At 63.4% G+C, this 57671-nt stretch carries 51 protein-coding genes and 4 pseudogenes (2 of these 55 running past the window's edge); 28 read left to right on the top strand and 27 right to left on the bottom strand.

The genetic code is table 11. The features are described from left to right. From nrdF to ABH915_RS14030, 8 genes are all read left to right on the top strand, one after another. A protein-coding gene (gene nrdF, locus ABH915_RS14065; protein WP_018773326.1) for a class 1b ribonucleoside-diphosphate reductase subunit beta crosses the window boundary here: on the top strand, positions 1-402 show its end. It extends 573 nt beyond the left edge of the window; only the last 402 of its 975 coding nucleotides appear in the window; the start codon falls outside the window, past its left edge; its stop codon occupies positions 400-402. A gap of 663 nt (positions 403-1065) precedes the next feature. After that, positions 1066-1953 (top strand): TIR domain-containing protein, encoded by an 888-nt coding sequence (locus tag ABH915_RS14060; protein WP_370122358.1) that lies wholly within the window; start codon positions 1066-1068, stop codon positions 1951-1953. 230 nt (positions 1954-2183) lie between these two features. Then, positions 2184-2417: a hypothetical protein gene (locus ABH915_RS14055; RefSeq protein ID WP_370122355.1), complete on the top strand. Its 234-nt coding sequence runs from the start codon at positions 2184-2186 to the stop codon at positions 2415-2417. Positions 2418-2547: 130 nt separating this feature from the next. Next, positions 2548-4044 (top strand): N-6 DNA methylase, encoded by a 1497-nt coding sequence (locus tag ABH915_RS14050; protein ID WP_370122352.1) that lies wholly within the window; start codon positions 2548-2550, stop codon positions 4042-4044. Beyond that, positions 4041-5237, top strand: a complete 1197-nt coding sequence (locus ABH915_RS14045) for a restriction endonuclease subunit S (protein ID WP_370122350.1) — start codon at positions 4041-4043, stop codon at positions 5235-5237. Before ABH915_RS14050 ends, ABH915_RS14045 begins: the two co-directional genes overlap by 4 nt. Positions 5238-5259: 22 nt before the next feature. Further along, the gene (locus ABH915_RS14040; protein WP_370122347.1) at positions 5260-7044 is read left to right on the top strand and encodes a DUF262 domain-containing protein; all 1785 of its coding nucleotides are present in this window, start codon (positions 5260-5262) and stop codon (positions 7042-7044) included. Between the two features lie 188 nt (positions 7045-7232). Further along, positions 7233-10658 carry a DEAD/DEAH box helicase family protein gene (locus ABH915_RS14035; protein WP_370122345.1) on the top strand — a complete coding sequence of 1142 codons (3426 nt, stop codon included), beginning with the start codon at positions 7233-7235 and terminating at the stop codon, positions 10656-10658. Positions 10659-10709: 51 nt separating this feature from the next. Beyond that, complete coding sequence (locus ABH915_RS14030) at positions 10710-11459, top strand: hypothetical protein (RefSeq protein ID WP_370122342.1); 750 nt, start codon at positions 10710-10712, stop codon at positions 11457-11459. A gap of 77 nt (positions 11460-11536) precedes the next feature. On the opposite strand, the gene ABH915_RS14025 is transcribed toward ABH915_RS14030, so the two are convergent. Continuing rightward, entirely contained in the window at positions 11537-12097 is a 561-nt protein-coding gene (locus ABH915_RS14025; RefSeq protein ID WP_370122340.1) for a hypothetical protein, read from the bottom strand. Positions 12098-12185: 88 nt separating this feature from the next. Then, positions 12186-13019, bottom strand: a complete 834-nt coding sequence (locus ABH915_RS14020; RefSeq protein WP_370122337.1) for a metallophosphoesterase — start codon at positions 13017-13019, stop codon at positions 12186-12188. A 628-nt stretch (positions 13020-13647) separates the two neighbouring features. On the opposite strand from ABH915_RS14020, the gene ABH915_RS14015 reads away from it, so the two are divergent. Further along, the gene (locus ABH915_RS14015; RefSeq protein WP_370122334.1) at positions 13648-13992 is read left to right on the top strand and encodes a helix-turn-helix domain-containing protein; all 345 of its coding nucleotides are present in this window, start codon (positions 13648-13650) and stop codon (positions 13990-13992) included. Between the two features lie 172 nt (positions 13993-14164). Here the strand turns inward: ABH915_RS14015 and ABH915_RS14010 are convergent, their stop codons facing one another. After that, on the bottom strand, positions 14165-14509 hold the full coding sequence (locus ABH915_RS14010) for a hypothetical protein (RefSeq protein ID WP_370122331.1): 345 nt from the start codon (positions 14507-14509) through the stop codon (positions 14165-14167). 392 nt (positions 14510-14901) lie between these two features. Here ABH915_RS14010 and ABH915_RS14005 point away from each other — a divergent pair, with 392 nt between their 5' ends. From ABH915_RS14005 to ABH915_RS13975, 7 genes are all read left to right on the top strand, one after another. Beyond that, entirely contained in the window at positions 14902-15672 is a 771-nt protein-coding gene (locus ABH915_RS14005; protein WP_370122329.1) for a TnsA-like heteromeric transposase endonuclease subunit, read from the top strand. Further along, entirely contained in the window at positions 15665-17707 is a 2043-nt protein-coding gene (locus ABH915_RS14000; protein WP_370122326.1) for a Mu transposase C-terminal domain-containing protein, read from the top strand. Before ABH915_RS14005 ends, ABH915_RS14000 begins: the two co-directional genes overlap by 8 nt. Further along, entirely contained in the window at positions 17704-18759 is a 1056-nt protein-coding gene (locus tag ABH915_RS13995; protein ID WP_370122323.1) for a TniB family NTP-binding protein, read from the top strand. Before ABH915_RS14000 ends, ABH915_RS13995 begins: the two co-directional genes overlap by 4 nt. A gap of 3 nt (positions 18760-18762) precedes the next feature. Further along, positions 18763-20469 carry a zinc-ribbon domain-containing protein gene (locus ABH915_RS13990; protein ID WP_370122321.1) on the top strand — a complete coding sequence of 569 codons (1707 nt, stop codon included), beginning with the start codon at positions 18763-18765 and terminating at the stop codon, positions 20467-20469. A gap of 548 nt (positions 20470-21017) precedes the next feature. Continuing rightward, the gene (locus ABH915_RS13985) at positions 21018-22853 is read left to right on the top strand and encodes an ATP-dependent endonuclease (RefSeq protein ID WP_370122318.1); all 1836 of its coding nucleotides are present in this window, start codon (positions 21018-21020) and stop codon (positions 22851-22853) included. Continuing rightward, the gene (locus tag ABH915_RS13980) at positions 22846-24294 is read left to right on the top strand and encodes an AAA family ATPase (protein ID WP_370122315.1); all 1449 of its coding nucleotides are present in this window, start codon (positions 22846-22848) and stop codon (positions 24292-24294) included. The genes ABH915_RS13985 and ABH915_RS13980 overlap by 8 nt, the downstream gene beginning before the upstream one ends. Positions 24295-24408: 114 nt before the next feature. Further along, the gene (locus ABH915_RS13975; protein WP_370122313.1) at positions 24409-25368 is read left to right on the top strand and encodes an SMEK domain-containing protein; all 960 of its coding nucleotides are present in this window, start codon (positions 24409-24411) and stop codon (positions 25366-25368) included. A 227-nt stretch (positions 25369-25595) separates the two neighbouring features. Here ABH915_RS13975 and ABH915_RS13970 read toward each other — a convergent pair whose 3' ends face one another. The 7 genes and pseudogenes from ABH915_RS13970 to ABH915_RS13940 form a co-directional block, all read right to left on the bottom strand. Next, positions 25596-25976: a DUF4230 domain-containing protein gene (locus tag ABH915_RS13970; RefSeq protein WP_370122310.1), complete on the bottom strand. Its 381-nt coding sequence runs from the start codon at positions 25974-25976 to the stop codon at positions 25596-25598. A gap of 100 nt (positions 25977-26076) precedes the next feature. Then, a complete protein-coding gene (locus ABH915_RS13965; RefSeq protein ID WP_370122308.1) occupies positions 26077-26589 on the bottom strand; it encodes a hypothetical protein in 513 nt (170 codons plus the stop codon). Between the two features lie 329 nt (positions 26590-26918). Then, positions 26919-27245: an alpha/beta fold hydrolase gene (locus ABH915_RS13960; protein WP_370122305.1), complete on the bottom strand. Its 327-nt coding sequence runs from the start codon at positions 27243-27245 to the stop codon at positions 26919-26921. Beyond that, positions 27139-27633 (bottom strand): annotated as a pseudogene (locus ABH915_RS13955) (alpha/beta fold hydrolase); the annotation flags it as partial. The gene ABH915_RS13960 and the pseudogene ABH915_RS13955, both read right to left, overlap by 107 nt. A gap of 15 nt (positions 27634-27648) precedes the next feature. After that, positions 27649-28155, bottom strand: coding sequence for an SDR family oxidoreductase (locus ABH915_RS13950; protein ID WP_370122302.1), 507 nt, complete (start codon positions 28153-28155; stop codon positions 27649-27651). Positions 28156-28222: 67 nt separating this feature from the next. Next, a pseudogene (locus tag ABH915_RS13945) lies at positions 28223-28423 on the bottom strand (SDR family NAD(P)-dependent oxidoreductase); the annotation flags it as partial. A gap of 214 nt (positions 28424-28637) precedes the next feature. Beyond that, positions 28638-30251, bottom strand: coding sequence for a phospholipase D family protein (locus ABH915_RS13940; protein WP_370122299.1), 1614 nt, complete (start codon positions 30249-30251; stop codon positions 28638-28640). A 168-nt stretch (positions 30252-30419) separates the two neighbouring features. Between ABH915_RS13940 and ABH915_RS13935 the strand changes: the two genes are divergently transcribed. Beyond that, positions 30420-30725, top strand: coding sequence for a hypothetical protein (locus ABH915_RS13935; RefSeq protein ID WP_026537151.1), 306 nt, complete (start codon positions 30420-30422; stop codon positions 30723-30725). 52 nt (positions 30726-30777) lie between these two features. Here ABH915_RS13935 and ABH915_RS13930 read toward each other — a convergent pair whose 3' ends face one another. After that, positions 30778-30906, bottom strand: coding sequence for a hypothetical protein (locus ABH915_RS13930; protein ID WP_370122296.1), 129 nt, complete (start codon positions 30904-30906; stop codon positions 30778-30780). A 231-nt stretch (positions 30907-31137) separates the two neighbouring features. On the opposite strand from ABH915_RS13930, the gene ABH915_RS13925 reads away from it, so the two are divergent. Continuing rightward, complete coding sequence (locus ABH915_RS13925; protein ID WP_370122294.1) at positions 31138-32238, top strand: phosphotransferase; 1101 nt, start codon at positions 31138-31140, stop codon at positions 32236-32238. A 94-nt stretch (positions 32239-32332) separates the two neighbouring features. Here the strand turns inward: ABH915_RS13925 and ABH915_RS13920 are convergent, their stop codons facing one another. Both ABH915_RS13920 and ABH915_RS13915 read right to left on the bottom strand, forming a co-directional pair. After that, on the bottom strand, positions 32333-32878 hold the full coding sequence (locus ABH915_RS13920) for a DUF2087 domain-containing protein (protein WP_370122292.1): 546 nt from the start codon (positions 32876-32878) through the stop codon (positions 32333-32335). Between the two features lie 121 nt (positions 32879-32999). Next, positions 33000-34730, bottom strand: coding sequence for a DUF222 domain-containing protein (locus ABH915_RS13915; RefSeq protein ID WP_370122290.1), 1731 nt, complete (start codon positions 34728-34730; stop codon positions 33000-33002). Between the two features lie 334 nt (positions 34731-35064). Here ABH915_RS13915 and ggt point away from each other — a divergent pair, with 334 nt between their 5' ends. Beyond that, positions 35065-36891 (top strand): gamma-glutamyltransferase, encoded by a 1827-nt coding sequence (gene ggt, locus ABH915_RS13910; RefSeq protein ID WP_370122287.1) that lies wholly within the window; start codon positions 35065-35067, stop codon positions 36889-36891. Between the two features lie 45 nt (positions 36892-36936). On the opposite strand, the gene ABH915_RS13905 is transcribed toward ggt, so the two are convergent. After that, a complete protein-coding gene (locus tag ABH915_RS13905; RefSeq protein ID WP_370122284.1) occupies positions 36937-37836 on the bottom strand; it encodes a hypothetical protein in 900 nt (299 codons plus the stop codon). A gap of 9 nt (positions 37837-37845) precedes the next feature. Then, the gene (locus ABH915_RS13900; protein ID WP_370122282.1) at positions 37846-38907 is read right to left on the bottom strand and encodes an SPFH domain-containing protein; all 1062 of its coding nucleotides are present in this window, start codon (positions 38905-38907) and stop codon (positions 37846-37848) included. Positions 38908-39014: 107 nt separating this feature from the next. On the opposite strand from ABH915_RS13900, the gene ABH915_RS13895 reads away from it, so the two are divergent. Continuing rightward, positions 39015-39749, top strand: a complete 735-nt coding sequence (locus ABH915_RS13895) for an NUDIX domain-containing protein (RefSeq protein ID WP_370122279.1) — start codon at positions 39015-39017, stop codon at positions 39747-39749. A 63-nt stretch (positions 39750-39812) separates the two neighbouring features. Here the strand turns inward: ABH915_RS13895 and ABH915_RS13890 are convergent. Beyond that, positions 39813-40400: pseudogene (locus ABH915_RS13890) on the bottom strand (M1 family aminopeptidase); the annotation flags it as partial. Between the two features lie 405 nt (positions 40401-40805). Beyond that, a complete protein-coding gene (locus ABH915_RS13885; RefSeq protein WP_018773286.1) occupies positions 40806-41108 on the bottom strand; it encodes a DUF4193 domain-containing protein in 303 nt (100 codons plus the stop codon). A gap of 161 nt (positions 41109-41269) precedes the next feature. On the opposite strand from ABH915_RS13885, the gene ABH915_RS13880 reads away from it, so the two are divergent. Next, entirely contained in the window at positions 41270-41650 is a 381-nt protein-coding gene (locus ABH915_RS13880; RefSeq protein WP_370122277.1) for an STAS/SEC14 domain-containing protein, read from the top strand. A gap of 174 nt (positions 41651-41824) precedes the next feature. Beyond that, complete coding sequence (locus ABH915_RS13875) at positions 41825-42289, top strand: hypothetical protein (protein ID WP_370122275.1); 465 nt, start codon at positions 41825-41827, stop codon at positions 42287-42289. Between the two features lie 23 nt (positions 42290-42312). On the opposite strand, the gene ABH915_RS13870 is transcribed toward ABH915_RS13875, so the two are convergent. Further along, positions 42313-43023, bottom strand: a complete 711-nt coding sequence (locus ABH915_RS13870) for a hypothetical protein (protein ID WP_370122272.1) — start codon at positions 43021-43023, stop codon at positions 42313-42315. An 81-nt stretch (positions 43024-43104) separates the two neighbouring features. Between ABH915_RS13870 and ABH915_RS13865 the strand changes: the two genes are divergently transcribed. Both ABH915_RS13865 and ABH915_RS13860 read left to right on the top strand, forming a co-directional pair. Then, entirely contained in the window at positions 43105-43575 is a 471-nt protein-coding gene (locus ABH915_RS13865) for a MarR family winged helix-turn-helix transcriptional regulator (protein ID WP_370122270.1), read from the top strand. 75 nt (positions 43576-43650) lie between these two features. Continuing rightward, on the top strand, positions 43651-43839 hold the full coding sequence (locus tag ABH915_RS13860; RefSeq protein ID WP_143264841.1) for a hypothetical protein: 189 nt from the start codon (positions 43651-43653) through the stop codon (positions 43837-43839). A 65-nt stretch (positions 43840-43904) separates the two neighbouring features. Here the strand turns inward: ABH915_RS13860 and ABH915_RS13855 are convergent, their stop codons facing one another. From ABH915_RS13855 to ABH915_RS13820, 8 genes are all read right to left on the bottom strand, one after another. Further along, on the bottom strand, positions 43905-45257 hold the full coding sequence (locus tag ABH915_RS13855; RefSeq protein ID WP_370122266.1) for an MFS transporter: 1353 nt from the start codon (positions 45255-45257) through the stop codon (positions 43905-43907). 174 nt (positions 45258-45431) lie between these two features. Beyond that, positions 45432-46136, bottom strand: a complete 705-nt coding sequence (locus tag ABH915_RS13850; RefSeq protein ID WP_370122264.1) for a FadR/GntR family transcriptional regulator — start codon at positions 46134-46136, stop codon at positions 45432-45434. Positions 46137-46146: 10 nt separating this feature from the next. Then, positions 46147-47274: a mandelate racemase/muconate lactonizing enzyme family protein gene (locus ABH915_RS13845; RefSeq protein ID WP_370122261.1), complete on the bottom strand. Its 1128-nt coding sequence runs from the start codon at positions 47272-47274 to the stop codon at positions 46147-46149. Positions 47275-47374: 100 nt separating this feature from the next. Continuing rightward, positions 47375-48295 (bottom strand): AEC family transporter, encoded by a 921-nt coding sequence (locus tag ABH915_RS13840; RefSeq protein ID WP_370122258.1) that lies wholly within the window; start codon positions 48293-48295, stop codon positions 47375-47377. Positions 48296-48410: 115 nt separating this feature from the next. Beyond that, positions 48411-49739, bottom strand: coding sequence for an enolase C-terminal domain-like protein (locus tag ABH915_RS13835; RefSeq protein WP_370122256.1), 1329 nt, complete (start codon positions 49737-49739; stop codon positions 48411-48413). Further along, the gene (locus ABH915_RS13830; protein WP_370122253.1) at positions 49736-51367 is read right to left on the bottom strand and encodes an aldehyde dehydrogenase (NADP(+)); all 1632 of its coding nucleotides are present in this window, start codon (positions 51365-51367) and stop codon (positions 49736-49738) included. The genes ABH915_RS13835 and ABH915_RS13830 overlap by 4 nt, the downstream gene beginning before the upstream one ends. Positions 51368-51378: 11 nt before the next feature. Further along, on the bottom strand, positions 51379-52293 hold the full coding sequence (gene kdgD, locus ABH915_RS13825) for a 5-dehydro-4-deoxyglucarate dehydratase (RefSeq protein WP_370122250.1): 915 nt from the start codon (positions 52291-52293) through the stop codon (positions 51379-51381). Between the two features lie 129 nt (positions 52294-52422). After that, complete coding sequence (locus ABH915_RS13820) at positions 52423-53307, bottom strand: LysR family transcriptional regulator (RefSeq protein WP_018773273.1); 885 nt, start codon at positions 53305-53307, stop codon at positions 52423-52425. A 142-nt stretch (positions 53308-53449) separates the two neighbouring features. Here ABH915_RS13820 and ABH915_RS13815 point away from each other — a divergent pair, with 142 nt between their 5' ends. From ABH915_RS13815 to ABH915_RS13800, 4 genes and pseudogenes are all read left to right on the top strand, one after another. Then, complete coding sequence (locus ABH915_RS13815; RefSeq protein ID WP_370122246.1) at positions 53450-54451, top strand: Bug family tripartite tricarboxylate transporter substrate binding protein; 1002 nt, start codon at positions 53450-53452, stop codon at positions 54449-54451. 5 nt (positions 54452-54456) lie between these two features. Next, positions 54457-55044 (top strand): tripartite tricarboxylate transporter TctB family protein, encoded by a 588-nt coding sequence (locus tag ABH915_RS13810; protein WP_370122243.1) that lies wholly within the window; start codon positions 54457-54459, stop codon positions 55042-55044. A 9-nt stretch (positions 55045-55053) separates the two neighbouring features. Continuing rightward, positions 55054-56586: a tripartite tricarboxylate transporter permease gene (locus ABH915_RS13805; RefSeq protein ID WP_370122240.1), complete on the top strand. Its 1533-nt coding sequence runs from the start codon at positions 55054-55056 to the stop codon at positions 56584-56586. Then, a pseudogene (locus ABH915_RS13800) lies at positions 56583-56988 on the top strand (universal stress protein). The gene ABH915_RS13805 and the pseudogene ABH915_RS13800 overlap by 4 nt, the downstream one beginning before the upstream one ends. Before the next feature lie 87 nt (positions 56989-57075). On the opposite strand, the gene ABH915_RS13795 reads toward ABH915_RS13800, so the two are convergent. After that, positions 57076-57671, bottom strand: the 3' portion of a protein-coding gene (locus tag ABH915_RS13795; protein ID WP_370122237.1) for a helix-turn-helix transcriptional regulator. The gene runs 319 nt beyond the window's last position; only the last 596 of its 915 coding nucleotides appear in the window; its start codon lies off the right edge, out of view; the stop codon is at positions 57076-57078.

Raw genomic sequence — 57671 nt, 5'->3', positions numbered from 1 at the left:
CTGATCATCCGCGACGAGGCCGTGCACGGCTACTACATCGGCTACAAGTTCCAGAAGGGCCTGGAGGGCCTGTCCGAGGAGCGCAAGCAGGAGATCAAGGACTACACGTTCGAGCTGCTCTTCGAGCTGTACGAGAACGAGGTCCAATACACCCACGACCTCTACGACTCCGTCGGCCTGGCCGAGGACGTCAAGAAGTTCCTGCACTACAACGCCAACAAGGCGCTGATGAACCTGGGCTACGAGGCCATGTTCCCGGCCTCCGTCACCGACGTGAACCCGGCGATCCTCTCGGCCCTGTCGCCGAACGCTGACGAGAACCACGACTTCTTCTCGGGTTCGGGTTCTTCTTACGTGATTGGCAAGGCAGTCAATACTGAGGATGACGACTGGGACTTCTAGTCTTTTGTGAGGTCGGCGAGTCGATCGATCCGGAACGGCCCCGCACTGTGAGTTGCCAAGATACTTGGCACAAGTGACAAGTTAGTTGGCAAGTGACAAACAGCATGGCTTCTCTGGCAAGTTAGTTGGCAACTGTGATGAGATGTCGACCTAGTTGGAAGAAACGACGGGGGCTTGGGAGTCTTCCAGCTAGGTCTCATTTGCAATGAGAATGTGAGATTCCGCAGTACATGGGAAATCTCTAACCCTCGGTGGCCACATTCACGGCGGTTGGCCAAGGGCAGCGGGGCAAGCGGAACCGGCGGCAAAGGAACGGGCTCAAAGATCGTCGGCTTTACCAATGAGGACGAATAAACCTCGTCGGTGAGTTCTCTTGTGTTGGATAAGTGATCATCGAGGTGGGACACTTTGCCTCCAGGCGGCTCCGCCGCTGCGGATCGGACCCCTTCTCTAAGCGCTGAAATTAGCGGCTGGGTGATATGGTTCCGTGCCCCAGCGTGAACTCCTCGCCCCGGCAACGTCATACCTGCATCTGCGCGCACAGCAAGACTTGCCCACGCTGCGCGGAGCTGACTTCAGCCATGCGGGCGAATCTAAAGTGTCCGCAACTTCTCGCAACTGATCGATAGCCTTGTTCAAGTTCTTAAAGAGGAAGCAGCAGCAATGACCACTGATGCGCGCACGGTTTTTGTTATACACGGACGCAACGAAGCGGCCAGGAAGGCGCTGTTCGAATTTCTGAGGTCTATTGGTCTCAATCCATTGGAGTGGTCGCGGGCCATTGCGATGACCGGTCAGGGGTCGCCCTATATTGGAGACGTTCTGAACGCCGCCTTTGGTGCGGCGAGTGCCGTGGTCGTCCTTCAGACCCCCGATGACATCGCACATCTTCACGAGTCTTTGACGTATCCGGGTGATCCTGAATGCTCACCTCAGATGCAACCGCGCCCAAATGTTCTATTCGAAGCCGGGATGGCTATGGGGCGAAACCCAGACCGGACTGTAATCGTGGAACTGGGCCAGATTAGGAGTTTCAGCGACATACATGGCCGACATGTCGTTCGTTTGGACAATTCCTCCCAGAAGCGACAGGAACTTGCGACTCGGCTCCGAACTGCCGGTTGCTCGGTGAACACCGATGGTACTGACTGGCACACCGCCGGTGATCTAACGCCGCCCTCAGCCCCTGGTGAGGGCCTGCCCTTGGGGCGCAGGCTACCATCATCTGAGGCTTCAGGACGCCCCCGCCTCTCAGCTCGGCTCAACGAACATGGGGGCAACAAGATGAGTGACGTGATCGTCACAAACAACGGGCCAGGTGATGTTTTTGACCTGGATGTACAGCCAGCATCCGGAGAGGAAAGGAATCTCCATAGGGAGAGTGCTTCCCTCCCCGTGCCAAACCTTCCTCACGGGAAGTCCATTGTGGCGCTGCGGCGGATGCCTCTCAGCATGGGCGATTCCGCCAAACCTTACTTCAACATCGTCATCACCGGCAGAACGGCTGACGGCGTAGCCATAGAACAAACCGAGTTCGTGAGTGGTGCCTGATGGAAATTTCCATTTCCCTGCCCCTAGACAACGACGGCTTCCTCCGCCGAGAATGCCCTGACTGCATGCAAGAGTTCAAATGGCATCACGGCCCCGCCAACGAGGAAGCGGAACAGATTAGTGACTCGGGGATTTACCACTGTCCCTTATGCGGCCAGTCCGCGGGTCCTGGCTCGTGGTGGACTCAAGAACAGCTCGACTACGCCCAAAAGGCTGCGATGCCCGCGGCATTGCAATCTCTCGAGGACCAGCTGGACGGAATCTTCCAGGGTGCGTCCAACAAGCACTTCTCCGTGAAGCGGACGGGCCATCTCGACCTCCCGGAGGAGGCCATGCCCCTCGTGGACAAGGATGACATGTCGATCGTCGCGTCGCCCTGCCATGCCTACGAACCGGTCAAAGTCCCAGAGACAGCTGCTGGCCCGTTCTACTGTCTAGTCTGTGGATCTCCATTTGCCGTCTAACGCCCCGCTGGTAACGGCCGTTTTGGCCTGTTCCTAGGACTATCGTCGGGCCGAAATTTGAGCAGAGTCGGTCTGATGCATGGCCCGCGAGGCTGCCGGCCGATCATCGAACACCCACTAAACTCAAACGGTGATAACAGGCGAAATCAAATCTCAGGTAGACAAGGTCTGGAACGCATTCTGGACTGGCGGCATCTCCAACCCTTTGGAAGTGATCGAACAGATAACGTATCTGCTCTTCCTTAAGCGCCTGGATGAGAACCAGACCCGAGCCGAGAACAAGGCCAACCGCACCGGCAAGCCTGTCGAAAACCCGGTCTTCCCCAGCGGTCTGGACGAAAAGGGCCGCTCGTATCAGGACTTCCGCTGGAGCAAGTTCAAGAACTTCTCCCGCGACGAGATGTACACAGTCTTCGCCGAGCACATCTTCCCGTTCCTGCGCACCGGCCTGGCCCAGCTAGCCAACGGCGAGGAATCCTCGTACGCCCAGCATATGAGAGACGCCCGTTTCACCATCCCCAATGCCGGGCTGCTGGAAAAAGTCGTCGACATCATCGATGAAATCCCCATGGACGAGCGCGACACCAAGGGCGACCTCTATGAATACATGCTGGGCAAGATCGCCTCCGCCGGCACCAACGGCCAGTTCCGAACGCCACGCCACATTATCGACCTGATGGTGAAGATGACGGCGCCGCGGCCGATGGAGGCGATCTGTGACCCGGCCGCGGGTACCGCGGGGTTCCTCGTCCAGGCCGGTGAGTACTTACGGCAGCACAACCCGAACCTGCTCACCAACGCCGAGCAGAGCAGGTTCTTCCACCACAGCCAGTTCCACGGCTACGACTTCGACAGCACCATGCTCCGCATTGGGTCTATGAACATGCTCCTGCACGGGGTGGAAAACCCGGACATCACCTACCGGGACTCCCTGGCCGACCTACACGGAACCGAGGAGGAAAAGTACGACGTCATTCTCGCCAACCCGCCCTTCGCCGGCAGCCTGGACTACGAGAACGTCGCCAAAGACCTGCTCTCCCTGGTCAAGACCAAGAAGACGGAGCTGCTCTTCCTGGCCCTTTTCCTCCGGTTGCTCAAGCCTGGCGGACGGGCCGCGGTGATTGTGCCCGATGGCGTGATGTTCGGCTCGTCCACGGCGCACAAGGCACTGCGGAAAATCCTCGTCGAGGACCACAAACTCGAAGGCGTGGTCAAACTCCCTTCGGGGGTCTTCAGACCCTACGCTGGGGTTTCAACCGCGATATTGTTCTTCACCAAAACCAATTCCGGCGGCACCGACAACGTCTGGTTCTACGAGGTGACCGCGGACGGGTTCAGCCTGGACGACAAGCGCACCCCGCTGGCGACATCCGATCTCGACGACGTTCTGGGCCGCTGGCAGCACCGGACGACGACGGAGGCCGACCGGGCGCGCACCCACCGGTCCTTCGTCGTCCCTAAGGCTGAAATCGCCAAGAACGGCTACGACCTCTCGCTCAAGAGGTACAAAGAAGTTCAGCACGAGGAGATCGATCACCAAGAGCCAGCCGAAATAATCGCTGACCTGGAGCGCCTTGAACGGGAAATCACACTGGGAATGTCTGATTTGAAGGAACTGCTCAAATGAGCACCCCGACCGTTCTCGCCGACACAGAAATCGTTCGTGTAGGGGACGTTGCCGAGCAGATACGCGGAGTTTCATATTCTAAGGCGGATGTTAGAACAGCCCCTCAGACTGGCTACATTCCGTTGCTGCGCGGCGGGAACGTTCACGAACATGGTCTGGCTTTCGATGATCTTCAGTTCGTTCCGGATGAAAGTGTCTCCCAGAAACAAGTACTGCAGGCGGGCGACATCGTAGTCGTCGCATCTAGCGGGAGTCTCAGCGGTGTCGGCAAGGCCGCCTGCGTTCCGGCGGGGTTCCACGGAACATTCGGCGCATTCTGCAAGGTCGTTCGGCCAACGGACAAGATCGATGCAAGCTACCTCGGCCACTACTTCCGAACCGCGGACTATCGCTCGAAGGTATCGAGTATGGCTGCCGGCGCAAATATCAACAATCTGCGGAACGAGCATCTCGACGGGTTGAAGATCCGGCTCCCTGCTTTAGGCGAGCAGCGGCGGATTGCGGCCATCCTGGACAAGACAGACGAACTCCATGCCAAACGACGTCAGGCTCTTGCCCATCTCGACGCTCTCACCCGGTCCATCTTCCACGCTATGTTCGGCGACCCAATTCTCAACCCGATGGGTTGGCCGTTAGTAGCCCTGTCTCAACTCGGGACTCTTGAAAGAGGACAGTCCAAACATCGTCCCCGAAATGACCCCAAGCTGCTCGGTGGATCTCACCCGCTGATTCAGACGGGAGATGTGGCCAACGCCTCGGGCTACGTTAGGAAATTCTCAGCCACCTATTCGGAATTCGGCTTGAAGCAGAGTAAGAAGTGGCCTGCAGGAACATTATGTATCACGATCGCTGCCAATATCGCCAAGACCGCAATTCTCAAGCTCGATGCATGCTTCCCCGACAGTGTTGTGGGCTTTGAGTCAGACGCGGCGACCATCGAGTATGTCAGAACCTGGTTCTCATTTCTCCAGAAAACGCTGGAGGCTAGGGCTCCCGAATCAGCCCAAAAGAATATCAACTTGGCGATCCTTAGGGGCGTGGAAGTACCAGCTCCTCCGCTTGACATGCGGAGACGGTTCGCAGAGCGGGTGGCGGCAATTGAACAACTCAAGAGCCAGCACGAGATCCACCTGTACGAACTCGAAGACCTATCCGCGTCTCTACAGCACCGCGCCTTCAGCGGTCAGCTTTAGTCGCTAGCCGAAGGAATCACCAATGATCGATTCAGTCAAAGACTGTGCTGTATCAAGTCTTCTCGGCGTAGACCACAAGATCGTCTATGTCATTCCCCCCTACCAGCGCGAATACACATGGTCCAAGACGCATTGGGAGGACTTGATTGACGATGTGCTGGGGGCCCCGGAGGGATATTTCCTCGGGTCGATCATCTGTATCAACCAGCAGAAGGACGCCACCGACATCGCCCAGCTTGAACTTGTCGACGGTCAACAGCGAATGACAACACTGTCCATCCTGCTCGCTGCCCTTTACTCCTGCTTGGCTGCACGCAAAGAGGACCTTGATGAAGACGAGAACGCCTCGCTAATCAATCTCCGGCGGAAGCTGGTCCTCAAAGACCCCGCCGACCACCCGAGGCTCACCCCGCAACGTCAGAACAACAACGCCGGGGACTATGTCGCTGTCCTCAGCGAAGCCGGTGTCGTCAAGCAGCTGAAGAGTAGACCCGGCAATCTGGGTAACCGGCGGATCATGAAGTGCTTCCGCTACTTCGTGGACCAGATTGAAGCCAGGCTTACCACCTCTGAGCCGTCGCACACCCAACTCCTGAGAATGGTCGAGCAGGTCTCCGCTGCTGTGCTGGTCAAGATCGAAGTCAAGAATCACTCGGACGCCTACGTCCTCTTCGAGTCGCTCAACAACCGCGGTGCACAGTTAACGCCCATTGACTTGATCAAGAACAAGCTGCTGGCCTCCACCCACGGGAAAGATGCCCTGGCTGTGGAAGCGGTCTTTGAAGAGTGGATGGGCATCATTGATCTGCTGGGGGACGACTACTCCTTGCAAGAACGCTTCTTCCGTCAGTACTACAACGCCTTCAAGGAAGTGCTGAATGACGTAGTCAACGAGCCGGTGGCTACACGGTCCAACCTCATCCGCATCTACGAAAAGCTGATCGAGCATGGACATGAGGAATTTGTCAGCCGAATAAGCGGAGCAGCAGCGGTTTACAGCCAAATTGCCGGCGGATCACGCAGCTCTGAGAACCCTGCGCTGAACGCCGCATTGATTCGGCTCCGCAGGGCGCAAGGGGCACCGTCACACTTGCTTCTCATGTACTTGATGACAAATCAGGGGCGCCTGAAGCTCAACGATGGCGATTTAGTCGCGATTTGCGACTTGCTGGTTGCCTTCTTCGTACGCCGAAATGTCACGGGACTGCCAGCCACCTATGAACTCCAACGTCTCTTCATGGCCATCACGTCCCAACTGCACCACGGTGTCGGCGATCCCATTTTCGAATTGCTGCGTGAACGGCTCGTCGGCATTTCGTCGTCGGACGAGTTGTTCCGCGAAAAGCTCGCTGGCAACGCTTACGAAGACTCCTACGACATGACCCGCTTCATATTGTGCTCGCTTGCGGAAGCAAGCATGACGGACGAGACACGCGTGGATCTTTGGGCAATGGAGGGAAAGAGACATGCCTGGTCCGTTGAGCACATCTTCCCCCAGGGTGCCAATATCCCTCCATCCTGGATTGACATGATGGGCGGATCCCCAGAGGTGGCGAAAGCCGTTCAGGCGGAACACGTTCACACTCTAGGGAATCTCAGCGTCACGCGTTTTAATGCAACGCTGAGCAATAAATCATTCCTCGACAAACTTAATGCCAGAGACGGCAACGGTAACTCTGTGGGGCTAAAGAATATGCTTCGAATCAATGATGACGTGATCAGCGAATCGACTTGGACGAAGCAGCACATAATCCACCGGAGCCAACGGTTAGTTGACGCGGCTTTCAACTACTTCCGGCTTAAGTAGTTGGGACTTTCCTAGCCTCCACTGGCGGAGGCTAGAGAGTCGCGGCGTACAGGTTCCGGCAAGTTTTCTTGCCGGACCTGCCATTCGTTACGCGTAATGGCCGAAATAGCGCTGGAACGGATGTTGCGCCGCGAAGCGGCATGCTGCATCGGCTAGGCTCCGAACAGAACACCGACAGAGGAGTGGCATTGGGGGATGTAAACAGCAACTTCGCTGTACTGCAGGCGGAGTGGCCGGGCATCGCGAAGGAAGCGCGGCTGGCCGAGCATTACGCGCGGAAGGACCCCCGGTCTTCTCTGCTTTACGCGCGGCGGTCCGTCGAAGCGATGCTGGCCTGGCTGTACGAAGCTGACAACGCGCTTGCGTTGCCTTACAAGGGCGATCTCAACGCCCTGATGTCGGAACCGTCGTTCAAGCGCCTCGCGGGCGAGACGATCGTGAGTAAGTTCCACCTCATCCGCAAGGTCGCGAACAGCGCCATCCACACCAACGCCGCCATCACCGTCCAGCACTCCGAGCAGACCATTCGGGAACTCTTCCACGTCTGCATCTGGCTGGCGCTCCGCTACACCCGGGATCCAGCCCACCGCCCGGCCTCAACTGTTGCATTCAACGGACAGTTCCTCAGCCCGACGCCGAAGCCGGGCGTTAGGATGCCCGCCGAGAAGCCCCGCTCTGCGGACCAGACGGCCAAACTCGCCGAAGAACTGGCGGCCAAGGACGCGGCGCTGGCCGCGCAGAAGCAGGACAACGAGCAACTTCAGGCCCAGCTTTTGGCCCTGCGCGCACAGATCGCCCGGGCGAAGGAAGAAAACAAGAAGCTCCCGGACAGCCACGACTACTCAGAAGCCGAAACCAGGGTCTACATCGACCTCTATTTGGGCGAAGCAGGATGGGCACTGGACAAGGCCGAAGACCGCGAATTCGAAGTCAACCACATGCCCACCCACGCCGGCCCCACTACCGGAACCGGGTTCGTGGACTACGTCCTGTGGGGATCCGACGGCAAGCCACTCGCCGTCGTCGAAGCCAAACGGTCATCCAAGTCACCGTACGAGGGCCAGCAGCAGGCCAAGCTCTACGCCGACGCACTGGAGACGGAGAAAGGCCAGCGTCCGGTCATTTACTACAGCAACGGCTACGAGCACTGGATCTGGGACGACGCCTCCGGCTACCCGCCCCGCCCGGTCCAGGGATTCCACACCCGGGACCAGCTCCAGCTCATGGTGGACCGCCGCGCCACCCGCAAACGCCTGGCCACGGCGGCCATCAACACCGAGATTGCGGGCCGCAGCTATCAACAGGCGGCCATCAGGGCGGTCACCGACGCCCTGGAAACGGACAAGGAACGCAAGGCGCTGCTGGTGATGGCGACCGGCTCCGGCAAGACGCGCACCGTCGTCGCGCTCTCCAGCCTGCTGATGCAGGCGAACTGGGCCAAACGCGTACTCTTCCTGGCCGACAGGGTCGCCCTGGTGGATCAGGCCGCCCGGGCCTTCAAGAGCAATCTCCCAGGATCATCACCCGTAATTCTGGGGCGGGACGTGGAGGCTGACAGCCGCATCCATATCGCCACCTATCCCACGATGATGAACCTGATCAACGAACGGACCGACGACGGCACGGTCCTGAAGCAACGGTTCGGGATCGGCCACTACGACCTGATCATCATCGATGAGGCCCACCGCTCCGTCTACCAGAAGTACCGGGCCATCTTCGATTACTTTGATGCGTATCTGGTGGGCCTGACGGCCACCCCGCAGTCCGAGGTGGACCGCAACACCTACTCCCTGTTCGACATCGAGGACCACGTCCCCACGTTCGCTTACGAGCTGACGCAGGCCATCTCCGACGGCTACCTCGTACCGCCCCGGACCGTGTCCATTGCGCTGAAGTTCCCGGTCGAAGGGATCCGCTACGAGGAACTCTCGGAGGAGGAAAAGGAGGACTGGGACTCTGCCGAATGGGATGAGGATGGGGAGATCCCGGACGCCGTGGATCCGGCCATCCTGAACACTTGGCTGTTCAACGCCGACACCGTGGATAAGGCACTCGAGGTGCTGATGACCCGCGGGCACAAGGTCGCCGGGGGAGACCGGCTTGGGAAGACGATCGTTTTCGCCAAGAACCAGAAGCACGCGGAATTCATCGCCGAGCGGTTCAACATCAACTACCCGCAGTACGGGGGCACTTTCGCGAAGATCATCACGCACAGCGTCAACTACGTCTCTACCCTGATCGACGCCTTCGCCCGCGCGGAGGACAGTCCGCACATTGCCGTGTCCGTGGACATGCTGGACACCGGGATCGACGTGCCCGAAGTGGTCAACCTGCTCTTCTTCAAGGTGGTGCGATCCAAGACAAAGTTCTGGCAGATGGTGGGCCGCGGCACCCGGCTCAGGCCGGAGCTGTACGGCCCGGGTGAGGACAAGAAGGACTTCTTCATCTTCGACGTCTGCCAGAACGTTGAGTACTTCAACGCCGAGCTGCCTGGTTCCGAAGGCTCTTTGGGACAGTCCCTGGCGCAGCGCAGCTTCGCCGTCCGGGCACAGCTGCTGGCGGAAGCCCGCGCTGTCGGGCTCGACGGCGACTTCGTGCCGACGCTCCAGTCCGGCCTTGTGGGGCAGGTAGCGGGGCTGCCCCGGGAGAACTTCCTGGTCCGCCCGCAGTTGGAGTGGGTGGAGAAGTTCTCAAAGCCCGCTTCGTGGGGCACCCTTGGCACGCAGGATCTGACGGACCTGCAGACCAAGCTGGCCCCCTTGGCGACGCTGGCATCCGCCGCCGATACAGAGGAAGCCAAACGCTTCGACCTGCTGATGTACCAGGCTCAGCTGGCTTCACTGACCTCAGCGGCAGCCGTGGAGCCGTACCGCAAGAAGATTGTTGAGATTGCGTCCGCCCTGCAGGACCAGCCGAACATCCCCGCCATCGCCGCCCAGATGCTCCTGATCCAGTCGATTCTGGAGGGAGGGGAGTGGGGCCAGGTCTCGCCGCAGTGGCTGGAACTGATCCGGGTCCGGCTCCGGGGGCTGGTCCACTTGATCGAGAAGAAGCGCCGCAAGGTGGTCTACACGAACTTCGAAGACACCCTCGGCGAGATCGTGGAAAGTGAGCTGAAGGGGACCGTGACCGGATCGGTAGATCTGTCCCGGTACCGCGAGAAGGCCCGGATGTACCTCCAGGGATTCCTCGACCACATGGCCATCCACCGCTTACGTCGAGGCTATCCCCTGACCGAGACGGATCTTGCTGAGCTTCAGCGGATGCTGATTGAGAGCGGCGCGGGTTCACCCGAGGAACTTGAAGCCGCCACCGCACAGGCTGAGGGGCTAGGTCTGTTTGTCCGTTCCCTGGTGGGTATGGACCGTCAGGCCGCCTTGGATTCCTTGTCCGAGTTCGTCGGGGACAAGACCCTCAATGCCAACCAGATGCACTTCGTTAACATGATCGTCCAGCAACTCACCGAGAATGGCGTGGTGGACGTCGGCGCGCTGTACGAGTCTCCCTACAGCGACGCTGCCCCTGCCGGACCGGAGAGCTTGTTCCCGGAGTCGGACGTGGATCTGCTGGCTGAGGCGCTGAACCGGGTGCGCGTGTCGGCGATGGTGGGGTAAGCCGGCGGTCACGGTCAGGTCTGCAGTAGCCGAGTTGGAAAAGGAATCTGTGTGGAAGCCATGCCAGGTGTTGCCATGTCGATGGTCGGAAAGCTGCTTGAGGAAGTCTCGTGGGAACACGCGACCAGTTACCGTCAAGGCGGCCGAGGCCGGGAGAACGTGCTGAGCGCAGAAGTCACGATGGCGCTCGATTTCCTTCCCCGAGACCGCTTCCTCGGTGCGGCAATTCGTGCCGCCAAGGGCGCCGACCACGCCAGGAATGTCCTGGTCAAAGAGATCGAAGAAGCCGAACTTCGATTCCTGCCAGGGGATATGACGCTCGCCCCGAACCGGTCAGGAACTGACCAGCTCGTGGTGCAGCCAGACGCTTTCAGCACTTCTCCGGGCTCTTTTGTCCTCGTTGAGGCCAAGCGTGTTCGATCGAGTTCGTTCCAGCCCGGGCAGCTGGCAAAGGAATACGTGGCAACGATGGCGCATGCAGCTAGGCGCGTCCCTCTGATCCTGTTGCTGGGCACGGCACCTCCGGTTCTGGTTCATGGCCGTGGCCGTGGCCGAATGAGCCTCGAAGACGCCATCTCCTCCGAACTTGAGTCCGTACTACTACGCGCTAACAACGAGCAGCTGGCGTTGGAAGGGCTGGTTGAACGGATCCACGATGTCTTCTGCTGGATTACCTGGACGGAGCTCTCGGCCGTGATTGGCAATCAGGCTGCGGACTTCTCGACGACCGATCCGTCCGTCAACGCGTCCGTCCAGCGCCTCGCGAAATCCGTATGCTCGTCAATTGCCTGGCACACCTAGGCCGTCTGGGCGCCAGATGCGCCGGCACATGCGGCCTTGACCACCGACACAGTAGGGGAGGAATATTTGTGGATCTTTCATGTGCTGACATTAGGATCAAGCGGCCGCTTTGCGATCTCCTTCACCCACGACGGGCTCTCTATGCCTTGCTTCTTGTCAGTTGAGAGTCGAAGGCGGGCGGCGCGAACCATCACGCGCTCCTCGGGGCGGGTCCGGTCCTGTGTGTCGCCTTCATCAAAGGAATTCTTGTCCGCCAAAACTCTCATCGCCGTTCTGTCTCGGAGCGGTCCTCTCCATGCTTCGGCGATGATCAGGGTCTCCTCTTTGCCTGAAAGACTGCTGGCGTTGAGGAGCTCCAAGGCGGCCAGGCCAACCTCGCGTTTAGCCGGATCTTCATCTAGGCTCGCTTCCAACGCCCATCGTGCCCTGGGCCACCAGGCTGACTGACTGGCGGGGATCGTTTCGGCGTCTAAGGCGACGGCGTCCGCGACAGTCGGCCGCCGCAGTGCGAACCAGCCAATCCCGGCAACGAGGAGCATTACGAGCGGCCCTAGGGCAGCGACGATCTGCCACCACTCGGCGCCCCCGGTGGTGTGGGCGATGACGTCGATGGTGCTCCGTGAGGGTGCGTGGTTCACGGGACCAGCACCGACGCCAGCCCAGACCCTGTCCGGCAACGGCGCTCGTGAGGGCTGCTGGAACCCGGCAGCACTCCCGCGGAGCGACTCATTGGTTACCCCGGATGCTGAGTGATTCGATGCGCAGCGGCGCTTCACCCGGCCAAACGAGCACCGCGTTGCCTTCGCGGGAGTTCTCCTTATTGAGCACGTCGATACGCGATACGCGCCCGTCCGGGTGTGCTAGTTCGTGGATCCGCCGCTGGTGCCAGTGGCCGCAGAAGACGTGTGGAACGGCCAGTGAATCGACAACCTCACGGAGCAACGTCCGGGTTTTTTCCGCTCTTGCCGTGAGCTCCGGTGGCAGTTCTAAGTCGCCCGTCAGCGGTACGCCGGCAGGCGCATCGTGGGTAATGAGGACATCAACGGGTCCGCCCTCAATCAGCTTTTTCGCCTCCTCCGACGTTGGCTCCTCGTTGCTCCACCAATCTTTACCTTCACTCCGGTGCCCGTAATCGACGCTGAAGGCTCCGCCGAGGGCGCCGACAACCAGGCCGCTGATCTGCGCTCGGCCGCCCCTGGGCAACACCCGAATGTTGGAACGAAAGGTCGCTAGGCCGTCGGCTCCGACGGGGAGCTCCTCTAGGGTTTTCCAGTTGTCGTGATTGCCGCCTGAAACTATCAATGTGATCCCGAGCGCTTGCAGAAACCCGTTGAGTCTGGCTTCGTAGCGGCCTCGTTTGGCACCAGGCCAGTCCAGGCCAAAATCGCCTACATGCAGCATGGTGGCGGCGCCCTCACGCGCCGCAGATTGAATCGTGGCGATGGCCCACCCCTGGTTGCCGTGCCAGTCACCGGCGACGACAAAGGGTGCGTGGTTGCTTGGTGAGTTCTCGATGTCGCGTCGTTCTCCTGCGTTAGTGGAATTCAATATGAGCTCCATGGGGCCAATTCCCTTGGAGGCGTGAGATGGAAAGTACCTCGGTTGTGCCACGGAGTGTGGGGATCCCATCGAGCCTGAGGTCCAGCAGCATCAGGCCGCGTCGTCCTACCCGCATCTCGATGACGTTGAGAAGCTTGATCGCTTCGCCGTCGCGGCGGAGCTCAGCGGCTGGCAACTCGTCATAGGGAGAGGTCGGGTTCCGGTCTTTGGCGAGCCGTACGACCTCCCGGGGCGGATCCAGGTGGATGGCGTACAAGGTTCCGGATCCGGTCCGCACCGCATAGCTTCCAGTTGTTTCGTCGTTTAGTGACCGCAGGTTCGAATCCATCTTGGTTGCGGCGCTGGGGATGTTAGTCCAGCTCCGGGGGGACGGGAAGCCGAATCTCGAGGAACTCTGGCGTTACACCATCTTGGATCTGCATCCGTAGATCGCAGCTGGGGTCGAAGCCCTCAGGAACGTAGCTGAGGAAGTGCCTCAGTTGTGGCACGGATACGTCCTCGTTTAGATCGAGGATGACTGATACTCCCATGGGAAAGGCCTTTCGCACTCAGTGGTGATCTGCATCTCATCGCGTCAATGTCTCACTAGTGGAGCTGACAAATATGTTTTAGTCTAGTGGCATGAGGTGTGCCCATTAGACCTTCCCAGACACCGCCGGCCCGGCTACAGCATTGGCTAGAACGCCGCAAGCGAGTTGGATCGCGTATACGGGAGATCCGAATGTCCCAAGGACTGACTCAGATGTCCCTGGCGCTCGAGGCGGGCCTCAGCCGCAACATGCTCATTGGCATCGAGTGGGGCCAAAAAAGCATCGCCTATGAACGACTCTGGGACATCGCTGACGTTCTGGGTGTGGATGTGAGGGATTTCTTCTCCGACGCTTCCAGCCAGCCTTCCAGCGAAATTCACCGTCGCGGAAGTTCAAAAGGCAGCACTCGGACTCGGTTATCGATTGATCCGGAAGTGAAATGATGTCAGGGAACTGCTGACGACAAGTCGCATGCTGGTCGCAGCGTATGAGTCCGGTGGCGAGGTTGCTACGCTATCGTCACGGTCTGCTGTGCCAAGTTTTTATCAGCGCGGAAGAAGCTCGGGTGGGGGCTGTCCACGCCCGCTGACGGCTATGACAGCCAAGCCCGGCGGGTTACCGGGAAATACTGTCGTTTAGCAGAGGGTCCGCAATAGCGCCGAGCAGGCGTTCGGCGTCCGACACGTCCTCCAGCCGCATTACCGCGTCACCTCGAAGGACTTTGGCCATCCGGTCGTAGCCGATTCCTGCAAGCTCTGCGTAGCTGCGGATGCTGTAGCCTCTGTCCCGAAGCCTGCTCGTGATCTTGAGGGCCAAGGCATGCTGAAGCCGGGCAGCCTCGATTCGGGATACTTCCAATTCGGTGGTCCCTTTGAGCCAAGAGATCTCCGCGACCTTGCCGAAGTTCTGGCGGTCCGGCGGGGCGGCCATTTTGCGGGGATGGAATCTGGGGTCGCTCATGGTTACACCCTAACCTGCATGTCGTCAACGAGGACCTGCCTGTTTCAGGCACAATTATGGCCCCAATTGATCCAACGGCATTGGGCCCCAGGGGTTCCTAGGTCCTCCTATCTCGTGCTTGCCGGCTTATCCTTTTGGGTCGGCTCTACTCGAGCCTGCAATGGGTAATTGCTCCAGCCGAAGGCACTCCTTTGAGCTTCTGACCAACGAGAAACCTTGCGGAGTTTGACGATGCGACGGCGAGACCCTGATGGGAGGGGGACTCGCGGCTCATGCGTCAGACCTGAAGAGTAGTTCGCATGTCGCAGCCAGTATGTCTTTTAGACACTCATGTTCTGGTAGCATGCATGTCTAATAGACACACATTATAGCGAGAAGAACTAGGGGCGGACTTGAAGAGTAAGAATCTCGCCGGAGGCGCGGATCCCTACCGAAACCTGGTCAATGCCTCTGCCGGTGCCGTCATTGCATGGAATGACGCCACCGGTGCTGTGCGTTCGTCGATCGCTGACAAACGGCTGTTGCGCCAGGGCATTGAGACGGCCCGCATGGTGCGAAGACCGGCGAAGTACAAACACCGCCGCAACTACGAGGGATATTACTGGTGTGCAGGCAGTGGCGAACGCATCTGGTACGAATCGATGACCGAATATTCGGCCCTCATGGAGCTAGACCACACTTTACGTCTGGCGAAAGTGGTGGCTCAGCCATTTTGCATTCTGTTCGGAGACGGCACCCGCCACTACCCGGACTATTTCGCGCTACATGAGTCCGGAAGGCAATTTGTGTACGACGTCCGCCCCGAGGCACTCGTTGATGAAAGGGCAAAGATTCAGTTCGCAAACACGCGGGAAGTCTGCGAGCAAATCGGCTGGGGCTATCAGGTCCTCCACGGGCTCACCGGTGTGCCGAGACACAACCTCGAATGGCTGGCCGGCTACCGCCATCCATATATAGATCCGGGCCCGAAAATACGGACCAAAATCCTTGACGAGGCTTCAGAGTCGCTCCCATTGGCTCGACTGGCCGCCGCCCTCGATTCAACGCAACCAGTCAGGTACCTGCCCGGGATCTATCACTTGCTCTGGCGTGGCGACCTTACCTATGACCCGTCGAGACCTCTCGGCTGGCACTCCATCATTGAAAGGAACACCGGTGGATAGCATCCAGCTCGGAGAAATTCTGAAGTTTGAGGATGGGGACTACATTCTCGAAACAGTCCACGGGGCAACCCTCGGCCTACGGCATACCCTGACAGCCGAACGGATGTCCGTTCATGTCAGTGCGCTGCCCGCACTTCTGGTTACACCGCCGAAATTCACCATCGAGGATCCCGGACCGAGGGCTCTGGAGTGGGCAGACTCTAAGGACTCGGCGCGTGCCGTTATGCTCGCTGCTCACCTGGAAGAAATGATGCATGGCACACCTCTGAAAGGAATGGAACGGCGACGTCAGTACGACCCTGAGAGGACGACTCAAACCCAGCGGATAGACAGTAAAGTCCTCGAGCTCGCAGGACTCGGCGTCAAGTGTTCCCGGCGAACCTTGTCAAGGTGGAGCAGTGACTACAGGGAACGCGGCATTGAAAGTTTGACAGACAAGCGGCAGGAGCGACGGCAAGAGCCCCTGGGCCGCCTGGACGAAAGAGTGAAGGGGGTACTGATCGGTGCGATAGCCAACGAGACGAACCGGTCCACCGGATCGGTGGACCGCCTGATCCGCAGCGTGAAAGCGGAACTAATCAGGCTTTACCCGGGAGAAGACATCCACATCCCGTCTGACCGAACGTTTCGGCGGCAGATTAATTCTCTGACCCGGGGAAAGTACACCACCGGGAACGCGCCTAACCGCAGGAGCGCCGCCAACGCGCCGGACCGCATGTTCAGCTCACGGCCGGCCATCGCGCCCGGGCACGAGGTGCAGACGGACACCTCGCCTTTCGACGTGACGGTGGTGACCGGAATCGACCCGGAGAGCGGAAAGATAAAGACCGGACGGGCAAATCTGGTCATCATGCTGGACAAGGCGACGCAGAGCATCATTGCCACCAGCGTTCGGCTTCAAGGCGTCAAGGGGATTGACCTGGCCTTCATGCTTGCCCAATGCCTGACTCCCCGGCAGCTGCGGCCGGAAGGAATAGTCGCGTTCAACGAATACGAGCTGGCCGAGATGCCATGGGCGAAATTCCTCTCGGCAGAAGAGGCATCCAAGTTTGAGACCACCCGTCCTTTCATCAAGCCTCAGCGCATCATGAAAGACAACGGATCCGACTACGCTTCTGTAGTCTTCGAATCGGCCTGCAGCCGATTCGGGATCGACACCACAAGCGCGGCCATCCATACGCCCACCGACAAGCCAAACGTTGAAAGAGCCTTCCACACGATCAAGACCAAGTTTGCCCAATACTTGCCGGGTTACACGGGTGGCAGCACTGACAAGCGAGGCGAGCACCCGGAGAAGGATGACCTACTCGACGTATATACGCTGGCGGAGCTTTTCGAACGGTGGGTAGCCATTGTTTGGCAGAACATGCGGCATGAATCCCTGCGTGACCCGCTCGTGCCGTCTATCGTTCATTCTCCGAACTCGATGTACATGGCGATGTTTCCAATGACTGGATACGTGCCTTTGCCTCTCTCGGCAGACGATTACATCGCTTTGCTTCCCACAGAACTGCGCACCATCCAGATGGACGGCATTCAGATTGACTACCGCCGCTATGATGCGCGCGAACTTCATCCCTACAGGTTGCAAGACTCGCCGGACGCCGCCCGGGGCGGGAAGTGGACGGTCCACTTCAACCCGCACGATCCCAGCGCGGTCTGGATTCGTGATCCGGAAGAAAGCGGGTGGATCCAGTGCGACTGGATGAACCGTGACGCGTTCGCCCGGCCCTTTTCCGCAAGCGTCCGTCGCGACGCCCGGGAAATTACCGCGGCTCAGGGCGTCTTGGGAGACGAGGCCAGCACCCAGGCCGCGATCGAGCTGATTGGGCACACGGCGGCGGCCCGCAAACGCCATGTGATGAAACTGGCCCGCCAAGAGTCCGCCCGAAACCTTGCCACACTGTCTGGGGCGAAGCTGCCCCTTCCGGCGGTGCTCCCTGTGGTCCAGGTAGCCGAGGCCCAGGACGTCGACGACGAGGAAGAGTACGACGAGATCGAGATGTTTGACCCGATGAAGGGGTGGACAGATTGATCTTCACTGAAATCGACGCTGTCAGGCTGGATCGGCACGAGGATTTGAACCTGCTGCTGGCCGCAAAGCCAGCCAAACCTGAATTGCCTAGCTTCGAGCAGTACGCTGCCCTTACCCGGCAACAGCGCCAGGACTTGGACGCACTTCGGCTTGACTATCTGGCTGGCGGGCTGACGGCATCCACACCTCAGGTCAAAGCCCTCATCCGGAACGTCCGCCTGGCTGTGCTGGGCAATAGGGGTCGCGCCTCCGGGCGCACCGGCGTCATGGTGTCGGGTCAGTCCACAGTTGGCAAAACCACTGCATGCATTGCGGTCATGCGCGGTCTCCGAGCCATGTACTCGCATCAGTATCCCGGATTCGAAGGCCGCGGGGAGATCCCGGTAGCCTACGTCGAAGTGCCTTCCGGCTCTTCAGCGAAGGCAATGATCGGAAGATTCGCCCACTTCTACGGATTGGAGTTGCCCAAAAGTTGCACGCTCGAGGAAATACTCCACGCTGTCGTCACGGCAATGCGCACCTGCTCTACGCAGTTGGTAGTAGTTGACGAACTACAGAATCTCAGCCGAGTAAGCCAGGGAAATGGTGAGTCTGTCGACGTTCTCAAAAGCCTGTCCAACCAGGTCCCGTCGACATTCGTGTACTCGGGCATCAACATCCACCGGGGCGGCCTGCTAACGGGGGAGCGGGGCAACCAGATCAGCCGGCGATTCACGCTGCTCGAAATGCATCGTTATGGCAACGCTACTAAGGAGGAAGTGAAGGCTTGGAAAGGCATCGTCATGGCCTTCTCAGAACAGCTGCCTCTCCTGGCACACGAACCAAAGTCTCTCCTGAAGACTGCAGCTTGGCTCCACAAGCGCAGTGGAGGAAACATTGGGACACTTCAGCGGATCCTGGTCGGGGGATCCCAGCTGCGCATCCTCGACGGCGATCCCGCCCAGGAAACGCTAACGCGCGAGTACATGGAAGCAATTCCCATAGACATGGCCGCCGAGACCAAGAGGGGGCAACTGGACGACAGCCCCGCCTTGCGACAGTTGGCAGGTTAATCCATGGTTCCTGATATGAGCCGAGCGTTTCCCGTTAAGGTCCGCCGCCGGCATTTGGAAACACCGGAAAGCTATGGACGACGGCTGGCCCTGGCGAACGGCCTGCCCGCCGACTCTTCCATCAAAGCTGCCCGTCAGCTGGCCGCCACGAGCAAAGCGGCTGCGCTTCGAATAGCTCTCGTCCAGTGGTGCGAAATCAAGGGGGACCTCCGGAATGGGCAGTTCGAGGGCCAGGCGCGACGCGCCGATGAGGGTCTGCCTGTCCGCAGCATGTGCCATCTTTGTGCCCGCGGCGAGAGGGTGGAACAATTTGGCCATGGCGAGTCGTACGCCTGCCTACGGCATGGGGTGTGGACCGGCCCGCAGACGGGCCCGCATTTATTGATTCCAATAGATGATCGGGTCCGGGCCGCAGAGCTCCGCTACCGCCGATTGCGTCGGGCAGGACGTGTACCAAACGCATTGGTCAAGGAACTGGCCGTCATCGTGAACAGGCACGATGGTGGACTTGCCGACCCCAAACTTGATACGGGCAACTACAGCACCGTGGTTGATCTGGCCAACCTTCTGACTAACCGCTCCTTCCAACGGACCCTGCTAAACCCCAGAAGAACGTTCGCCCAAGCCCGCACGACGCTCGAGGAAGCGGTAGCCGCGTTACGACCGGGCAGCGGGTCGGTTGTCGTGGACGGAATTTGGAGGCTGCTTCGCCCGGCCTTTTTGACCGTGCGCGACGCGATTGAAAATCAGAACCACCCGGCATCAACCATCTGCCAGATTCTCGGCGTTGCTTCCGCCCACTGGGCCGGTACCGCAGAAGTTCAACGACCACTCGAACCATTTGGCCGCTACCTCGAGCTGCTTGAGTCCTCACTTGCCGAGCCGTGGTCCAACGTTTGCGAACTGACGTTAGTGGCCGGGCAGAGTGACCGCCCCCGTGCTGCGTCCAAGCAGAGTGCCGAAATGGCCACCTTCATTTGCAAACAAGGGCACTGGCACCAACGCACGCTGAACACTATGTTCAGCGCATTAAAGCGAGGACGGGACGGCTGCCCATATTGCGCCGGAGTACAGGCGCTTGCCGGGTTCAATTCCATGGCCGAAACCCATCCATCCCTGGCCCGCCAATGGCACCCGTCCTTGAATGCTGGAAAGTCTCCGTCGAACGTTTCCGGGGCAGGCAACTCAAGGTCCTACTGGTGGATTTGCCCCTCGGGCCACGAGTGGCAAGCCACACCCAACAACAGGGCAAAAGGCAGAGGGTGCCCGTACTGTTCGGGACGTAGATGCATACCAGGTGTAACGAGTCTTGATGTTACCCACCCAAAAATCGCCTCGGAATGGAACCATCGGCTCAACGGGAGCCTCCTGCCATCCGAAGTCACGGCCGGAAGCAGCCTAAAAGTCGATTGGATATGTCCCAAGGGCCACGAGTACCGAACGGCGCCAGGGGCCCGCACAGGCAACGGAAGAGGATGTCCCGTATGTGCGAATCTAAGCGTCCGGAAGGGCGTGAACGATTTGGCCACCTCACATCCACACCTGGCGGCCCAGTGGCATCCCAGTCTGAACGGCGCTGTCACGCCCGAATCCGTCGTCGCCGGATCTGGAACCAAGTACTACTGGCACTGTCCTGCTGGACACGCATATCTGTCCGCGGTCTATAGCCGAAAGAACGGAAGGGGCTGTCCTGCCTGTGCGGGCCGGTAAGAAAGGATTCACCGATCTCCAAACAACACACCCGAATATCGCGGCAGAGCCGGATCATGACTCAAACGAAACCGTGAAGCTCGAACAGATCAACGCCGGAAGCAGTTCCAAGGCCAGTTCGATTTGCCCTCCCGGACACAGCTGCGTCAGAAATCGCCGGGGACTGGCACCCTGAAAAATGGGTCATGACGGCCAGCGATAGGTTCCAGGCAACGGCAATCGATGGTGAAAGTGTTCTAGCGGCCGCGAGTGCTTCGAGTCCGTTCCGAACAGAGTCAAACCAAGGGCTGCCCCAGTGCACTACGGATAGACGCGTCCCCAACTGTGAATCAGCGGATGCCCGGCAATGCGCCCATATTGACCGCGAAACACGGGAAAATCATCGACCCACCGGTTGATGATGCGAGTGCGGGTAGTCATCGAGCCTCGAATGATCCGCGGTGCATGCCTCTGGGGTCGGGCGTGTCGGCCGGGAGCCAATCAGTTGACTTCGTAGCCGTGCCGGTATTAGCCGGCACGCTTGAGTCATTTCGGCCCGGCTGTGTCCAGTGACGATCCTGGCCAGCTCGATGGCGGTGCGCGGCGCGCCGCGGGATCTGAAGGGCACAGGCATGCCTGAGAATCGAGGGATGAAGCTGCGGAGTCTGAGCATTAGGAATTTCAGAGGTATTCGCGTGTGTGATTGGCATACCACGGCCGATCTTCTGGCGTTGGTTGGACCTGGCGATTCAACCAAGACCACCCTTCTGGACGCCCTCGGGGCCGTTCTGTCACCCACGTACACGCTCCGCTTCACTGACGCCGACTTTTTCAGTGGGAACACCGACCTTCCGATCGTTATCACTGCAGCAGTGGCCGATCTGCCTGACTTTCTTGTTCAGGAGAACCAGTTCGGGAAGGAGCAGTCAGGCATCCATGCTGACGGCAGGCTGGAGCATGATCCAATTCCTGGTACGGATCCGTGTCTGTTGATTCGGTTGACCGTAGACAGGGACCTCGAACCCGTTTGGGAAGTCATTCGTCCTGGCGGGGACGAAACGCGAACCATCAGTGGCAATCAGCGTCAACGTTTGGGATTCTTCCGGATTGATGACCAAGCCGACATGCATCTTCGCTGGACGCGCACTTCGGCCCTTAGCGGTCTTACTGAACATCGCCAGGGAGCTGCCGTGATTCTGGATGCACACCGGCAGGCTCGCAAAGCGGTGTTCGACTCTCAGCCAGGGGCTCTTACTGCGGCGGCCCGTTTGGCGCAGGCCAGCGCTCGAGAGGTCGGCAGCGCCCCGTTCACTAAGCTTCAGCCGGGTTTGGAGCCTAGCTCAGCATCTTCAGCCCATGCATTGATGCTGCACGACGGATCTATTCCTCTTACCCAGTTCGGGTTGGGGACGAGGAGGCTGACCAGTTTCGGTATTCAGTCCGCCTCAGTCGCCGGCGGTTCAATTATCGCCATTGACGAGGTCGAGCATGGGCTTGAACCACATCGCCTTGCCCACTTGCTCCACATGCTCCGGCAGAAAGCTGAGGCAACATCCGTTCAGGTGTTGTTCACAACTCACTCGGCCATGGCAGTGGAAAGCCTCAAGGCGAGCGATCTTGCAGTGGTTCGATCTGTCAATGGCTTAACGACGGTGATCCCGGTCCCGGATGAACTGGAGACCGCCCAAGGGGTGTTCCGCTCGGCGCCGTCGGCTCTGCTGGCACGAAAAGTAGTCGTCGGTGAGGGTGCTACCGAGGTGGGCCTGCTTCGCGGGTTGTTCAGACAGTGGGACGCCAACCGCATCGAACAAGGGCAAGCAAGCAGTGTTTCCTTGGGTCTGGCTGTCGTTGACGGGAGGGGCGGTAACGATGCGCCGGACAGGGCGTGTTTGTTTGCGAACTTGGGGTACGCCTCCTTTGTCCTCATGGACAACGACGACGACAAGGTAGAGCCTAATGTTTCGGCCGCGCAGGCTGCGGGCGTCACGATTGCTCAATGGCAAGCTGGCCGAGCACTTGAAGATGAACTCGCCCATGGCCTGGACGCGGCAGGTTTGCGGGAAATGGTGGACAGCGCAGCGGAGCTGATGAGCGAGGAGGCGGTCTGTTCGGCCGTCGCTGCGAAACTTTCGGTACGCAAGCTTGAGGGGACAGATCCTGCGGAATGGGCGGCATTCAGCGGCAAACCACTCGATGAGGTCCGAAACGCCATCGGGCTGGCGGCCAAGGGCAAGAAGAACCCGTGGTTCAAGACTGTAGATGGCGGGGAGATTTTGGCTGTTCTCGTGGTAAACCACTGGGCCAGTATCAAGGACGGTTCTTTGGGCGCTACTTTCGAAAGGGTTTTCCGTTTCGTCTACACCGAGGTGAACGACGCGGAAACGGAGCAAAGCTTCGATGACTGAAAGGGCTGCTCTCAGAGCCGTAGCCATTCGTATTCTGGACTCGCTGCCAGGTTCGATTACTCTGCCAGCGGGAACCGGGAAAACGGAACTGGTTGCCGCAGTTGTGGCCGAGGTGGCAGCCGACGGCGGCAACGTCCTTGTCCTCACACACACGCATGCAGGCGTCGAGGCACTCCGACGTCGGATGGACAAGTTTTCCGTGCCCAAGAAGCACGTCAGTGTCCGCACCATCGATGCATGGTGCTTCGACCTCATTCAGCATTTTCCTCTGCTTGCCGGGCACATCGTTTCGGCCGCTCCAGACTGGTCCCATTCTCAGGCCTACCACGTGGCAGCCACACGCGCGGTTGATAGCGAACCTGTCCGGCGCATGCTGACAGTCAGTTACGACCTCATCGTTGTCGACGAATACCAAGACTGCCTTATTGACCAGCACCGGCTTATCGTCGGGTTCTCGGCTATGATGCCCACGCTGGTCCTAGGGGACCCGTTGCAGGGGCTCTTCAATTTCGGAAAACAGCAGCCAGTCAACTGGAGGGGCGACGTCCTCAATCATTTTCCCGAGGTTGCGGTTGATGTATACCCATGGAGATGGCATAGCCACAATCAGGCGCTGGGATCCTGGCTGCTCTCCATCCGGGCCCCCCTCTCCCGTGGGAATTCGATCGATCTGACCCGCTCTCCCGTTCAGTGGAAGAAGATGCCCAACGACCAGCGGTTCAAGGTGAAAGAACAGGTCGGAACCTGTTTCCAATCGCCGCAGGAAGGTTCCACCGTCGCTCTCGGGCATTTTCGCCATGACATCCTGAGCCCTGCCCAGTACCTCAACGGGTCCTATTCAGTCATGGAGGCCTTGGACTCGAACGTTACCGAGGATTTTTGCCAACTCGTGGACACCGGCACTGCGCCGGAGATCGCTGCCGGCGCTGTTCAGTTCGCAGTGAATTGTGCAACGGGGATTGCGGCACACCTCGACTCGACGAAAAGACGGCGTCTGGCCTCGGGCAAGCCCATCGCGACTCGGACACAGGACAGGCAGAGCGCTTACGCTGCCATTAACCGCACGCTCTCGGGCCCGACGCCAGGGTTCGTCCATGCGGCCATGGAGGCAATTGTTGGTCTTCCAAACGTCAAAATCTACTGTCGAGAAGCATGGACTGAAGTTCTTCAGGCCTTGCAGTTCGCTGCCCTCGATGATGGGCTCTCCGTTACCCGTGCCCTGACGCAGGTACGCAACGCCGCAAGAGCTCGTGGTAGGCGACCAGCCCGGCGAGTCCTCTCGCGACCGCTCCTGGTGAAGGGGCTCGAATACGACCATGCAATCCTGCTCGATGCCGACCAATACAACGCTCAAGAGCTATACGTGGCCCTCAGCAGGGGGTCAAAATCCGTCACGGTTGTCAGCAGAAGCCCCGTCTTAAGCCCCTCCCTCCCCGGCTGAGAAATGCAGTTCCTACGGAACCAGCGGAACACGGCGATGCGTCATTAGTCGTTCACTCCGGAACAGCTCGCCGTGCTGCGCTCGATTCAGCGATGCGTGACGTACGATCATGCCGTGACTCAGAAACTCGTATCGTCCGGCGCCCCCACACCAGGTGACTATCATCGCTCGATCCTTCGACTGCTTGGTCTCGCGGGCGAACAGATGTCCGCTCAATCGCGAGAAGGAGCATATGTCTCTTCCGAGCTTGAACGGCTGGGATGCGAACTGCTCAACATCTCGCGTGGCCTGGATCTCAACAACGAGAACTGCTTCAAGACCAACACGCCAGCCGTGGACCTTTTGACGAGGGACCGCTCTCTGGGCGTCCAGATCACTCTCGAGCTGAACATCAGCAAAGTGAAAAAAACGCTGAAAAAATTCGGCGAGCTGACGGTACCAGGTGGCTCACTGCACGGAACTCAAAAGTTATGGATCCTGGGCCTTCGGCTGGAGCCAAGAACCGATCCCCCCACCTGGAAAAATACAGACCCCCACAACGTCGTCTTCGGATCGTTTCGCAGCCAGCTCATGCTTGAAAGCCTAGATTCGAGCAAGCTCGAGCGGATTGAACGGAGTCTGCTACAGATCACTGGGTGCCAGATGACCTCCGAGCCCAGCGAGCAGGAAAGCCTGGAACGGATAATTGAGTTCATGGATCGCCCAGCTGTTTACCAATACTCCAAAGACGAGATCAGCTGGACGAAGTGCATGTCGGCTCTCGACGCTGTAGCGCTGCTAATCAACTCCGGCGTGAAACTGGACGACGGCATGAATACTGCCCCTGTTACAGGTTGGACGAGGCCATTACCGACTCTTAACCCGATGCTCAGGACGGACCTGAAGACCATCCTCAAGCAGGTCAACGCCGTCAAAATCGCCATCAATAGGGCTGACCCCAGAAGTGCCATGCTCGACCAGCACCAGTCGCAATTTATAGACACCGAACGCGCAAAATTGCGAACTATCGTAAATGCTTTTGCTAAGAAACATCGTATCCAACCCCCTTTCCCTATGACCCGCTTTGTCGAGTGACGGCGCGAACCCAGAGCAATCATGTGGCGTCGATGTCCCAACGACGAAAAAGTGCCAACTACGCTGACAGTTCTGCCCGGCGGCTTGGCAGCAGGAACCCCGAGATTTCAGGGGGCAATTCCGAGGCACATGGCCAAGTTGCTTGGCATCTCACACGCACGCACACGCGTGCGGGGCCGTTTTGTGTCGGCGAGCATTTCGGGCGCCCGCCAAAGAGGCTGAGTTTTCTACCTGTGCGGAGAGCGCCCCGATTCGCGCACCCTAGCCGCGGAGGATCGGTCAAAGTCGAGGTTGGGTTTCTCAAGCTGAGAGTCGGGCAGCCGAACCGTTGCCGTCTTGCCGTCCGGTGACAGCTCTAAGTCTCTGTCGGTAAGGCCGGACAGGTCAACATAGGCATTCACCGTGCCCGCTGCGACAAAAAGCGTCCGCCGTCCGGCAATGATGGCGGGCACCCCCGCAATGTCATCCTCGATATAAATCACTTTTTCGAAGTTTCCGACAGCGGCTTGGAACCGTCTGACGTTCTGAATCGACTTCAGCAGCGTGGGCTGGCTCCCGTCGATCTGGCGCTCTTGGAATGGATCGAGCCCAAACCTTGCGGCGGCCATCTGCCCGTGGGCTCTGGTTCGGCCTGTAGAAGCGTTGGTGGACCCTGGCCTAAAGTTCCGGCCCGGCGGCCAGTGAGGCGGCCGGGCCGGATCCGAAGGCTCAGGCGTAGTTCAGGCTGAGCAGCAGGGCCTTGAGTTGGGCGTACTGATCGGTCGCCATCCAGGCTTTGGCTGCGCCCTTGTTCGGAAAGCCCGGGTCGTTGAAATGAACACGGGTAAAGAGTCCGCCGTTTGCTGTGGGGACGAGATTGCACCAGGACGAGACGCCTTCGCCTTCTTTCAGCGACCGAGGATCGGTGAGCCCCATGAAAAAGGCGTCGCCCTTCCCATAGGATTCCGCAACGAAGCCGAAGCTGGGTTCCGTACCGTTCGGCGCCGTCATTCCGGGAACCGCCGCCTGGTCGAAGACCTGACGCGACACGGGACCGCCCGTACATCCGGCGTTGACGCCATTGGCCAGGGTGAGCAGATCGTTGCCCGAAGCGTCGGCGACGATCGCCTCAACTCCGGCGAGGCCGTCCGGGGGCAGTACGGTCCGCACCGTCCAGGCCTCCGGGTAGGTAAAGGAGATGTGGCCATCTGGGAAAGTGAAGGTCTTCAGCGCCGGAGACACGTGCTTCCCCGATGTGGCGGCCGACGCCGGTACCGCGCTGGTAGCCGTGGCCGCCGGTGCTGCAGTGGAGGCGGTCCGGAGGGTGAGTATTGCGGTCCGCTCCGCCGTGCCGCTCAGTGCAAGGTCCGAGGCTGCCGCCGGGGTCCCCGGCTGTGCCCCGCATCCGGCAAGGACCAGGCTGACGGAAAAACCTGCGCTGGTGACGGCGGTGAAGAATGTGGCCCGACGTGAATTCATTGTGTAACCCCCAAGTTCTCTGACGGCGGGCTGAATATCCCGCTTGAAAGCAAAGTTTCCGTAACATGGCCAGGAGTTACAGCCAGGGCCAATTATTTTGCGCTGCCCGCCAGGACCCGGGAGAGGAAGCCTTGCACCACCGCGGCGAACTCGTCGGGCCGTTCTATCTGCGGCATATGGCCTGTCTTCGAGAAGACGTGCGACTCGGCGTGCGGCAATGCCGCGGCCGCGGCGTCCAGGTGGCTGAACGGAAGGATGTGGTCCTGGGAGCCCCAAAGCACGAGCGTGGGAACAGCCGATTGCGCCAGCGCCTCAATCAGGTCCCTCCGCCATTTCGGCCCTGACGCCGGAGATGGTGCCAAGATCGTGGGCAACGTCCAGGAGCGTCTGGCGATGCGTCTCCCGTTGCGACAAGGCAAACGCGTGGCCGACGCGCTCGCCGGTCGCCAGCGTCTTGTCATAAAACAGCGACTGCACGGTGCGGCGGGAGGCCTGCTCGTCCGGACGCAGCAGCACTGCCGCGAGCAGCCCGACGGCGAGCAGGCGCAGCACCAGTGCCACCTCCTTGCCGAAGCCGGCGCTGTTGTCAAGAACCAGGGCCGAGACACGGTCCGGGTGGTCGGCTGCCAGCTTCATGGCGACGGCGCCGCCCAGCGAGTTGCCCACCACGGGCAGCGGACCGTGCACCCCCAGGGCATCGAGGAAGGCGGGCAGGATAATCGCAAGCTTCGCCAAAGTCGCTGTTCCGGAAAGCCGGTCTGAGTACGCGAAGCCCGGCAGGTCAACGCTGATCACGGTGTGGCGAGCCGAGAGCCGCGCCCGTCAGCCCTTGCGGTTCGTGTCCAGGACGGTGACGTCCAGGGGCATGCGCTTGGCTCGACGGAGGCGTCCGGCCAGGGCGTTGCGCACACCGCGGGTCACCATGGTCGTCTTGGTCAGATACCGGAACTCGGCGGCGTCCGACGTTACGAGGTCCAGGAGAGGGCGAGCGGCGTCGTCAGGGGTTTGCCCCCACAGTCCGACGACGACCTGCAAGCCGCCCAGTCGATGTTCGTAGCCGGGCTGGGATGTGACGTGCCCCAGCATGTCCGTCATCACCAGGCCAGGGTTTATGCCATGCACCCGGACGCCGGTGCCCTTGGTCTCCAGCCGCAACGACTCGGTGAACTGGCGGACCCAACGCTTGCTCGACGCATACGCGTTCTGCAGCGCCACCGGCCCCTGGTCGCCTCGGCCGTAGACGTTTACGAGATCGCCGCTGCCCTGGCCGAGGAACACGGGCAACGCCACCCTCGACCCGTGGAACGTGCCGAGGATGTTCGTGCGCACCACCCGCGGTGAAGTCGTCGACCGGCGTGGACGCCGTGGGCCCGAAGACACCGGAAGCACCGGCGTTGTTGACCCAGATGTCCAGCGTCCCGCGGCCTAAGGCCTCGTCGCGCAGGGCCTCGACCTCGGCGAGCTCACCGGTGTCGCAGCGACGTCCGGATGCCGCGATCCCTTCCCTATGCAGCCGCTCGACGGCGGCCGCGACGTCGACGCCCGACCTGGACGCCAGCACCACCGTCGCGCCCCGTTGCCCCAGCAGCCGGGCCATGGCAAACCCCAGGCCGCGTGTCGAGCCAGTCACAACCGCCACGCGTCCGCGGAGAACGTCTCGTTGCGAACCCATGCTTCTCTCATACGCGCAGCGGACGGCGAGAGCAAGAGCGCCGCCGTGGCGAACGTCTTCGATCCACTTGGTGGCCCCGCAGAGCCTCCGCACCTGCTTGCATGGAGGCGCGGTTCTCTTCGCGCCGGACTTTCTTTGCCTAGAACTGGGTGGTGCCGCGCAGCCGGCGCGGGCGGCCGTCTGGGTCCATGAGGAGGCGGCTCATCGGATCTGCCCACAGGCGTTGGCGCGGCGACACCGGCTCTGGCGTGTGGTGGCGCACGTGTCCGGCGGGTCGGGGTGAGCCCCGGCCCGTTTCATGCCAGCGGTCGAGAGTGTCTGCGGTGGTATTCCAAAGTTTGAGCCCGGCCGCCGGGTCGACGAGCCGGGGGTCGTTTTGGTCCAGGCCCAAGTGTTCGGCCCAGAGTTGGAGCCGGAGCCCGCGAGCCAAAGGCCGGAAAGTGTCGTGGCTGTTGTCCGTGCCGGCCCCGTCCGGGTTTTCGACAGTCGTGTCGAATACGGCGCAGGTGAGCTCGCTGTCGTTGGTCCAAGACCGGCGGTTGAAGTTGTCTGAGCCGCAGGTGAACCAGGTGTCGTCGATGATGCAAATCTTGGCGTGGACATAGATCGGAGTCCCCGCGCGGTTCTCCAGATCGAACACGCCGACCCTGTCGGGCGCAACCCGACGCAGCATGCTGATGGCACGCAGTTGCCCGATCCGGGCCGCCGGCCCTGCGAGCGGCCCATCAGCGTCGGGGTAACGGGGGACGACGGCGATCACGTTCAGGTCGGGATTCCGGTCGAGGGCCTCCGCGATTCCGGCTGCGACCTCTTTCGACCACAGGTACTGATCCTCGACGTAGATCAGCGAGCGGGCACGGGCGAAGGCTTTCGTGTAGGCGCGGGCAATGCTGCGCTCCCCACCAGGCGCGAACGGAAACGGGGGACGCCTAACGCCGTAGGTGCGCAGCAGCTGCACCGCGTGGGGGCCCGCCGGTGGTGGCGGAGGAGCAGTGGCCGGGAGCGGTTCGGGGTGCCGGGGCATACGGGCCAGTCGTTGCAGCAGCATCCGGTAGGGGGTGCGTCGGTCCAGGGGATGGGGGTCGTTCCACCGCTCGGCGAACACTGCCAGCACATCTGCCACCACGGGGCCACGCAGTTCGAGGGCGGCATCGTGCCACGGCGGTCGTTTCCCGTACCGGGAATCCATGCTCACGGCTTGCGGGTCGCCCGCGTGGTCGGCATCGTCCCGACGGCTGTGGGAAAGGTCGATCCCGCCAACGAACGCGACGTCCCGCGACGGATTGTCACGACGGCGGATAACGAAGATTTTTTGGTGATGGGAGCCAAACAGGCGTACACGCTGATCCAGAAGCACCTCTCCGCCGGCGTCGTTGACCTGACGACTCAGGAGCTCGTTGGATCGGCCGCTGATCGGGGCCGACACCCGCTCTCCGTGGGATCTCCAAACAAGGCCCCGCACTTCCACACCCGCGCCGGCCAACCCCGCGAGCACGTCGCCGATCGACGATCCGTCCGCCAGCAGCCGCTCGTCGGCGTCGCCACGCCAGTCGGTGAACCACACGCGGTCTCCCGCCTTCAGAGCCGTCAACTCCTCGTGCAGCCGGGCGAAGTAGGTCGCTCCATGGATCAGGGGCAGCACGAGATTGCCCTCCGACCACGACGGCGATCCGGCACCGCCCGCGTGCACGTCTGTGGCCAAATTCCCCCGCTCAGCGCGGCTCAGAAACCACGCACCAGCATCACTGTCCACTCAGTCCTTCTTTCGGCGCCCTAGGCCAGGCCACTAGTGTCCGGTCTTCAACGTAGCGACTGTGCTGCCTAATGTCACCGACCGGGTCAAAGCTGCTCTCCGGCCCTACCGGGATGGCGCTGGTCGGCCTATCGTGTTCCTGACACAGCCCGAGGGAAAGGAACGACGATGTTCACCCTGCAGATTAGCTATCCGGTCCGGGACTACGAGGCTTTCAAGAACGTCTTCGACAGCGATCCCGCAGGCCGCGCCGCCTCGGGAGCCCGGTCTGTCCGCTTGTTCCGGGATGCCGAGGACCAGAACAGCGTGGCCGTGCTCCTGGACTTCGACACCAAGGACGCCGCGACCGGCTTTCTGGAAAAGTTGCGTAGCCAGGTGTGGGACAAGCCAGAGGTGATAGGGCAGCTGATGACGGCAGCGCCGACAGCCAGGATTCTGGAAGAGGTGGCCCGCGAAGGCCAGGGCGCGGGCTGACGGCTGTTGGCGAAAATCGTAGTCCCGCGCGGGTGTGACGTAGGTGCGCCGGCTAGAGGCCGATACAGGCCTGCTCCTTGAGGAGTTGGGCCTCCCGGTCGGCGCCCTGGCAGATCATGGACGCGAGGCCGTAGCCGTGCTGGGCAACGTCGAAACTCCCGCCGGCCAGGCTCTTCATCATTTCCCGAATTGGGTTGATTATGGCGATTTCCAGGCGGATCTCCTCACTGATTTCCGTAGCGGACTCTGCGCTGCATCCCGCCGTCGAGATCTTCTGCAGCCGGTCCAACTCAGCCAGAGCGATCCGACGGCGGTCTATTCATGAGGGTTCCTTAATGCGCACTTCATCTGGACCTCATGCTCTTCGTTCATGCTGGTCACACAATCTGAAGTGGCACTTGGAGCTGATCCGATGAGCTGGTACCTGCCCGTCCCGCAATATGCCGACAAAGCTACGGGCACAACTTGGCGCGTCAGCCGGGCCTGGTTCGACAAGAAACCAGGAAACTACGTGCTGGAGGTCGTGAGCCAGGGCCGGACCCGCGCTCTCCGTGGAGCCTATCTGCGTCAGGGGCGTTTTGAACTCGTACCGCTGGACGATCCCGAACTGCCCGCCTTGCGGGCGGAAGCCCAGGAAGGCGAACTCATTACGTATCGGCCCCACAGGCGTGCGGTGGTCCGGGCGGAGGGCCGTTACATTAAGATTTTCCGGCCAGGGCAGGCCATCGCGTCCGCCGAACGCTGCGCTCGCATGGACATTCTCCTGGACGCCGGCGGCACCTTCACGACCCCCAGGATCCTCCGCAGCTCCGAGGACGTCATCGCTTTCAGCACCGTCCCGGGACCGACCCTGAACGAGCTGAGTGAGGATGACTACACGACCAGCGATGAATCGTTCGCACGGGCATGGGAGAAATGGGCGCGCTCGTGGGTCGCCCTGCTGAGCGTCCCGCCCGGCAACGCCGCACGCAGCGTTCTGAACAGCCTGCCTCTCCGCTCAGCAGAGGTGGAAGCGGCGTATCTGTGGCGATGCGTGAACCGCTGGCTGCGTCACTTCGAAAACGTGCCGGAAATGTCGCCTCAAGTCAGTGCCTTGCGGGCCGCAGCGGAGGATGTGACGACGAATTTGCTTCGGACGGCCCCGGATCCGCTGGTGTGGTCTCACGGAGACCTGCACAGCAAACAGATCATCGTAGTCGACGATCGGTCCCCGCTCGGATTGCTGGATTTTGACGAAGGAGCCCAAGCAGAGGCGGCCCGCGATCTGGCCAAGATGGATGTGCGCTTGGAGCTGCACCGGCGACGGAACGACTTGTCGTCGGCACGCTACCTTACGGCTCACAATCAAGTGTTGGCCGTAGCCCAGGAACTGCATGTAAATCCGGACCGGTTCCATGCTTACTCGGACACCATCTGGCTCCGGGAGGCATTGGTTCCGCTCCCCGGGCGCCTAGCCATGGCCACCGCCGTTCTCGACGAACGGGCAAAGCATTATCAGACCACTGAGGCATAGCTTCCGTCAGCTCAAGGGTTCGGGGCTGCGTCCCGTCTGCGCTAAGTTGGCGCTCGGACAGGTTTTGAGGCTGTCAGAGTGCCGGGTTCCAGGCCTAGGCTTCGTCGTGCCGGGAGTAGGAGGAGCCGGAGGGCGTCCGTTCCAGTAGTCCGAAGTCGATCATGTAGCGCCGCAGCATCACGACGTCATCGGAATAGCTGAGGAGCCGTTCATTTACCTGCTTTTCCGTTAGGTGTTCGCCCGGCTCGATGGCTTCGCTGACGATCCAAGCCAGGAGCTCCCGCCGTTCCGTCATGTTGGCTGGATACCTCTCGATCCTCCCCAGCCGCATGAAGCGGGCCAATCCGGTTTGCGGCTGTCGCCGGGGCTGCTGTGTGAGAAGGTCGCGGAAGATCGCCTCGGGCGCCACCAGTTCGTTGGCAGCATTCCGTTCGACGAGTCCCGACTCAAGGAGGGCAGTGGTGGCCCGGTTTCGTCGGTGGTCGTTCAGGTCAGCTAGCACGTCGGGGAGCTTGGCGCCGAGCACTATTTGCGCGTAGGCGGTCCGAGCGTCGTTGTTGGCGAGGGCTGCCACTACTCGCCGCCAGTGCGGTCCACTCATCATCGTCGTTCCGGTCACAGCGTCTTCCTCGCTCTGCATTTGCCCCGTCTGTGCTGGTCACGGGTACTTGGTCAACAGGCAAAATCGTAGTCCTGCGCGGGTGTGGCGGACAGGGACTGCAGGCGGCAGACTGATGGACCGGACATTGACGGGTGGCCGTTCAGATGGATTGGAGCAGGCGGTATTCCGGCACTGGATCGGGCAGTGGGTGCCCGGCGGTGAATTGGTGCCAGTCCGGGAAGGGGTCCGGGGGCAGGCCCGGGTCCGCATCCTCGGGCATGGCCGGGTACGGATCCTCGGCCAGGTCCGGGTCCGGATCCTCGGGCAGGCCTGGCTCCGGGTCCTCGGGCGGGCCTGTGTCGGGGCCTGTGTCGGTGTCTGGTTCCGGGCGTGTGTCCGTGGCCGGGATGTCGGGCAGCCAGTCCTGGGGCCAGCGGGGTGGTTCCCAGTCCTGGTGTTCGCTGGGGTAGTGCCGCCCGGCCGGGGAGGTCCAGCCCGGCGGGTGGTCTTTGCTGGCTCCGGCCGGTGTCCAGGCGGAGGCGTGTTTGAGCCGGTGGTGTTTCGGGCAGGGCTGGCCCAGGTTGGAGATCCCGGTGCTGCCGCCGTCGGCCCAGGCCAGAATATGGTCTGCTTCGTTGTCCAGGGAGTGGTTGCCGCAGCCGGGGAAGGGGCACCTGCCATCGCGGAGCCGGAGCCACTGGCGCTGGGCCGTCGTCAGGCGGTAGCTGGTCCGGCCGATTTCCAGCGGGGCACCGTCCCGGGGGTCGGTCAGGACCCGGTGGAAGGAGCCGGCGCCGTCTAGGAGGAGGCGGCGGGCCATCGACGGCGGGATCGGCCCGTAGCCGTCCAGCACGGCCGGTTCGTCCGTGGCGCCGAGCAGGGACAGGACCGGGACGGTGACCAGGACCTGCGCCCGCGGCGACGGAACACCACCCCCTGCCAAGCCCGCGCCCGTCCCCACACCAGCACCCGCACCCGTGCCGCCGGTGGTCCCGGTGCCGGTGCCGCGGTCGGCCGTTCCGCCGTCGTCCGTTCCGGTGCCGGTGGTGAGGAGCCAGGTGGCGGTGATGTCGGCGCGGAGCTGGGCCAGGGTCCGGGCCTCGTCCGGGCCCTGCAGGGCGCGGGCGGCGGCGGTGGTCCGTTCCCAGATCCCCGCGGCCGTATCGGCCGGAAGGTGCGCGGAGAGCCAGGCCATGCCGTCCCGGTCCGGGACGAACTCGACCCGCCGGTCCGCGGCGGACGTGGCGTGGCGTGTCTCGATGCTGGCCGGGTGGTGGCATTCGCGCCAGGTGCGTGCCTTGGCCCGGAACCGGGCCGGAACGAGGTCCCCGGCCGGGCAGCCGCGGGCCGGGTTCGGTGCGGCGGGGTCCAGGAAATGCGCTTCGAGCCCGGCCGCGCCGGCCCGGTCCAGGCCGGCGGTTTCCTCGACGAAGATCCGGGCGTGGGCCCAGGAGATCGTCCCGGCCCGCAGCGCGGCCAGGGCCAGCGGCAGCGCCGCCGTCAGGGCCCGGGACTCAGCCACCAGGGCGCCGGCGCTGCGTTCGCTGACGGTCAGGACACAGGCGACCTCGGCCACCAGGGCCATCTCCTGCACGGCGCGGTCCCGCGCGGACGCCGCCGGCGGGGCCAGGAACCTGGCCGCCTGGGCGTAGTCGGCGGCCAGCTGAACCTTCAGCGCCGCGGTCCGGGCCTCCAGCCGGACCACCTCGGCGAGTCCGTCCAGGCAACCGTCCGCCAGCCGCCGCAACGGATCGGCGGCTTCCAGCGGGTCGGCAGGCGGATCGGCGTCGTCAGCGCCCGCTCCGGCCAAGGCAGCCAGCACGGCAACGGACTCGGCGACGGCCTCCACGGCCGCACCGCTCTCCGCACCCAACACGGTCCTGCTCTCCACACTCAGATCATCTCAGGAGGCACCGACAATATTTGATGAGACCGGTCTTGCCGCCACATGCCTAAGGCACTGACTTACGTCCGCGGATTTCAGTTGCGGCACCCCGCCAACGATCAACGCGGGCGGAGTCCCGGGAGCGCCTGTAAATGCCGCCGGGCGCGGGGACCGGGAGTGCGCCCCGGACCCCGCCGACGCCACCGGGCAGCCGGCAGCCCACGTCTGACGGCTAGCGAAAGGGCAGCCAGTGCCGTCGACGTGACTGTTGAGTGTCGCACGCCTGCGTAGTAGCGTGACAAGGACTGTCAATACGCGTAACACGGACTCGGGAGTGATCATGGCACATATGACACGAGGGTTGGTGGCTGTCACGGCGGCCCTGGCACTGAGCGTGACGGGCGGCGTCCTTGCCCCTGCCCAGGCCGATCCGCGGGAAATCGCAAAGACGTCAACCGCCACTGGGTACGGCGGTGCGGTGAGCACCGTGGACCCGGAGGCATCCGCTGCGGCGATCGAGGTCCTCCGCAAGGGCGGCAACGCGGCGGACGCCGCCGTCGCCGCAGCCGCGACTCTTGGTGTGACTGAGCCCTATAGCGCCGGAATCGGCGGCGGAGGCTACTTCGTGTTCTACGACGCGAAGACCGGCAAGGTGGGCACGATCGACGGCCGCGAGACCGCACCGGCAGGCATGCCGCACGACGCGTTCATCGACCCGGCGACCGGCAAGCCCTACAATTTCACGCCCGAGCTCGTCACAAGCGGCGTCTCCGTTGGCGTCCCGGGCACCCCGGCCACCTGGGCGCGTGCCCTGGAGCGGTGGGGCACGTTGAGCCTCGGTGATGCCCTGAAGCCCGCCATCAACGTGGCGACCCGCGGATTCGTAGTCGACAAGACCTTCCGCCAGCAGACCCTCGACAACAAGGCCCGGTTCGAGGCCTTCACCTCGACCAGCAGCCTCTACCTCCCGGGCGGCGACGCCCCCGCCGTCGGCAGTGTCTTCCAAAACCACGACCTCGCCGAGACATACCGGCTCCTCGCGAAAAAGGGCACGAACGGCTTCTACAGCGGACCGCTTGCCGCCGAGATCGCGGCCACGGTGCAGGCTCCGCCTAAGACGTCTAAAACACAGCTGCCCGTTCCGACAGGCCACCTGACGACGGCGGATCTCGCGGCCTACCGGGCCCTGGACCAGGCGCCCACGCACGTGGACTACCGTGACCTGGACGTCTACGGCATGGCGCCCTCCAGCAGCGGCGGCACCACGGTGGGCGAGGCGCTGAACATCCTGGACCCCTCCAACCTGTCCGGGATGTCCACTCCAGGCGCCCTGCATCACTACCTCGAGGCCAGCGCGCTTGCCTTCGCGGACCGTGGCAAGTACGTGGGGGACCCCGCGTTCGTAGGCGTCCCCACCGCCGCGCTCACGGACCCTCTGTTCGGCAAGGAGCGCGCCTGCCGGATCGACCCGCTGCACGCGGCGGCGAAGCCGGTTGCGCCGGGGGACGTGTCCGCGTACGACGGCGCGTGCCCGGCCGCCGCCGTCGCGCCTGCGGCCGAGTTGGACACGGAGAACATCTCGACGACCAACCTGACGGTCGCGGACAAGTGGGGGAACGTGGTGGACTACACGCTCACGATCGAGCAGACCGGCGGGTCCGGCATGGTGGTCCCCGGCCGCGGCTTCCTGCTCAACAACGAGCTGACCGACTTCTCGACCGTCTACGACCCGGCCGACCCGAACCGGATCGAGCCGGGAAAGCGCCCGCGCTCGTCCATGTCGCCGACCATCATTCTCAAGGAGGGCAAACCGTTCCTCGCCCTCGGCTCGCCCGGCGGATCGACCATCATTACCACCGTCCTGCAGACCATCCTGAACCGGGTGGACCTGGGCATGACCATCTCCGAGGCGATCGCGGCACCGCGTGCCTCGCAACGCAACGCGGCCAAGGTCACGGCCGAGCCGGAGTTCATCGCGAAGTACGGCAGCCAGTTGGCACCCTTTGGCCATCAGTTCACGCCGTCGGGGGATGCGTTCACCTCGGCAGCGGAGATCGGCGCCGCGACCGCCATCGAGTTCCTGCCCGATGGCGGCATGGTCGCAGCCGCCGAGCCCGTGCGGCGCGGCGGCGGATCCGCGATGGCCCTCAAGGCGTCGCGGAGGTAGACCGCGCAGCTTGGGGAAGTCGGGGAAGGGGCGTCAGCGGGGCTCTTACCCCACCAGCCGGAGCGGCCGTGCGCCTAGCTGGACCGTGATTTCCTGTCCCCAGGATGCGGTGAGGCGGTCATCTTCCATCCCGTCACCGAACACCACGAGCTGGTCGGATGCAACAGTGATGCGGAGTGTTTCGCCTGCCTCCAGGACCCCCTCGGTCAAGGAGGTTCCGGTGATGGGGGAGGGCCATGCCTCCCGGACGAACCATGCCAGTCGGGGGTCTGTTGGCGACGGCAGGGGGCGTCCGCCGCGGTCGAGGGCGATGGATGCGCACCAGCCCGTGGCGCCGGTGCCGGTCGAGACGATCAGTCCCGAAGAAGAATGGCTCTCGGCCCGGCCCGCCGGGGTCGTGAGCCGGTATCGGGCCGACTGGTGGGAGGCGTGCCCGATGAAAACCTCGTTGAGCCCCGAGAGTTCCTGCCCGTCGTCGAGCCGTGCCGTCACAGTTGCGAGTTCCTGGCACTGCAGCCGCTCCACGGTCCCGGCCGCAGCGGCCTCGTGCAGGAGCCTGTCTGCCGCCTTGGGTGTGTGCCGAACCAGGACGCCTGGGTTTGCTTCCGGTTCCGGGTCGACGCCGATGACGGGCTGGGCGTTGAGGTACTTCGCCGTGTTGGCCACAAGCCCGTCCTGACCGACAACGGCGATGACGTCCTCCGGTGTGAGTAGGAACCTGCTGAGGTCCGCGCGTTCCACTTCGGCGTGCCGCCATTCGGCCGGAACTGCGGCGCGGACGGTCGCCAGTGCTGCGTTGAGCCGGTCGTGGCGCTCCTGCACGTCTTGGAGGGTGCGGCCGCGGGTGCGGAGGAAGAATTCGGCCTGGCCGCGGGTGGCGTGCCGGTCCAGGAGTTCCTGGAGTTCGGTCCGGCGGTGGACGATGACGAGGCGGGGGTTTGCCATGTCAGGAGCCTAGTTCTCGAAGCTGCCGGTGGTGCTTGCCATCACGCCGGCGGCAGCAGCCGGAACCGCGCCGCCCGCGGGCTCCCTGAACAGCCCGGCAAGTGCCCCGCTGAGCAGGTCTGGCGTGATGGTGAGGTTGCCGATGTTGGGCAGTGATCCGGCTGCGTCGCGCAGAGCCAGTGCCAGCAGAGTGGCCTGTTCCATGCCGCTGTAGACCTCCATAGTGGCGGCCTCCCGCGCCGCTGCCGCCTGGCCTACGAGCCGGATCTGGTTCGCTTCGGCGGAGGCGCCGATGCCTTTGCGTTCGGCCGAAGCCTCCGCCTCGATGAGTCCCGCTGCGGCCTTTTCCTCGGCCTGGCGCCGAGCGTTGGCGCCTTCCTGGGCAACCAGCTGTTCGCGCCTGGTGGCCAGCTCGATCTGGCTCGCCATCTCGTTCTCGGAGATGGTCCGTTCGCGCTCGACGGCGACTGCCCGGCGTTCGTAGACGGCGCGGTCTGCTTCGGCCTGAAGCTGTTCGCGGACCGGCGTCTGCAGGGCCCGTTCGACGTCGGACTCCGGCCGGACCGCCAGGACCTGCACCCCAAGGATCTCGATGCCGGTGGACAGGAGCCGGGTGTCAGCGCGCAGGGCCTCGGTGAGGACGTTGCGGAGCTGGCTGACTCCGCGTTCCAGCGCCCCGGCCAGCGTCGTGGTGGCGATCTGGTCGATGGCGTGGCTCTGGCACAGCTGGCCGATGATCGTGGCCACCTGCTCCTTCCCGGTCGCCGGCGCCGCGCCGGCCGGCTGGAGGCCGAAGTCCAGCCGGTTGGAGACGGCCACCGGGTCGATGAAGCGGTAGGTCACGTTGGCCTGGACGCTGACGTCTTGGTGGTCACGGGTAATGGCGTGGAAGAGGGTGGGCAGTTCCTGATCATCCACGGGAACCTCGCTGAGCACTGAGTTCGCCGGCCGGAACCAGAAGGCCTGGCCGACTCCCTGGTGCCTGACCTCGCCCTTCTGCAGGTGGACGACATAGCCGGTGGGGCTGCCCAGGAAGTGGCTGATCCAGGGGTAGCGCTTGATGCTGGCCATGGGATTCTCCTAAACCGTTCAGTGTTGTCGTCAATTTGACGATAACTGAACTGTAGGGCCTTGCCCGATTTATTGTCAATATGACGATAAATACCTACGATGGGTTCATGCCTGAATCGCACCCGGCGCCCGCGCGCTTCCCGGTGACGGTCGACGTCGTCGCCCTCACCGTGACCGACGACGTACTGAAGGTCCTGCTCATCACCCGCCTCATTGAGCCCTTCCGCGGCAGGCTCGCCCTGCCCGGCGGTTTCGTGCTGGCGGGGGAGGACCTGGCGACGGCGGCGGGCCGTGAGCTGACCGAGGAAACCGGCGTCGTGGGGGTTCCTGGCCATCTGGAACAACTGGGGAGCTACGGCCCGAAGGGGCGCGACCCGCGGGGGGATGTGCTCACGGTGGCGCACCTGCTGCTCGCGCCCAACTTCCCCGTCCTGTCCGCCGGGAGCGACGCCGAGCACGCTGCCTGGTACCCGGTCAGCCAGGTGCTGGATGGCGAATTGCAGCTCGCGTTCGACCACGAGCGGATCGTCGTCGACGCCTTGGAACGGGCGAAATCAAAGCTCGAATATTCGCCGTTGGGGGCGGCCTTCTGCGGCGACGAGTTCACCATTGCCCAGCTCCGGGCCGTGTACGAGGCCGTCTGGGGCACGCGGCTGGACCCCCGGAACTTCCACCGCAAGGCCACGGGAACGCCTGGTTTCCTGGAAGACACCGGGCGGATGACGACAGGGGACGCCGGCCGCCCTGCCGCGCTCTTCCGGCTCGCTGAAGCAGCCCGCCAGGCAGCAGGCCAGCCAGTACGGGCCGTGCTCAACCCACCGCTCATGCGCCCGCGCGCCTGACGCCCCACCAGCCAGCAAGGTGTCGAGTGTTCCGTCCCCGAACTGTTCCGGCATCGTGGCCGCGCCTTGGTGCTCGGCCCACAGCCACTCGATGTACGTCGCCCAGCCCTCGTTAAGCCAGATGTCCTGCCAGTCGGACGGGCTCACCGCGTTTCCGAACCACTGGTGCCCGAGTTCGTGCACCACCGTGTATTCATCCGCGACCTCCGAGTAGACCGGCCGCGTCTGCGTCTCCAGCGCATAGTCGACCGTGTCGTCGTCGACGATCGCGCCGAAGGCCTCGAACGGGTACCGACCGAACTGGCCCTCAAGGAATGCGATCATCTTGGGCTGCAACGCAAGCGACGCCTTCGTCTCGGCCAGTGCCGCGGCCGTCACGTCCGCGTCGATCGCGTTGATGATAGGTAGCCCGTGCGGACCGACGTCGTAGGACAGGGCAAAGTCGCCGACGTTCACCGTCGACAGGTAGCTGGCCATCGGGTCCGAGGCCTTCCACGTCCATGTGGTCCATCCGGCCTTCGTCGCCGGCCTGCCGACAGGCAGGCCGTTCGCCACAGCCGTCTTCCCCGCCGGCACCGTGATGCGGAACGTGTAGGTCGCCTTGTCTTCAGGGTCGTCATTCACCAGGTCGCGGTTCGCGTCGTTTTGCACTTGGGACCACTTGGCGGCCTTGCCATCGACCTGGACCGAGGTGACGCCGAGGCCGCGCAGGTCGAAGTTGACCGACTCCAGGTTCTGCTTTGCACGGACGGTGACAGTCGCGACCCCGCTGAGGCGGCCTGCGAGCACCGCGGGATTGGTCGGTGGCGCATAGCGGAGGGCGAGGTCGTAGTTCAGGACGTCGTAGCCGCCGTTGCCGGCGAACAGGAAATACTCGTCGCCGCTGCCGGGAGCGCCCGCCGTGTAATGGGGGCTGTCGTGGCTGGGGGCTGCCTGCTGTCCGAGGGAATGGCAGGAGGCCGGCGCTGGCCACCTGCCGATGGTCGGTGCGAAACAACGCGTCAGGCGGGGGACCACGCTCTCGCGCCGGCGGCCTCGGCCAGGGCAGTCTGTCTCTTAGCCCTCGCAGTCCGTGCAGTAGATATCGTTGCCGGACTGCCGGGCGATCTGGGAACGGTGCCGGACCAGGAAGCAAGAGCTGCAGGTGAACTCGTCGTTAGCCTGCGGGATGACCTGGACAATCAGCTCTTCTGCGATGAACTCGCCGCCGGGGACTCCGGCCCCATCCAGCCCGTCGGCCTCGTCGAGTTCCTGGACGACGCTGCGGGCGTCCGGCGCGTTGGCGGACTGCAGTGCTTCCAGGGAGTTTTCCTGGGTTTCCTTGACGTCCGAGCGGACTTCGTCGTAATCGGTTGCCACTTGGCTTGTTCTCATTTCTCGAGTCTTAACTAGGCTAATTGCAACGTACGGCACCCCGCGGTTGTTCCACAGTGGGGGGAATCCACGCCGTACGGCGTTCGCCGGCCATCCCATGGGCGCGGTGCCGGGCGCCGCCGCAGTTCGGGCCTAGGATCAACGGCATGATGCAGGGACCAATCCACGCCGCCGACGGGAAGAACTCGCTCAGCGTCGATGCAGGGATACTCGAGAGCGTCTGGCGCCCGGGTTCTTTTGTGGACGCCGACGACGCGCGGGACGCCATGCTTGCCGTGGACCGGATCAGTGGCGGGACGCCGATGCCAATGCTCTCTGAAATGACCGACGTGGTGTTCAGCGCAGCGGCCAGATACCAATTCGCGCAAAGCAGGGGCGTGGTCGCTATCGCGGTCCTCGGATCGAGCACGGTCGACAGGGTGATCGCTTCCGCCACGAGTCGGGAGACAAAATACCCGCACGAGTTCTTTACCTCCAGGACTGCAGCAATTGCATGGCTAAAGGATGTCATCCAGAGCCACGATTGAAAACTGCCGGCCCGGCGTCGCCATCAATTCTTCCCCCGACCCGAGACAGACCGGTCTTTACCGTTGTAAAGTGTCTTCACGGTCTTCCGCCCCGCTGGCTCCAGGAATGGACGCAGGGCTCTCGGGATCGTGGCCGGTTCCGGGCTCAGCCGGAACGGGAACAAAGGAATGCCAATGTCCATTGAGTTGTCGTCCCATATGGAACCCTCACACGGACACCCACCCACGGACGCGGTGGTCAACGAGCAGGAGGACAGCCGGGCGCGGGGAATACGCCTGCAGGCCGCCGAGATCATCGCCGAAATGCTGTCTGATTCTTCGCCGGGGCAGGCCCGTGCCCGGGATCAGCTGTGCCTTTTGCTGCAGGCCAACCCGGGCCGGCCGGAAGTTGCGCTGGCGGAACACCTGATCGCGCTCCGGGAAGAAGCGGCCCAGGGCCGGCGAACCGACCTGAAACTCGTCACGGATGAAGCGGCGGCGGAAACGCCCGGGCAGCCCTCGACACCAGGCGCCGGACGGTCGCCCGGGCGTCGTTCGGCCGCCCGTCAACCCCTGTTGCATCATCGTCCCACCGAGCGCGTGCGCTATGGCCGCACGGACGGGGGCGTGCTCGGCGGCCTCTCCGGGGAGGGAGCCTAGACCGGGTGGCCGTCTCGACAGGCTCAGGGTTCGCGTCGATTCGCGGCAGCCCGGCTTTGCGGCAACAGGAATCCGACCGCAACCAGCCAGAGCAGTCCGCCGAACCGCCCGACGGGCAGCAGGAACTGGAGCGGCTCGATCACCATGGAGAGAAAGCTCAGCTCGGACAGGGCGGCAATGACCAGGCCAGCCCAGGCCAGCCAGCGCGGCACGAAGTGCAGGATGAGGGCGGGGACGGCGATTCCGGCGACGAGGAGCCCCAAGCCGACGACATAGGCGACACCGCCCGCGATGAACGCGAGAAACGACAATGCGTGGGTCAGCGTCACGTCGGTGGTGATTTCCGGGCGGCTCAGAACCCACCCCACGGCAGCCGAGACCATGAGGAACACCGAGGCGGTGATGCCGCCAAAGAAGCCGATTGCGGGCCCGGGGACCCGCACACCCAGCCGGAGCTGCCGGGCGTAAACCGTGGCCGCAAAGATGCCCAGCGGGACTGCTGAACCGAATTGGAACAGGCTGGCGAGCCGGACGGCGTCGGGGTTCCCGTGAAAATATGCCGCGACCTGGCCGGCGGGGGAGAAGGGCGAGACGTAGGTCTGCCCGTTGGTGAGGATCGCGCTGCCGAGCAGGGCTCCGATCGTGAGTCCCAGACTCACGGCCGCCAGGATGCCCGGGTTGGGGCCGCCGGATCGCGTCGAGGGAGCAGTGTGCTGGGGGGACGGGTCAGTCATGATCGCTTCTTTCCGATAATTACGTCACAACTAAAATGATTCACCTGTTGAATGATTCTGTCAATGGCGTAATATTGGGGCATGGAGTCAACGGATCCGCCGCGGCCGAAGCGAACCGCTTTCCTGCTGTCCCAGCTCGGGGCGCTGGCATCGGCACGCTTCGCCGAGCGCACCCGCGAACTCGGCCTGACCCCCAGCGATGCGGGGGTCCTCCGCCTGCTCGGCCGTAGCCCCGGACTGAGCCAGCGGTCCCTGGCCGACCGCCTGGGAGCGGTGCCGAGCCGCGTTGTTCCCCTCATCGACTCGCTGGAGACGCGAGGCCTGGTGGCCCGCGTGCGCAGCAGCGCCGACCGGCGGAATTACGAGCTCCGGCTGACGGCCGAGGGCACGAAGGTTCTCGGAGCGCTGCGCGGAATCGCCGAACGGCACGAGGCCGAACTTCTGGCCCCGCTCACCAGCGAACAGTCTGCGCAGCTGGGGATCCTGCTGGCCAGGCTGGCCAGCGCCCATGCGCTCGACACGGACCTACATCGGGACACGAGGCCGGAGTGAACCCGGCGTGCTGGCTGGTTTTTCGAGGCAAGAACCGTCCTTTTCAGCCGGCGGGCAGTGTGGGATCATCCCGGTATGGGCGAAAATACTGAACCGCGGGTGACCTTGCCCTCCGGCCCCGAGCGCCCGAAGGGCACGCATCACCGCGATGTTGATGGTTACGGAAATCCGATCACGCAGCAGCTGCGCATCATCGGTCAGCGGCGCCGCGAAGCCGAAGAAAAGCTCGACCGGCACCTGCAGGACGCACGCAAGAGCCACTGAGCGCGGCATGGGCGATGGGAAAGGCAGGCGCCCGTAGGGTGCCTGCCTATCCTTACCATGCCCGCCTACTTGGCGGCCGCTGCGAACGGCGACGCCTCCTCGGGTGTAGCTGCGGGCCCCGCCGCGGTTTCGGTTTGGCGCTCCTTGAGGAAGTACACGAGCGCGGCGGCGATTGTCGATGCCGCTGCGAGGGCGAAGAGTCCCGGGATGACGCTGCCGGTCTGCTCCTTGATGATTCCGAATCCAAACGGGGCCACGAAGCCACCGAGGTTGCCCAGGGAGTTGATGATGGCAATTGCCGGCGCGAGGATGAGGGGGTGCAGGCCGGACTGGGGGATGGTCCAGAACAACGGTGACGCGCTCTTGAATCCCATGGCGGCGATGGCCAGGAACACGAGGGCCAGCACCGGGGAGGCGACGGCGGCTGCGAGCGTTCCGACGGCGGCGACCAGGAGCGCAGCGACGAGGAGGGGCCGCTTGGACTTGGCCTTGTCCTGCCACTTGGCGGCGAAGTACATGGCGATCACGGCGCAGACCCAGGGGATGGCGGAGAGGAATCCGACGCTCAGGTCCGTGGTCCCCGGGATCTGCTTGACGATGCTGGGCAGCCAGAACGTGTTGGCGTAGATGGAGAGCTGCACGGAGAAATAGATGCCGCAGAGGAGGAGAATCTGGGGGTTCAGCAGCATCTTCCAGCGGTTGATCTTGCCGCCTGAGGCGTCGGCGTGCTGGGCGTCCTCGTCCGCAATCGCCGCGGTGAGGGCAAGCTTCTCGCCAGCTGTCAGCCATGTGGCGTCCGCGATCCTGGCGTCAAGGACGAAGAACACCGCGATGCCGACAAGCACTGAAAGCAACCCCTCGAAGCCGAACAGCCACTGCCAGCCGCGGAATCCCAGGACGTCGTGGAGGCTGAGCAGCATTCCGGCGATCGGGCCGGAGAGTGCCGCGGCGACCGAGGAGCCGGCGATGAAGATCGCTGTTGCTTTGCCCCGGTGCCCGGCCGGTACCCAGCGGGCGAAGTAGAAGATGACGGCGGGGAAGAAACCGGCTTCCGCTGCGCCGAGGAGGAACCGCAGGGCGTAGAACATGGTCTCGTTCTGCACGAACACCATCAGAAAAGAGACGATGCCCCAGCTGATCATGATCCTGGCCAGCCAGACCTTGGCGCCGTACTTCTCCATCATCACATTGCTGGGCAGTTCGAAGATTGCGTAGGCGATGAAGAACAGCCCGGCCCCGAACCCGTAGGCGGCAGCGCCGATGCCGACATCCGCGTGCAGATGCTCCTGGGCATAGCCTATGTTGGACCGGTTGAGCTGGTTGCAGACCAGCATGACGAGCATGATGGGCAGCACCCGCTTGAAGAACTTTTTCGTGGCCGAGGCCACGTCCGTGACAGCGTTGTCGACAGACTGCATGGAGATTTCCTTTGAATTGGCGAAGCTGGTCGGCCGGGGCGGGCAGTTGATTGTGGCCCTCGCCACAGCGATTCTTCACTTTATTCGGCGGCGGTAATGCCCGTCCAACACATTAATTGCATCGCTGGATACCTTGAGGGACTGGAAGTCCCCGCCTGACGGCCGGCCCTGGGATCAGCTGTTGCCGGGAGCGGCGGCGCGCAGCCGCCGTCGGGAATTTGCCAGATGGCTCCGCATCGCCGCCGACGACGACGGTCCGTCGCCCTCCGCGATGGCGGCGACGATTGATTCGTGTTCCAGCACCACCTGGTCGAAATGCCCGCGCGCCACAGGCTCACCGCCGCCCACGAGCCGGCCGCGGGGCATCGCGATCATGGTCGGCCCCAGGGAGGCGAGGCAGTCGGAGTAAAAGGGGTTCCCGGAGGCTGCGGCTATGGCCCGGTGGAACTCGTAGTCAGCCTTCATGGCGTGTCCCGGGTGGGCTGCGCTGTCCACAAAGTCTGCAAAAGCCTTCCGGACAGCGTTCAGCTGCCGGTCTGTGTGGTTCCGGGCCGCGAGGGCGGCCGCCTCGGACTCCACCGCGATGCGGAACTCCAGCTGCCACAGGCGGTCTTCCAGGCTGGCCACGGGGCGGCTGCCGGCCGAGTGCTGCGGGCCGTCCGGCGGCGGGGTCAGCGCAAAGCTGCCCCGCCCGCGTTCGGTTTCCACGAGCCCCTCCGCCTGCAGCCGGGTCAGGGCCGAGCGGACCACGGTCCGGCTGACGCCGAATTCGCTGATCAGGGTGTTTTCGCTGGGCAGCTTTGCGCCCGGCGCAATGACGCCGTCGACGATGCGGCGGCGGAGATCGCTTGCGAGGTCCGCGGTCAGGTTCCGGCTCATGGCTTCAAGGTTACTTGCCGAATTCCACAGAATCTGTGGTCCAGGCGCGCGCCTGCTCGCTGAGGGAGATGCCCAGCCCGGGGCGGTCCGGGACCAGCATGCGGCCGTTCTTGGTTTCGAGGCGCTCGTTGAACAGCGGATCGAGCCAGTCGAAGTGCTCCACCCAGGGCTCGCGCGGGTAGGCGGCGGCGAGGTGGAGGTGGATTTCCATGGCGAAGTGCGGGGCCAGGCCGAGTCCGCGCTCGTCGGCCAGAGCGGCGAGGCGCAGGAATTGGGTGATGCCGCCGACGCGCGGGGCATCAGGCTGGATGATGTCACAGCCGTTGGCGCTGATCAGGCCCTTGTGCTCCGCGACCGAGGCCAGCATCTCGCCCGTGGCGATGGGGGTGTCCAGGGCGCGGGCGAGGTCCGCGTGGCCTTCGAAGTCGTACGCGTCAAGCGGTTCCTCAATCCAGACGAGGTTGAATTCTTCCAGCCGGCGGCCCATCCGCAGTGCGGTGGCGCGGTCCCACTGCTGGTTGGCGTCGACCATGAGGGGCACGTCCCAGCCAATGTGCTCGCGGATGCCGGCGACGCGGCGCAGGTCCTCGGCGGTGTCCGGAAGGCCAACCTTGATCTTGATGCCGCCGATGCCTTCGTCCAGCAGGACGGTGGCGCGGGCCTTGACCTCGTCCAGGGAGGCATTGAGGAAGCCGCCGGAGGTGTTGTAGGTCTGCACGGAGTCCCGGTAGGCGCCCAGGAACTTGGCCAGCGGCAGGCCGGCGCGCTTGGCCTTGAGGTCGTAGAGCGCGATGTCGATTGCGGCCAGCGCCTGGGTGGCCACGCCGGAGCGGCCCACGGACGCCCCGGCCCAGAGAAGTTTGGTGTAGAGCCGGCCGATATCGTTCGGGTCCTCGCCGATGATGCCTTCGGCGACTTCCTTGGCGTGGGCGTACTGGGCCGGCCCGCCGGCGCGCTTGGAGTAGCTGAAACCGATCCCGCTGTGGCCCTGTTCGGTGGTGATTTCGGCGAAAAGGAACACCACCTCGATCATCGGCTTCTGGCGTCCGGTGAACACTTTCGCGTCACTGATCGGAACGGCGAGTGGAAGCCTGGCCGTGGACAGCTTTACGTGGCGGATGAGATCAACGCTGGTCATGGTTCTCCCTGAAGTTCCTGCGGGGCAACTCCGCCCCGCTCAACTTAGGTTACAAGTCATATACTTGTATAACAAGTATGAGAACAGTGTTGCGCCGCCGTCAACCAAGCAGCCAGGCGATGACCAGCAAGGAGCCGGCGCAGAGCAGGGTGGTGCACAGGATGACGTCCCGGGCAACGATCACGCCGCGCTGGTACGGGGAGGCGAAGAGGAAGACATTCTGGGCCGTGGGCAGCGCCCCCATGATCACGATGGCCAGCAGGTGCTGCCCGTCGAGGCCGAAGACGAAGCGTCCCAGCGCCCAGACGATCACCGGCATGCCTGCGATCTTCAGGAAGGTGGCGACGAGCGATTCCGTGCGCCCGTCGCCCTTTTGCAGCGGGGCCTTGCCGGCCAGGGACAGTCCGAAGGCCAGCAGCACCATGGGGACGGCGCCGCCGGCGAGCATGTCGACAGGTTTCAGCAGCAGGTCCGGAACGGTCCAGCCGGTCAGTGCGACCGCCGCACCCAGGCCGGAAGCAATAATCATGGGGTTGGCTAAGGGCTGAAGCAGCAGTTTCCGCCAGGAGATCCTGGACCCCGACGCGAGCCCCAGGAGGGTCAAATAGACCGGCGCCAGGACGAGGATCTGGGCCAACAGGACGGGAGCCACGTGCTGGGCAGTTCCCACGGCGTAGAGGGAGACGGGGATCCCGATGTTGTTGGCGTTCGCGTAGCTGCTGGCCATCGCGCCGACGGCGGTCTCTGCCACCGGCCGGCGGAAGAACAGGAAACTCAGCAGTGCATAGAGCAGCCCCACGGCCGCCGCGGAGAGCAGCGCCAGCGGGGCATCAGTTCCGAGCGCGGCCCGGATATCGCTGCCGGCCACCACTGTGAACAGCAGCGCCGGGTTGGTGATGTAATACGCGGTGCGGGTCAGGGCGCCCTGGACCTCCGGTCCGAGGATCCGCAGCCGGGCTGAGAGATAGCCGACGGCGATGACGGAGGCGACGATCAGTATGCCGGTGAGAACGCCGCCCAAGATTGGTCCTTCTAATAATCTGTGTACGCGCTAATAGTCTGTGTACGCGTGGCTCTGCACGGCCGGGCCTCTTGTTGTGGAGGAAACCCGGCCGTGCAGAAGGAATGGTTGCTTTCTACCGCACGAGGCAGGGCCGCTTGGGATCAAAGGACCAGCCGTCAACGTAGTACTGCATGCCGATGCTGTCGTCGCGGGCGTCGAGACCGTGTTCCAGATACAGCTGGTGTGCCTTGTCCAGGGCGTCGCGGTCCAGTTCGATTCCGAGGCCCGGCGCGTCCGGAACCCTGATCGCACCGTCCTTGATCTGCAGTGGTTCCTTGGTGAGCCCCTGGCCGTCCTGCCAGATCCAGTGCGTGTCCAGCGCCGTGATCTCGCCGGGGGCGGCCGCCCCGGTGTGGGTGAACATGGCGAGCGAGATGTCGAAGTGGTTGTTCGAGTGCGATCCCCAGGCCAGGCCGAATTCGGCGCACATCTGTGCCACCCGGACGGAGCCGTGCATGGTCCAGAAATGCGGGTCCGCGAGGGGGATGTCCACGGCGTTGCTGCGGATGGCATGGGACATTTCGCGCCAGTCCGTCGCGATCATGTTCGTCGCGGTCCTAAGCCCGGTGGCACGGCGGAATTCGGCCATGACCTCGCGTCCGGAGAAGCGGCCTTCCGCGCCGCAGGGGTCTTCGGCGTAGGCCACAACGCCCTGCATACGTTTGCCCAGCCGGATGGCTTCCTCCAGGAGCCAGGCGCCGTTGGGATCAAGGGTGATCCGGGCTTCCGGGAAACGCTCGGCCAGGGCCGTCACCACATCCACCTCGGCGTCGCCGGAGAGTACGCCGCCCTTGAGCTTGAAGTCGCTGAATCCGTAGCGTTCCTGGGCAGCCTCGGCCAGGGCCACCACGGCGTCCGGTGTCATGGCCTCCCGCCGGCGGAGCTTTTCCCACCGGTCCGCCGGCGCGTCCTCCACCAGGTACGGCAAATCCGTGCGGCCGGGGTCGCCGATGAAGAACAGATAACCGAGCATGGGCACCGAACTGCGCTGCTGGCCGTCGCCGAGCAGTTCCGCGACGGGGACGCCGAGGAACTGACCGTGCAAGTCAAGGAGGGCGGATTCGATCGCGGTGACGGCATGGACGGTGGTGCGCAGGTCAAAGGTCTGCAGGCCGCGGCCGCCGGCGTCGCGGTCGGCGAACTTCGCCGCGACATCCCGGAGCAGGGAGCGGTAGCGGGCCACCGGCTGGCCGGCCAGGAAGGCGCCGGCCTCCTCGATGGTGGCGCGGATCTTTTCCCCGCCCGGCACTTCGCCGAGTCCGGTGCGGCCATCCGAATCGGTGATGAGAACGATGTTGCGGGTGAAGAACGGGCCGTGCGCGCCGCTGAGGTTCATCAGCATGCTGTCGTGCCCGGCAACGGGGACCACTTCAACGTGGGCAATGGTGGGCTGCGTGCTCACGCGTTGACCTCTGCTTTCTCTGTTGCAGTCTGTTCTGCCGCCGGGGCTTGAACGACGCCGTCGATCCGGCGGTTCAGCCGCCACGGGTTGGGGTCCTGCAGCGGCGCCGGGAGCAGTTCCTGTGGCAGGTTCTGGTAGGCGACGGGGCGCAGGAACCGGTTGATTGCCAATGTACCCACGGACGTGGTCCGGGTGTCGGATGTGGCGGGGAACGGGCCGCCGTGCACCATGGCGTGGCCAACTTCGACGCCGGTCGGCCAGCCGTTGACGATGATCCGGCCGACCTTCTGCTCCAGTACCGGGATGAGGGGGGCAGCGGCGCGGTAGTCCGATTCGGTGAGCTGCAGGGAGGCCGTGAGCTGGCCTTCGAGCCGGTGGGCGGCGTCGACGAGCTCCCCGGTGGTGGAGTAGCGGATGACCAGGCTGGCGGCGCCGAAGACTTCCTGATGCAGGACGGGGTTGACCACGAACTCGGCGACGGACGTGCCGAAGATGGCCGGAGCCGGGGCGTTCTTCGTCGCCCCGCCGGCGCCCTGCCCGACGACGCTGACGTTCCCGGCGGAACCCAGGGCATCGGCTCCGGCCTGCCAGGACCCGGCGATGCCTTCGGTCAGCATGGTCTGCCCGGCGCAGGAGGACACGGCCCGGCCGACGGCGGCGGCAAAGGCGTCGCCGGCCGCACCGGCGGGGGCGAACAGGAGGCCGGGGGAGGTGCACAGCTGCCCGGAGCTGCCGGTGACGGCGGCAACGTACTGCCTGGCGAGCGCGCTGATTTCTTCGGCGTCCCCGTCGAGGGCGCCGGGGAAGACGAACACCGGGTTGAGCGAGGACATCTCCGCATAGACAGGAATGGGTTCGGGCCGGGCGGCCGCGGTGCGCATCAGCGCGATGCCGGCGGACCGCGACCCGGTGAAGCCGACGGCCTTGATGGCCGGATCGGCGACGAGCGCCTGGCCAATGCTGCTGCCCGGACCGTAGATCAGCGAGAACACGCCCGGGTGCAGCCCGGTGTCGCGGACGGCCTTGGCGATGGCCTCGCCGACGAGTTCGCCGGTGCCCGGGTGCGCATTGTGGGCCTTAAAAACCACGGGGCAGCCGGCGGCGAGGGCGGAGGCGGTGTCGCCGCCCGCCGTCGAGAAGGCCAGCGGGAAGTTGCTCGCACCAAAAACGGCGACGGGACCCAGCGGGATCTGCCGCTGCCGGATGTCCGCCCGCGGCAGCGGAGCGCGGTCCGGCAGCGCCGGGTCGATCCGGACCCCGCGGAAATCCCCCTGGCGTACGACGCCGGCGAAGAGCCGGAGCTGGCCGGTGGTCCGCGCCCGCTCACCCTGGAGCCTGGCGGCCGGCAGCCCGGTTTCGAGGCCAGCGCGGGTGATGAGTTCCTCGCCGATCGCCTCGATGTTCCCGGCAATGGCCTCGAGGAACCGGGCATGGGTTTCCGGGTCGAGCGTGCTGAAGGAGGGATAGGCCGCGGCGGCCGCTGCGGTGGCGTCCTTCAGCTGTTCCTCGGCGAGCAGCGTGTAGCCGGGTTCGAGCCGTTCGTTTGTGGCGGGATTGAAGGCGTACGCCGTCGTGCCGTTCCCGGCGACGGCCTGGCCGGCAATGAGTGAGCGTCCGGTGAGTGTCACGGTGCGTCCTCCTAGGAAACGGTGGCGATAAGGGACTTGAGGTCTGCGAGGTCCTGGGGCGCCAGGTTCTGCAGCGGTGGGCGGACCCCGCCGGCGGAGCGGCCAATCGCGTCGAGTCCGGCCTTGACGATCGAGACGGAGTAGCCCTTCACCCGGTCGCGGATGTCCAGGTAGGGGATCACGAACTCGTTCAACTTCCGGTTGACGGCGACCCGGTCGTGGTTGCGGACATCCTGATAGAAGTCCAGCGCAAACTGGGGCACGAAGTTGTACATGGCGGACGAGTAGGTGCTCATGCCCAGCTGCAGCAGCGGGAGCGCGAACGTCTCGGCCGTGGGGAGGCCGCCGAGGTAGAACAGGCGGTCACCGAGCTTGGCGTAGACCCGGGCGTCGTGTTCGAGATCTCCGACGCCGTCCTTGAAACCGATCAGGTTCTGGTGGCGGTCGGCCAGCGTGGCGACCGTGGTGTCCTTGTAAATCGCGTTCGCACGGTTGTAGATGATCACGCCGAGGGAGGTGGACCGGCAGATGGCGCTGACGTGGTCGATCAGGCCGCCCTGGTCTGCTTCGGTCAGGTACGGCGGGAGCAGCAGGATGCCCTCGGCGCCGGCTGCCTCGGCGGCGCGGGCATTTTCGATGGCCTGGGCGGTGGAGCCGCCGGCGGAGGCCAAGACCGGGACGATGCTGCCCACTTCGTCGACGGCGGCCCGCACCACACGCTCCGACTCTGCCGGGGTCAGCGAGAAGCCCTCCCCGGTGCCACCCGCGGCGAAGAGTCCGGCGACCGGGAAGCTGGCCTGCCAGGCGAGGTGCTTGCGGTAGTTCTCTTCGTCGAACTGGAGCTCAGCATCGAACGAGGTGACGGGGAAGGAGAGCAGGCCGTCCTTGAGGACGTTCGCCAGTTCCTGGGGTGTGTATTTTGCCACGGTATGGTCCTTGCGGATATGCGCCGAGTCGGCGGGGAAGTTCGGTTCCCTTCACCCTAGGTTTGGCGCCTCATGCCTGTCCAAGTGCATTATTGAATGCATTGATACCTTCAGTGCATTGCCATGGCCTCAGTCCAGCTGGAAGTCCAGGCTGCCGAGAAGCCGCGACAGGGCGGGATTGCTCACTTTCCGGCTCCAGATGGCATGAAGCTCCACGGGCTCGCCATGGCTGCTCGCCAGCGGGAGGAATTCGACCCCCTGGATGCCGAGTGCCGTGGCGGAGCGGGGCACAAAGGCGACGCCGCGTTTGGCGGCCACCAGTGAGACCATGGTCAGGATCTGGCTGACGGTGTGGACCACGTTCCCGTGCTGCACCGGCAGCATGCGGATCACGAGGTCGTAGAAGTACCGGGCCTGCAGCGGCGAATGCATGATGAGGGCCTCGTCCTTGAGGTCCTCGTTCCCAACCATTCCGCCGCGGCGGGCCAGGCGGTGGCCGGCCGGGACCGCCACCATCATGGATTCGCGGTAAAGAAGCCGCGAATCGAAAACGTCCTTGTCGAACGGCGGTCGTGCCAGCCCCAGGTCCAGTTCTCCCGTTTCCAGGGCCTGGATCTGCTCGCCGGTCACCAGTTCCTGCAGGTCGACGTCGACGTCGGGGAGAATCGCCGAAATCTCCTCCAGCAGTGGTCCCAGGATGCTGAATCCGCTGGCGGCGGTGAAGCCGATTCGCAGCAGGCCGGAGCGGCCCGAAGCGATCCGGCGGGCGGTGACCGGCGCCCGTTCCGCGAGGGCCAGCAGGCGCCTGGCTTCGTCCAGGAACGCGGTTCCGGCCGGGGTCAGCTGGACCCTACGGTTGTCCCGTTCGAGCAGTTCGGCGCCAACGGTCTTCTCCAGCTTCTGGATCTGCCGGCTCAGCGGAGGCTGGGTCATGTTTAGGCGTTCCGCCGCGCGGCCAAAGTGGAGTTCTTCTGCCACCGCGATGAATCCGGCCAGCTGGTCAAAGGTAAACATGATGCCTTCCCGGTATCACTCGATGCATATTTGGGCTTAGACATGCATCATAGCCCCTCCCTACACTCGACACAGCGAACCGGCAGTGACGCGGTTCACATGCTTCCGGGGCGCTGGCCCTGACCATCAATGAGGAGTTTCAATGATGCACTTCCCTTCGCGCCGCACCGTACTTGGAGCGGCATCCGCCGTCACGCTCTTGGCGCTGACGGCCTGCGGCAATGTTGCCGGCGGCAGTTCCGATTCATCAAAATATCCGAACGGGCCCGTAAACCTCACCGTAGGCCAGGCCGCCGGCGGAAGCACCGACCTGATTGCCCGCGCCATCTCCGAGGGCGCGTCCAAATCCCTCGGCGCCCCGATGCCTGTGGTGAACAAGCCGGGCGCGAACGGTGCCCTGGCGACCAAGGAAGTGGCCGGCAAACCTGCCGACGGCCAAAACCTCCTGCTGGTCACCGCGTCCCTTGTCACGATCACCCCGCTGGCGGTCACCGCGGATGAGGCCGTCAACATCGACGACCTCGACATCATCGCCGGCCTGTCCCAGGACGACTACGTGCTGGTCGCCAGCAAGGCCTCCGGCTTCAACAGCATCAAGGACCTGACCGGAGCCGGACGCAACATCACCTTCGGCACCACCGGCGTGGGTACCGGCAGCCAGCTGGCGCAGACCGTCCTCTTCAAGCAGGCCGGCGTCAAGGGCACCGATGTTCCGTTCGACAGCGGCAAGCCTGCCCTCACCGCCGTCCTTGGCAATCAGGTCGAAGTGTCCACCATCCAGCTTGGTGAAGCCATGCCGCAGATCCAGGCCGGGAAGGTAGCACCGTTGCTGGTCTTCTCGGAAGAGCGGAACGCCTTCCTCCCGGACGTGCCCACGGCCAAGGAATCCGGTTACGACGTTCCTGTGGCGCAGTATCGCGCTGTCGCCGCTCCCAAGGGGACCCCCAAGGACGTAAAGGACAAGCTGCTCGCTGCCATCCAGGAGACCTTCAAGTCCGATTCGTACAAGGAATTCAACAAAAAGAACATGCTGACGCCGAAAGAAATCTCCGGCGAGGAAGTCGTCACCCAGTGGAAGGAATACGCCGCCAAGTACAAGTCGCTGGTGGAGAAGTACGACATCAGCCTCAGCGGGACGAAGTGATCCAAGTGACGGCAACGCCTGCAGTGCCCGCCGGGAGGGGACGCCACCCGGCCGCCCCCTCCGGCGGGGACGCCCCCGAGACACCTGCCGACGACCGTCTGGAGGACCTGACGCCGGAGCAGCTCGCCGCGCAGTGGGAGGACGAAAAGCCTCCCGCCGCCGGGGCGCTCGCCAATGCGGCATCTTCCCTGGTGGTCCTCGGCGTCGGCACCGGCGCCCTGGTCCTGTCCGTTGTGATGGGCCTGGGGACTCCGGCGGCCCCGCAACCCGGGCTGTGGCCGTTCATGATCAGCTGCGTCATGGTGGTCCTGGGACTCTTCCAGTTGATCATCGGACGGCACAACCGGGACGCGGAGAAGTTCACCCGCATGTCCCTGGCCCCCCTCACAGGGCTCGTCACCCTCGCCGCCATGGTGGCGCTCATGCCCGTGATCGGTTTTGAACTGCCCGCCCTGGTCCTATGCGTCATCTGGATGCGCTTTTTGGGCGGCGAAACGTGGCGCTCCACCGTGCTGGTGAGCGCGATCGTCGTGGCCGCGTTCTATGCGATCTTCGTCCTGGCGCTCAACACCTCCATTCCCCACCTCTTCTAGGAGAACCCCGTGGATTTTCTAAATCCCGTGATCAACGGATTCGCCGTTGTCCTGGAGCCGAGCAACCTCCTGTACTGCCTGATCGGCGTCGTCATCGGCATGTTGATCGGTGTCCTGCCCGGCCTGGGGCCGGCGGCAACCATCGCCATCCTGCTGCCGCTGACCTACAACGTCGAACCCGTCACCGCCATCATCATGCTCGCGGGAATCTTCTACGGGGCACAGTACGGCGGCACCATCACCTCCGTGCTCCTCCGGCTTCCCGGCGAAGCATCCTCAGTGGTGACGGTCTTCGACGGCTACCAGATGGCCAAACAGGGCAAGGCCGGCACCGCACTCGGCCTGGCGTCCATCGGCTCGTTCATCGGCGGAACCGCCGCGATCATCGGCCTGACCTTCCTGGCCCCCATCGTGGCGAGCTTTGCCCTCGACTTCGGCCCGGCAGAATATTCTGCCCTCGCACTGCTCGGGATCCTGTTGGTGGCCACCATCAGCAACGGTGCCAAGACCAAGGCGCTCATCGCCGCCGCCGTCGGGCTGCTGCTGGCAACGGTCGGCCGGGACATCTTCACCGGCGAAAGCCGCTTCACGTTCGGCAACCTGGAGTTGGCAGACGGAATCGATTTTGTGCCGATCGCCATGGGCATCTTCGGCCTGGGCGAAATCCTCTACAACCTCGAGGAGCGGCACCGGGCGGCCAAGGCGCCGTCCAAGGTCACGAACGTCTGGCCTTCACGCACGGATCTCAAGCAGGCCTCAGGGGCGATCGCCCGCGGTTCGGTCCTGGGGTTCTTCCTCGGGATTCTGCCCGGCGGGGGCGCCACGATCGCGTCGATGGCCTCCTATGCGATGGAGAAGAAGCGCGCAAAGCAGCCGGAACGATTCGGTAAGGGGGCGCCCGAAGGCGTCGCTGGGCCGGAAACGGCAAACAACGCGGCGGCAACGTCGTCGTTCATTCCGCTGCTGACCCTTGGAATCCCGGCCAACGCCACCATGGCCCTGATGTTCGGTGCCCTGCTGATCCAGGGCGTGACACCGGGGCCGCAACTGGTGGAGCAGGACCCCGAGCTGTTCTGGGGCGTCGTCAACTCCATGTACATCGGCAACATCCTCCTGCTGATCATGAGCCTGCCGCTCGTGGGAATCTTCGTAAAGATCCTCCGCGTCCGGGCCGCGATCCTGGCCCCGGTCACCGCTCTCATCACGCTGCTCGGCGCTTACACCATCAACAACAGCATGTTCGATGTGACGCTTGTCGTGGTGTTTGGGATCGTCGGTTACCTGATGAAGAAGTTCGGCTTTGAACCCGGGCCGCTGGTCCTGGCCTTCGTTCTCGGATCCCTGCTGGAGAGCTCGCTGCGCCGTTCACTTCTCGTGTTCGGCGGCGATCCCACGGGTTTCCTCACCCGTCCCATCTCCGCGACGCTGCTCATCGCGTTCGTCCTGGTGGCGGTGCTCCCGGGCATCCGGACCGTGCTCGCCAAACGCAAGACAGTGCCAGTCGTACAACCCGTCACCACGAAAATCAAGGAGAAGGTATGAGCATCATCGTCGGTTTCGTCCCCACCCCAGCAGGGGAAGCCGCGCTGACCGCCGGCATCGCCGAAGCCGTGCTCCGCGAAGGAAGACCTGGTCATCGTCAACTCCGCCCGCGAGGGCGCCCTGGTGGACAAGTCGGTCGCCGCGTCCGATGTCCTGGAGCAGGCCGGCCGCCGGGCCACGGAGGCCGGCATCAGGGCCACGGTGATCCAACCGCCGTATCGTGAGGACCTCGCCGATGAATTCCTTGACGTCGCCCGCGAGGTCAACGCCTCCCTCATCGTCATTGGCCTGCGGCACCGCTCACAGGTCGGAAAATTCATCCTGGGCAGCCACGCCCAGCGCATCCTCATGCAGGCCGATCGGCCCGTCCTTGCCGTGAAGGCGGACGGGGCCCTCTCCTAGAAGGCTCCCGCGGCTCTCAAACGGTGGACGGGCCGGACCCCCTAGGCGGGGTCCGGCCCGTTTGCTTTTCGCGGCGCTATTTGATGCTCAGGGTCGGTCCTGCGAGTCGCTTTCGGGTGGCATGGTCGCTGCGGTGGCTGCAGCCGGTTCGGCGGGACGTTTTCCGGTGGCACTCCAGCTGGTGAGGAAGTCGAGTTGTTCCTGGGCATGGCTTCCGGGTTCGGCGGTGTAGGCGATGAGGGTCAGGCCCTCTCCGGGGATTTCGAGTGAATCGCCGGTGAGTTCGATGTCTCCGATGAGCGGGTTGTGCAGTGTCTTGCGGGCCGAGCGGTGGAAGCGCACGTTGTGCCGTGCCCAGCGTGTCGAGAATTCCGTGCTTCCGGTGGCAAGGTCACCAATGAGGTTGTTCAAGGCTCTGTCGTGGGGGCTGCGGCCTGCTTCGGTGCGGAGCGCGGCGGCGATGTCATCTGCCAGGGTGTTCCACTCGAGAAAGAAGTCCCGGGAACGCGGGTCCAGGAACATGAACCGTGCGAGGTTCAGCGGCAGGGTCTCGGGGCTGAGGATGCCGCCGTAGAGGGCGAAGCAGAGGCTGTTGGCAGCCACGATGTCCATGCGGGTAGTGCGGACATAGGCGGGCGTGCCGGTCATTCCGGACAGTATCCGCTCTATGCTGGGCCGGACTT

The sequence above is a fragment of the Arthrobacter sp. MW3 TE3886 genome (assembly GCF_041262145.1).
GTDB lineage: Bacteria > Actinomycetota > Actinomycetes > Actinomycetales > Micrococcaceae > Arthrobacter.
The sequence above is the reverse complement of the archived record's forward strand: the minus strand, read 5'-3'. Positions and strand labels throughout refer to the sequence as shown.

What these genes read in the sequence shown, in the direction of transcription:
- ABH915_RS14040 (WP_370122347.1), top strand. Translation starts at nt 5,260, where the DNA reads ATGATCGATTCAGTCAAAGACTGTGCTGTATCAAGTCTTCTCGGCGTA.
- ABH915_RS13870 (WP_370122272.1), bottom strand. Translation starts at nt 43,023, where the DNA reads ATGACTGACCCGTCCCCCCAGCACACTGCTCCCTCGACGCGATCCGGC.
- ABH915_RS13860 (WP_143264841.1), top strand. Translation starts at nt 43,651, where the DNA reads ATGGGCGAAAATACTGAACCGCGGGTGACCTTGCCCTCCGGCCCCGAG.
- ABH915_RS13895 (WP_370122279.1), top strand. Translation starts at nt 39,015, where the DNA reads ATGCCTGAATCGCACCCGGCGCCCGCGCGCTTCCCGGTGACGGTCGAC.
- ABH915_RS13930 (WP_370122296.1), bottom strand. Translation starts at nt 30,906, where the DNA reads ATGATGAAGAGCCTGGCCGGCGGGAGTTTCGACGTTGCCCAGCACGGC.
- ABH915_RS13850 (WP_370122264.1), bottom strand. Translation starts at nt 46,136, where the DNA reads ATGAGCCGGAACCTGACCGCGGACCTCGCAAGCGATCTCCGCCGCCGC.
- ABH915_RS13855 (WP_370122266.1), bottom strand. Translation starts at nt 45,257, where the DNA reads ATGCAGTCTGTCGACAACGCTGTCACGGACGTGGCCTCGGCCACGAAA.
- ABH915_RS13970 (WP_370122310.1), bottom strand. Translation starts at nt 25,976, where the DNA reads ATGGCCGCCGCAAGGTTTGGGCTCGATCCATTCCAAGAGCGCCAGATC.
- ABH915_RS14020 (WP_370122337.1), bottom strand. Translation starts at nt 13,019, where the DNA reads ATGGAGCTCATATTGAATTCCACTAACGCAGGAGAACGACGCGACATC.
- ABH915_RS13990 (WP_370122321.1), top strand. Translation starts at nt 18,763, where the DNA reads ATGGTTCCTGATATGAGCCGAGCGTTTCCCGTTAAGGTCCGCCGCCGG.
- ABH915_RS13880 (WP_370122277.1), top strand. Translation starts at nt 41,270, where the DNA reads ATGATGCAGGGACCAATCCACGCCGCCGACGGGAAGAACTCGCTCAGC.
- ABH915_RS13820 (WP_018773273.1), bottom strand. Translation starts at nt 53,307, where the DNA reads ATGTTTACCTTTGACCAGCTGGCCGGATTCATCGCGGTGGCAGAAGAA.
- ABH915_RS13900 (WP_370122282.1), bottom strand. Translation starts at nt 38,907, where the DNA reads ATGGCCAGCATCAAGCGCTACCCCTGGATCAGCCACTTCCTGGGCAGC.
- ABH915_RS14045 (WP_370122350.1), top strand. Translation starts at nt 4,041, where the DNA reads ATGAGCACCCCGACCGTTCTCGCCGACACAGAAATCGTTCGTGTAGGG.
- ABH915_RS13980 (WP_370122315.1), top strand. Translation starts at nt 22,846, where the DNA reads ATGACTGAAAGGGCTGCTCTCAGAGCCGTAGCCATTCGTATTCTGGAC.
- ABH915_RS13845 (WP_370122261.1), bottom strand. Translation starts at nt 47,274, where the DNA reads ATGACCAGCGTTGATCTCATCCGCCACGTAAAGCTGTCCACGGCCAGG.
- ABH915_RS13920 (WP_370122292.1), bottom strand. Translation starts at nt 32,878, where the DNA reads ATGCAGAGCGAGGAAGACGCTGTGACCGGAACGACGATGATGAGTGGA.
- ABH915_RS14060 (WP_370122358.1), top strand. Translation starts at nt 1,066, where the DNA reads ATGACCACTGATGCGCGCACGGTTTTTGTTATACACGGACGCAACGAA.
- ABH915_RS13925 (WP_370122294.1), top strand. Translation starts at nt 31,138, where the DNA reads ATGAGCTGGTACCTGCCCGTCCCGCAATATGCCGACAAAGCTACGGGC.
- ABH915_RS13865 (WP_370122270.1), top strand. Translation starts at nt 43,105, where the DNA reads ATGGAGTCAACGGATCCGCCGCGGCCGAAGCGAACCGCTTTCCTGCTG.
- ABH915_RS13935 (WP_026537151.1), top strand. Translation starts at nt 30,420, where the DNA reads ATGTTCACCCTGCAGATTAGCTATCCGGTCCGGGACTACGAGGCTTTC.
- ggt (WP_370122287.1), top strand. Translation starts at nt 35,065, where the DNA reads ATGGCACATATGACACGAGGGTTGGTGGCTGTCACGGCGGCCCTGGCA.
- ABH915_RS13815 (WP_370122246.1), top strand. Translation starts at nt 53,450, where the DNA reads ATGATGCACTTCCCTTCGCGCCGCACCGTACTTGGAGCGGCATCCGCC.
- ABH915_RS14010 (WP_370122331.1), bottom strand. Translation starts at nt 14,509, where the DNA reads ATGAGCGACCCCAGATTCCATCCCCGCAAAATGGCCGCCCCGCCGGAC.
- ABH915_RS13905 (WP_370122284.1), bottom strand. Translation starts at nt 37,836, where the DNA reads ATGGCAAACCCCCGCCTCGTCATCGTCCACCGCCGGACCGAACTCCAG.
- ABH915_RS13875 (WP_370122275.1), top strand. Translation starts at nt 41,825, where the DNA reads ATGTCCATTGAGTTGTCGTCCCATATGGAACCCTCACACGGACACCCA.